This is a genomic window from Polluticoccus soli, assembly GCF_029269745.1.
Taxonomy (GTDB): Bacteria; Bacteroidota; Bacteroidia; order Chitinophagales; family Chitinophagaceae; genus Polluticoccus; species Polluticoccus soli.
Genome location: NZ_JARJHT010000001.1, coordinates 515,042 through 572,712 on the forward strand (window position 1 = coordinate 515,042; position 57,671 = coordinate 572,712).

Here is a 57,671-nt window from a genome sequence, read left to right on the forward strand (position 1 = left end):
GGCGCACCGCCTATAAAAACATAGGATGGGATATATTGCCTTAGAGTGTATTCACAACCTGCTTCAGCCTAGTGAGCTTTTCCAGCAAACTCTCAAAAAGATCAAGACGCAGCATATTAGCGCCATCTGATTTAGCTACTGATGGATCGGGATGTGTCTCTATAAACAAGCCATCGGCCCCGACTGCTATACCAGCGCGAGCGATCGTCTCGATCATAGCAGGATTACCACCGGTAACACCGCTTGTTTGGTTAGGTTGCTGCAATGAGTGTGTGCAGTCTAGGACAACCGGCACTCCCATTGTTTTCATCGTTGGTATGCCGCGATAATCTACTATCAGGTCGTGGTAACCGAAGCTGGCACCCCGGTCAGTAAGAACGATATTGTTATTGCCACTTTGCTGTAGCTTATCAACAGCGAACTGCATTGCTTCCGGGCTGAGGAATTGTCCTTTCTTTACATTCACAACTTTACCTGTAGCCGCGGCGGCAACCAGTATATCGGTCTGCCTGCAAAGGAAGGCCGGTATCTGCAGCACGTCTACATATTCGGCCGCCATAGCAGCTTCCGAAGCATCGTGGATATCTGTTACTATAGGGACATTGAATGTCGATTTGACTTTAGCCAATAACTTCAATGCATTCTCATCGCCTATACCCGTAAAGCTATCCAGTCGCGTACGGTTCGCCTTGCGATAAGATGCTTTAAAGACATAAGGTATCTTCAACCTGTCGCATATCCCAATAACTCTCTCAGCTGTCTTCATCACCACTTCTTCATTCTCCACCACACATGGGCCGGCCATAAGGAAGAAGTTATCAGCATTGTACTTTTCTCCAAAAAGATTTGATAAGAAGCTATTGTTCATCTGTTGTTCTATTAACACTCACTAAGGCTTTGCGGAATATTGGTAGCCAGGCCACCTTCTGCGGTTTCTTTGTATTTATGGTTCATATCGAGGGCGGTCTCCCACATGGTATTGACCACCGCATCGAGTGATACGCGTGCATTGTCAGGATTGCTTTGCAGGGCGAGCTGCGACGCAGTAATGGCCTTGATAGCCCCCATCGTGTTTCGCTCAATGCATGGTACCTGCACTAAACCTGCAACCGGATCGCAGGTAAGACCAAGATGGTGCTCCATAGCTATCTCTGCAGCCATCAGGCACTGACGTACGCTACCACCAAGACATTCGGTCAATGCGGCGGCAGCCATAGATGACGAGACGCCGATCTCTGCCTGGCATCCACCCATAGCAGCGGAGAGTGTCGCTCCTTTCTTGAAGATGCTACCGATCTCAGATGCTGTCAGCAGGAATTGGATGATCTTGTCTTCGTGATGACCATCGCAGAAAGCAACGTAATAATGCAACACAGCAGGCACTACGCCAGCTGCACCATTAGTTGGTGCTGTCACCACCCTGCTGAACGAAGCATTCTCTTCGTTTACGGCCAATGCGAAACAGCTTACCCAATCGAGCGTATATTGAAAATGCTGACCACCGCTACGTATAGCAGCCAGCCATTCTTCGTAATTATTGTATGGTTTATCCTTCAGCAATTTCTTGTTCAAAGCTGCAGCACGACGAGTAACATTCAATCCACCCGGAAGCTGTCCTGTGATATGTGTACCACGGTAAATGCAGTCTCGCATTACCTCCCATATCTTCATAACTCCCGCCCTTGTTTCTGCTTCATCTCTCCAGGAGTGTTCATTTTCCATAACTACTTCAGAGATGCTCAAACCTGTTTTGCGGCACCAGTGAAGCAATTCATCAGAGCGTTCGATCGGGAATGGCAAGTCTACCTGGTCGCTGATGGACGTATCCTCTCCTTCTTTGATCACGAAGCCCCCACCTATTGAATAAAAGGTTTCAGCGATCTCATTACCATTGTTGAAAGAGCAAAGAAAGGTTACAGCATTCGGGTGCAGCGGCAGACTTTCATCCATCAGGAACACCACATCAACAGCGGGATCAAAAGCTATCTCTTTCTCCTTGCCGAGCAGCATTTTCTTCAGGTTTGCTATCTGATTCATTCGCGGGGTGATCTGGTTCACGTCGAACGTCACCGGGTCTTCATCGCAAAGACCAAGGATCACAGCAACGTCTGTGCCGTGCCCCTTACCTGTCTTAGCCAGAGAACCGTATAGCAACACCCTAACCGACCTCACGTTGTCGATGCCGTGCGTACGTATAGTTTCCACAAAACGCCTGGCAGCACGCCATGGACCAAGGGTGTGCGAACTGCTCGGTCCTACCCCTATCTTAAATATGTCAAATACCGAAATGCTTTCTTTTTTCAACTTAGTCTTTCTCTATGATAAATCACCTTAAAGGTACTACGAACGGGCTATACTACGTATCTATTTTACTGTTAAAGAGTACGGCATAGCCATCAGTGCCTTGCCTTGCATGCTACGAAGCGCCTTTACCTGCTTATAGTATTGATAATCTGAACCCATTTCTTCTTCCATTGCGGCCTTTAGTACCTCTGCCGAAACCGATGAACCCTTGAACCTGCGCATCACGGCTTCAAACCTGTCAACCGGTTCCGGATAAGTAGTCACCTGGTAATCGTCGATCTTAGCCAGCTTAGCCGCGCTCGCGATAGCCCTATCCAGGCCGCCGATGGCATCCACCAGGCCTATTCGCAACGCATCACTACCTGTCCATACACGTCCCTGGGCTATGCTATCCACGTCGGCTATGGTCATCTTGCGGCCCTGCGCTACCCTGCTTTTGAAGACGGTGTATACATTATCTATCGAACGCTGCATACGAGCGGCTTCGTCAGCTGTCAGCGGACGGGTAGCAGTTGGAAAATCTGCATAAGGTGCGTTCTTCACTTCATCAAATGTTACACCCAGCTTATTCTTCAGCATGTTTTCTACGTTGAACATCATACCAAATACACCGATGCTACCGGTAATAGTATTCGACATAGCAAAAATGCTGTCGGCTTTGCAAGAGATGTAATACCCACCTGATGCTGCGAGGTCGCCCATCGATACTACCAGTGGTTTCTTTTGTTTCAACAGTTCCAGTTCGCGTAGTATCACTTCAGAAGCCAATGCGCTTCCGCCAGGGGAGTTCACACGCAGCACCACGGCTTTGACCTTGTCGTTCTTGGCGATCTTACGTATCTGCTCTCTCATATTTTTAGAAGCCACTTGACGCATATCTGTTTCGCCACCGTCTACAATGTTACCTTCTGCAAACAGCACTGCTATACGCTCGTCTTTGATCTTTCTTTTGCCACGCACGTGGTCAGCATAGTTATCAATATCCACATAATTGATCTCTTCTTTTTCTTCAGTACCAGCTTTGGTCCTGATCAACTTCTCTACCTGGTCCCAATATCTCAGACCGTCTACCAGTTTTAAACGTTCCGCGTCTTGCGGAAACTGGATCGCACCTGAGACTGCCCACTGGTTGATCATAGCCGTGTCGGTTTTCGTATGCTCGGCTGCTGCACGCAGGAACTCGCTCCAGAAGTCAGCCTGGAATTCGCTAACCTGATGTCTGTTCTCCGGACTCATCTCGTAAGCCCTGAATGGCTCGGTAGCACTTTTGAACTTACCAGCGTAGAATATTTCAGGTTGGATCTCCAGTTTATCCAGCGTGCCTTTGAAAAACGGGATGGTAGTGGTCATACCTTTCAGCTCGATATCGCCCACGGGGTTTACGTAAACGCTATCTGCCGCAGAGGCAATGTAATAAGCGCCCTGGGAGATGTTCTCGCCATAAGCGTATACAAACTTCTTGCTGGTTTTAAAGTCGACAATTGCGGCACGCAGCTGCTGCATGGTAGCCCAACCGTTGCCTGACGGTGTCAACTTGATATAGATGCCTTTGATCCTATCGTCGGTTTTGGCGTGTTTAATGGCGTTGATCGCGTCGTACAGGCCCGCCTGGTACGAGTTTTCATCACTAAATGCCGCAAACGAGTTCTTTTCGCCCTGCTCGTGGTAGGCTTTATTTACGTCTATGAGCAGCACGCTGTTTGATGCAACGGTGACCCTGGATTCGTCTGAGTCAGATTTAGATATTGCCCCAACGATCAGACCGATCACCAGTGCTACCATGATCACTCCTGTTACGATCATCGCCAGCATAGAGGCGAAAAACATCTTGAAAAATTGTTTCATCGTGTTGTTTTAGCTATTTATATAATACGGAGCAAATATACGGGTAAAGGCTATTGATACTCCGGGGTTTCGGCAAACACAGTGTTTGTTTCGGTAAACACCCTGTTTATTTCGGCAAACGACAGTTTGGTAACAAAACCAGACCCGAAACATCCATTTCTCCGGATCGAGATGTTACCGGCTGAAAACCGCGCCAGCAAAGGATCAAAGCCCCAATCTGTTAGCTTTTCCAGCGCGTTTTGAGGCTTTAAAAACTGTAACATTCCGGACGGTTTGTTACTCGCCCAAAGCTGCGCCCGTATTGCGTTCCGGTTCCAATTTGTTAGTTTTTGTTGCACGTTTTGAGGGTTATTTTCACCGCCAGCCCCGGTGACATGGTGGCCAGCTGGACTTGGAAATGGATTTTCGGCTTCACGGTGCATCATTTTACCATAACAAATATACGACATTTTGCCCAGTCACAAACTGCTTGCCAAACACTTAAACTAGCGGCAAATCATTATCTTTGAACAAGTATTTGCACATGCAAACTTCTACTGCCACACATAGCCAACCAGTTGACAAAGAGGTCACATACCGCTCCGCCGTTTTGTCGGATGTGCGGAAACTTTCGGTCCTGTACACACAGTGTTATATCCATGCTTATGCCATTGATGGCGTGTCAGATGAGTATGCCAATTTCATAACCAGGCAATTTTCCACAGAACGACTTTCACAAGCTGTTAGTGAGCATCCCGGCAATATCATTGTCGCCGAGTATGATGGTAACCTGGTAGGAGTTGTAGAAGTAGCGTTTGATCAAAAATGTCCCCTGGGAGAACTGGTGGCGCCAGAATTGAACAAACTGTATGTATTACAATGGTTTGGCAGCCAGGGCATCGGCCACCGTTTACTACAAGAAAGCGAGCGTCTAGTTCGATCAAAAGGCGAAAAACAAATGTGGCTATGGGCCTGGGATCAAAATCCGCGCGCTATTGCGTTCTACGAGCGCCAGGGTTACCGGGTTGTAGGACCAGCACCTTGCCCTATGGAGCAGAATGACTACGTAAACATCGTGATGGTAAAACAACTCAGCTAGTTGAAATACAGCCAGGGTGTCATAAAACCGGCGACGGTAAGTCCCATAAGCAAGGTAAGTGCGATGCCGGCAAACATGAGGAAGCGGACCGGGAGCGTTTTCAGTGACCGGTGTACACCAAAAAACTGCGTATAAGCATACACGAAATAGGCGAAGAACAATACGAGGATAACAGTCACTTTCTGCGTATGCAGATCCGTTGCCGCTATCAGCAATTTGTACGCTATCAGCAACACTATAAATTGAGAAACCAGGTAAGTATTCAATACAGTGTGCTCCCAATAGTTATAGCCTGCGCGCCGATTGAATGACCAGCTCCACAGAGAGATCAATGGTATCAGCGAACTGTACATAACAGCAGGATGCTTAAAGTAGAAAGTAGCAACGTTTGGGAACAGAACTTTGGGGTGCGGCGTTTCGGTGATAAATATGTGTGACACAAACGAACAGAACGTGCTGAGAATGATCAGGTATGAAAGCGGCTGGAAATAGCTGATGCGCTTACCATCCAGGAATTCGCGAATGACCTTTCCTGGCTGTTTCATCAGCCGCGCCAGGGTGTAGAAAAAGCCTTTGTCAACATGAAAAACCGTATGAGGTATCTCGTCGGCAATCGTGCTAAATGTCACACGATGCGTGCGGGCTTTCTGTCCACAGCTCGAACAGAAATTACCAACGTATTGATGACCACAGTTGAGGCAAGTTGTTTCCATAGTTTATCAGCCAGTTACAATATAGAAGTTTTTCTTTAACATTTCTTTTCCCATACATTTATCATTCGCGGCGGTCAATTAATAGACACACAAACCATCTACAATGAAAAAACTCTTTACGCTTTTCTGCAGCACATTTAGTTTGTTCACTTCCGCGCAACCTTTCAAAAAGGCCGACATCGTCATCAGGCACGTGAATGTGGTGCCGATGAATAAAGAAACCGTACTGACCGACCAGGTAGTCTGTATTGACAATGGAAAGATCAGCTACATAGGCAAAGACAAAGGCAAGGATATAAACACACAGGGACAGGTAGTAGACGCGTCCGGGCAATACCTGATGCCCGGACTTGCAGAAATGCATTGCCACCTGCCTAAGGAGGACGAAGTATCGCGTTTTTTTGACCTGAACCTTGCAGCAGGTGTTACTGTCTTGCGTTCGATGCGTGGTAAGGACTGGCACCTGAAGTACAAAGGCGATCGTCCATACCAACCCAAACTTTACCTGGGCGCACCTGTGCTGCCATGGGATACAATCATCACAAGCGACTATGCAAATAGCCTGGTAAGCGGCTACAAAAAAAGCGGCTTCGATCATCTGAAACTGCTCGCCATCAACGACAGCAATTCGTTTAAGGAAATAATGAAGGCGGCGAAAAAATACGAGATGCCCGTATGCGGACATATGCTGTGGAATGTGAACTATGAAACTGTATTGAACAGCGGCTATAACTCACTAGAGCATCTTGCCTGGCAGCTGGAAGCGTATGATAGTAGCAAGTACCATTACAACAGATATATCGCTCTTGCTGAAAAGAATAATGCTTACCACTGTCCGACCTTCGATTATTACCAGGTGGTATCCAGGCAGATCCCTGAAGAACAACTATTGCAGCGGGCAGGCATGCAATACATACCAGATTCGGTAAAGCAGAAATGGATAGATGGTTTTGCAGCTGATGTAAAAAAGCGCGGCACTGACGCCATCGAAAAAACGAGGAAGGAACAGGCTATAGCAATAGAGAAAAAACGTAAAATGGTGAAAGAAATGTCGGACCGCGGCATGGGCTTGTTGATTGGTGCTGATCCGGAATTATTTGCAGTACCGGGGTTTGGGGTAGTGGAAGAAATGAAGGCGTTTAAAGACGCGGGGCTTAGCAATTACAAAGTATTGGAAGCTGCTACCGTTGCTGCTGCAAAATACCTGCATGCTGAAAAAGAATGGGGAACGGTTGAAAAAGGCAAATGTGCTAACTGCATTCTGCTGGCAAAAAATCCGCTGGAGAATATTACTGCGGTGTCGGAAGTGAAGGGTGTGTTTCTAGATAAGAATTATTATTCGGATCAGGAGTTGAAAGCGAGACTGAATTAATTCCAGTGAAGGTTTTTTACACGTTGAGTGGTGTCAGGCAAAAAAACACCTGACACCACATATATATCTAAGTAAGCAGCAATATTGGTCGCGAAACGACTCAGCCGTTTCGCGCATGCAGGTTGACAGCGAATTACAAATCACAACTCCCATCCTATTTAGCATTGAAACATTTTTCCAAAGCGTAATTGGAGTTACCTTTATGGCACTATGAAACGCGCTGTATATATAGCATTGCTGAGTTTGCTGCCTTTTGCCGGTGTTGCGCAGAGACCGCTCACTCCCGAAGCTGAAAAAGTCAAAGCAGCCTACGACTGGCTGATGAAACAACCCGATTTCCCGGAAAACCATATGGCCTTTATCAAGGCATTTCCCGATAACAAGGATCACTACATAGACGTATTCACACCTCACCAGTTCGACCAGCTGTATTTTCAGTACGATGCGTACCTTGCGAAGTATCGCGAGCTGGGACGCATGTATCCGAAACAGGTGATGCCCAAATGCGTGTCCATTTGCAAAAAACTAAGTTTGAGCGATGGCCCCGCAGGTATCATGCAGGAAACAATGATGGAAGTGGCGGGACTAAATCCGGAAGCATTTGCCCTGGAGTTGAAAAAGCTGAAAAAAAATGAGCAAGCTTCGGTGATCGCTTTTCTTGCCGGCAGTCCGTACAACTCCCAATACCAGGAGTTGATAAAATCGCTGGAACAGCTGAACGAAACCAAGATAGCGCAAGCGATGACCAATGCAAGCGCACGGTAGATCGAAAACACACGACTGAGAATTGAATAAAGCATACCTACTTTTAGGCAGCAACGAAGGCAACCGCCACGAATGGCTGCGACAATGCATTAAACTGATAAGCGAAAGGATCGGGACAATCACCGAACAATCGCAGGTGTACGAGACAGCTGCCTGGGGACTGGAAGAACAACCCGACTTCCTGAACATGGCCATAGGCGTGGAAACCATACTGGAACCGCGCGAGCTGCTGGCTACTATTCAAACGATAGAAGAAGAACTGGGAAGGCAACGAACGCTGAAATGGGGCCAGCGAACGCTGGATATCGACATCCTCCTTATTGACGACCGGATCATTGACCAACCAGACCTGAAGGTGCCACATCCCTTCTTGCCAGAGCGCGGTTTTGCCCTTATTCCGCTTGCAGAAATAGCCGGCGATATGGTGCATCCCATATTTAACAAAACAATAGCAGAGCTACTGGAACAGTGTCGGGACGATCTGGAAGTACGCCCAAAGGGCCATTTGGCGGGTATTTAGGCTTTCGGCAAACGTTTCTGTGACAAAACTGTAGCATCCCATCGGCTGTATTTCACTATTTACGCGATATTTTACAAAAAGCTTGCATGTATGTTTTAGTTTTTTTAACTTACCTATCGTAAATTCGCAGTCCTTTTACAAAGGCCTCAGTTATAATCACATATATATTTCGCCGATGAATTGAGCGCTACTTAAGGTAAATTTTTTAGTGTTATGGATGCAGGTACTTCTACCTCAAAATCGAAAGTGAATTTAAAGAAAGCACTACAGGAGCATTTTGGCTTCGAAGCATTTAAGGGAGAACAGGAAAAAATTATCAAAAGCATACTGTCTGGTACAGATACGTTTGTGATCATGCCTACGGGTGGCGGTAAGTCTATGTGCTACCAATTGCCGGCTTTGCTGAGCGAAGGTGTAGCGCTGATCGTATCACCACTGATAGCGCTCATGAAGAACCAGGTGGACCTGATACGCGGCTATAGCAGCAAGGACCATGTGGCACACTTCCTCAACTCGACACTGAGCAAGGCACAGCAAAAGAAGGTAAAGTCCGACCTTTTGAGCGGACATACCAAAATGCTGTATGTGGCGCCTGAGACGTTGACCAAACAGGAGAACATCGACTTTTTTGCCGATATCAATATTTCGTTCATTGCTGTGGACGAAGCACATTGTATCTCTGAATGGGGACATGATTTCCGCCCGGAGTACAGGAAGCTGCGTGATATGATCGACCAGATCAATCCTGATCTGCCCATCATCGCTCTAACGGCAACGGCTACCCCTAAGGTGCAGGACGATATCGTAAAGAATCTTGCACTGCGTACACCGGAAGTGTTTGTTTCATCGTTCAACCGCCCGAACCTTTATTACGAGATCGTACCTAAAGGCAAGAAAGAGCAGGTGCTGAAGCACATGGTAAAATTCATACAGGGCGGTATGAAAGGCAAAAGCGGTATCATCTATACCCTGAACCGCAAAACCACAGAAGAATTAGCCAGCCTATTGCAGGCTAACGGTATATCAGCAGTAGCCTACCACGCCGGCCTTGATGCCGCGGTGCGCGCACAACGCCAGGATCAGTTCCTGATGGAAGAAGTGGACGTGATCGTGGCTACTATCGCCTTTGGTATGGGTATTGACAAACCAGACGTACGGTTTGTGATGCACTACAACATACCTAAGTCGCTGGAGAACTACTACCAGGAAACCGGCCGCGGTGGCCGCGACGGACTGGAAGGCAAATGCCTGCTGTACTACTCGCATAAAGACGTACAGAAGCTGGAACACCTGATGCGCGACAAACCACTGAGCGAACGCGAAATGGGTGCGCAACTGATAGCAGAAACTGTTGCTTATGTTGAAAGCGGTGTATGCCGTCGCAAACTGTTGCTGCACTACTTTGGTGAAGAACTGAAGCAGGAGAACTGCGGTAACTGCGACAACTGTCTCAACCCGAAAGAAAAACTTGAAGTACGCGACAGCTCGAAGATCGTACTGGATACAGTGAACGAACTGGACGAGCGTTTCAATATCGAATATGTAGTAAATATCATTCTCGGTAAGTCGAACCCACAGATCAAAACCTTCCGTCACGATAAACTGAAATCGTTCGGTAGCGGTTTGATCATGGAAATGCAAGCTGATTTCTGGAATTCACTCATCCGCCAGATGATGCTGGAAGGACTGGTGCGTAAAGACATTGAAGAGTATGGCCTGCTGAAGATAACAGAGAAAGGACACAAGTTCCTGAAGAAGCCATTCTCGATAATGGTGGCTATGAACCACAACTACGAAGAAGCGATAGAAGAAGATGATGATGCAACAGGTGCTAATAGCGGCCCAGCAGCTGCAGACCCTGTGCTGTTTGAAATGCTGAAAGACCTGCGCAGACAAGTAGCAAAGGAAAAAGGCCTGCCTCCATTCGTGATCTTCCTCGAGAATTCACTGGAGGATATGTCTATCAACTATCCTACCACGCTAGAAGAACTAGAGAAGATACAGGGTGTGAGCAAGGGCAAGGCAATGCGCTACGGTCGCAAGTTCGTAGAGCTGATAGCTAAGTATGTTGCTGAGAACGACATCACCAAACCAGACGATTTTGTAATGAAGAGCGTGGTGAATAAGAGCGGTATGAAGGTGTTCATTATACAGAACATCGACAAGAAGATCCCTCTTGAAACCATTGCCCGCAATAAAGACCTGAGCCTGCAAGATCTGCTGGTAGAAATGGAAACCATCGTTGCCAGCGGTACTAAGCTGAACCTGGACTATTGCTTAGAGCAGGAGCTGGATGAATACGAGCAGGAAGACATCTTCGACTACTTCCGCGGCAGCCACGACGACAACCTGGAGCATGCGTATGAAGAATTCAGAGACCGCGATGTGAGCATTGAACAATTGCAAATGATGCGCATCAAGTTCCTGAGCGAATACGCGAATTAAGTTTCAACAACCATTTTCTTTAAAAGAGAAAGCCTCCGATATCGGAGGCTTTCTCTTTTAAAGAAAATGCCCCGCCAAAAGCGGGGCATTCAAATTATTGTGCAGCCTGTGGCGGCGTTGGTTCGCTTGGCCTGTTTTGCTGGCCGCCTCCTCCACCCTGTCCCTGCGGACGCGGCGGCCTTGGTGGCCTTGGCTGGTTTTGTTTTGGTTGTTGCCCTTCCTGCTGCTGCCCTTGTTGTTGTGGGCGCTGCTGCTGTGGACGTTGTTGTTGCGGGCGTTGCTGCTGACCTTGTTGCGGACGCTGTTGTTGCCCAGCTTGCTGTTGTCCTTGTTTAGGTTGTTGTTGACCGCCACCCTGTTGCTGACCCTGCTTAGGTTGCTGCTGTTGGCCGCCTTGCTGACCTTGCCTTTGTTGTGGCTGGTTTTGTTTTTGGCCTTGTTGTTGCGGACGCTGTTGACCCTGACCTTGTTGTGGACGTTGTTGCTGACCCTGACCTTGCTGTTGGGGACGTTGCTGACCACCTTGCTTTTGCTGCTGCGGACGCTGTTGCTGACCACCCTGCGGCTGACCTTGCCTTTGCTGGCCCCCCTGGGCATTCTGCTGAGGTTTGTTTGCGCCACCGCCTTTGCGCTTTTTGTTACCACGCTCCAGCGCTCTCAGCGTGATCTGCCCCACGTCATTCACAAAGCCTACATCTACCTTCACACCAGTTTTGCTGCTGCTCAATTCCAGTTCAACTGGCTGCAGCTCATCAGGTTTCTGGCCCTGCTTGTTCATCGCTAGTATCTCTTTCACCCTGGTGATCATCATCGGGTACTGCTTATTGCTGTCCGAAAAAGTGTACCACATCAGGTTTTTGAAGATATCGCGCTTTTGCAGGTAGGCTCTGCCTTTGGCTGTTTCCAATACATCCGCATTGTCAGGGAATACCCTCAACGCATCCATATAGGTATCCAGCTCGTAATTCAGACAGCACTTTAACCTGCCGCACTGGCCGCTCAGTTTTACCTGGTTGATCGACAGGTTCTGGTAGCGGGCAGCGGTAGTATTTACAGATTTGAAATCGGTAAGCCATGTCGCGCAACACAATTCACGACCACAAGAGCCGATGCCGCCTACTTTGGCACTTTCCTGGCGGGCACCGATCTGGCGCATTTCCACCTTTACTTTAAAGTCGCCGGCGTAGTGCTTGATCAGTTCACGGAAATCCACACGCTGGTCGGCAGTGTAGAAAAAGGTTGCTTTTTTACCATCAGCCTGCAGCTCTACCTCGGCCAGTTTCATTTCCAGCTTCAGGTTGCGCGCTATAGCCCTCGAGCGTATCAGGACCTCGGGTTCACGCTCTTTGGATTTATTATATAGGTCGATATCAGTATCGTTGGCCGGGCGCAAAATGCGTTTCAACGCATTTGGATCGTCAATGCCATACTTTTTCATCTGTAGTTTCACCAGCTCGCCGGTAAGGCTTACTTGTCCTACATCATATCCACCAACGCCTTCTACGGCTATCCAGTCGCCTTTTTCGTAAATAAGGCTGGTATTATTACGGTAAAATTCCTTTCTGCTTCCTTTATTGAACGTTACTTCTATTACCGGGTAAGGTTTTGCACTATCGTGCAGGGGCAAAGCGCTAAGCCAGTCAAAAACATTCATTCGGTTACATCCACCAGTGCTACATCCTCCGTTTCCTTTGCAACCTCCGGGTTTGCCGCTCGCGCCAGTCCCACAATTGCCACATCCCATTTAAATATATATTTATGTTGACAGCAGGCAATCCTGTACATCATTGCTAATTATGTAAAGAACCAATTGGTTGATAAGCTTTTTCCTGTCTCCTCAAAAAATCTTACAGCTTACCTGCCGAGTGTGAAAAATATCAATAATCAGCGAAAATAGTAAAAAATAGCGTAGGTAGGCTGTTATGGTGTGTTGCCATAAAGAATAAGCAGTTTCATATATACAAATAGACATATGACAGGTGTTGATGCCTGTCTGTCAACGCACTAGCTATTGTTGTGGTATGATTTTTTTAACAATGCTTTATCCGCCTCTAAAACGGGTAAATCTCCCGATTTAAGGCCTAAACCTTGTATCAAACGCAAAAATCCACACTGCTTATGCCCCAGTTTGCCCGTATCCTGCTGGCTGATGATGATATGGAAGACCGTCTCATCATTGAAGACGCTTTTCGCGAAATAGGCCTTGAAAAAGAAATAGCCTTTGTTGAAGACGGTGAACTTGTGATACAATACCTGGACAAACTAGCGGGGGAAACGGAGCTACCCTCGCTTATAGTGCTGGATCTCAATATGCCCCGGCTGAGTGGTACAGAAACCTTACGCATGCTGAAGAACCATAATCACTACCGGCATATACCGGTTAAGATATTTTCTACCTCAATGAATGATATTGAAAAGGCACACTGCCTCCAGTTAGGCGCCGAATCATACGTGATCAAACCGATAAAGTTTGAGCAGTGCATTGAAATTGCGCGTGCTTTTTATGACTTCAGTTGCGTTAAGGTTACCGTTTAGTATTACAATATCGGGAGTTGCCTTTTTTGTATGGCATACACCATGCGAACCGACAGCGCATGTAGCTGCGTTTTACTGTGAGCGTTCCGCTCAATGAAATAGATCGTGTCTGTTATTTCTTTCACCATCTGCCCAAAGACTTCCAAGGGTATCGGCATGGCCGCCAGCTTTTGTACGAACTGCGCTTCCTCATCGGGCAAGGCCGGCGGGTGTTGTGGCAGGTAGCGTACACGGATAGTTTGTTCCAGCAGCTGTATGATGTAATGCAAGAAGTTCTTCTGCTGCTCTCGTCCTGATTTACTCCATTCTTCTGAGAACTTAGCTATTTCTAAACCGTTGTTGCGGAAAATCGCATTAAACCACGTGCGTACGTCGGGAAACAAGTCGTTCTCCGCATGACGCACTAATCGCAGCGCTTCGGTAAAGCTACCATTAGCCATGTGGCCAACTTGTGCTGCTTTCTTAGCATCTGCTAGTCCGCGCTGCACAAGCGCGTCAGCAATTTCTGAAGCAGAGATAGGCGCGAGGCGTACCATCTGCGTACGTGATAAGATCGTAGGCAGAATATCCTCCGTATTTTCTGCAATGAAGATCATGATGGTATCAGCCGGAGGCTCTTCAATGAGCTTCAGCAGGATGTTACCTTCTTTACCTAAATACTCTGGTCTCCATATGATCTGCACTTTCTTTCCACCTTCGTACGATTTCAGGTTGAGTTGCTCTATCATCTCACGACATTCTTCAGCCGTGATGTTACCTTGCTTGTTTTCTGCGTTGATGAACTGTAGCCAATCGTAGGTAGTGGCATAAGGAGTTTGAGCTATGAACTCGCGAAAGTCCTGAATGTAATGGCGACTCATAGCCTTGGTATTAGGCTTAGGCGGAATTGACGGAAAGCTCACACGCAGATCGGCGTGTTCCAGCTTGGATACTTTGCTGCAGTTCGGGCATTGGCCACATGAATCATTATCCTGTTTGTTCTCGCAAAAAATGTATTGTGCCAATGCAAGCCCCAGTGGCAAGCCCCCAGTCCCTTCCTGTCCCACCAACAACAAAGCGTGCGGAAAATGTTCGCCCTGCCACATTTTTAGTAAACCTGTCTTTGCCGGCTGCTGCCCTACAACATTGCTCAACTGCATTCGCCAAAAATAACCATGATTCGGTTGATTTTGAAAATCACGGCAATTTCTTTCAAGTGATAACCAATTAGATAACACAGGCAGTAAGATTTTTTTGGAAGTGTGTATGTTATTTCAATACCTTTATGATATCAAAATAATATCAAAGTATGGAAAAGGTTGTTAAACCCATGAATGGCTACCTCGCGTTGTTCATCTCGATCGCCACCCTGGCGCTTGGGGGATACGGGTTCTCTCAGGTCGAGACCAATGTGTTCATGCTTTGGCTGGCTATCCCATCATTGGTGGCCACCATCTTCATTTGGAAAGGCATCATGATCATACAGCCCAACCACTCGCGTGTATTGAACCTCTTTGGTAAATACGTGGGCAGTGTAAAAGAGAATGGCATGTTCTTCGTGAATCCATTTTATACTACAGAAAAACTAACACTGCGTGCGCAAAACCTGGCAACGCCAACGCTGAAGGTGAATGATAAGATGGGGAATCCTATAGAGATAGGGGCAGTACTTGTATGGCAGATACAGGATACCTATCGCGCTGCATACGATGTATCGGACTACATGATCTATGTAAAAACACAAAGTGAAGCTGCGGTGCGTAAACTGGCAACCAGCTTTGCCTACGACAACATTGAAGACGAACATGCTACAATAACGCTACGCGACGGCGGCGATAAAGTATCCGAAATACTGGACCAGGAACTTACTGCACGTTTGTCAACTGCAGGCATCAAGATACTGGAGTCGCGCATCAGTCACCTGGCGTATGCACAGGAGATAGCAGGTGCTATGTTACAACGCCAACAGGCAACTGCCATTGTTGCCGCACGCTTTAAGATAGTAGAGGGTGCCGTAGGCATGGTGGAAATGGCGCTTGCAGAACTCAGCAAAAAACAAATTGTGGAACTGGATGAAGAAAAGAAAGCGGCGATGGTAAGTAACCTGATGGTGGTGCTTTGCGGCGAGAAAGGTATGCAGCCGGTATTAAATGCGGGATCATTATATCAATAGTCTGAATCGCTGATTTTAATGACTAATTAATTTGATTTTGCTGATTAGAAATTGTAACCAAGGTGAGCTCGAAGAAAAGTTTTGTTTTACGTATTGACGAAGAGACGTACAAGGCCCTGGAGAAATGGGCCGGAGACGAGTTTCGTAGCGTGAACGGGCAAATAGAATGGCTTATTGATAAAATGCTAAAGGAATCAGGGCGAAAGAAAAAAGACGAAAAGAAAAACAATGACAAACAGAAGCCGCAGTGATGCGGCTTTTTTGATTTCATAAGACACACAGTTAAAAAAAATCATGCGATCAAAAAAAGAAATAACCATGACAAAAAAAAACTTGCGTAATTTTTTTTGCTGATTAGTTTTGAGGTACCAATAACCTCTAAATCTTCACTATAATGGCAAAGCAAAGGCCAAACCTCAAACCTATAAGTAAAAACATCAATGACCGCTCTTACGAAAACATTCATAATGATTTCTCTTTTCTACAGAGCCTGTATTTAATCCGCAGAGAAATTATTGTTTTTTTGTCCTTAAGTATCTTATGGGGTATTTTCATTCATTATTGCTATCCTATTCCGGATATGTTCTCCGATACCGGCGGGTATATTCGATGGGCCATCGAAAAAAAATACGGAGGCACGAGACCATTAGGCTATTCATACTTTTTAGATTACATCCATAGATTTTCAAAAACTGCTACCGGTGTATTTATAGTTCAGCTAACATTTTTCGCATCTGCTTTGCTATTCTTTTTCACTAGTGTTATCCATTTATTTAAGCTCACCGGCAAGTATATTCGTGCGGTCTTTCTAATAGCAATTATTTTCTTTTTAACCGGATACTATACCACGAACCTTATTTCAAGCGATAGCCTGTTTCTATCGTTATCGTTACTGTTAATTACTTCCTGCTTATGGTTTGTTAAGCGTCCTGGCATCATTGCCTACATACTCATAATATCAGTTATGATGTTTTGTATTACGATAAGATACATCGGCATGATATACCCGGCAATAATGGTAATAGCATTTTTCGTAGGGATCAGGAAAAAATGGCTTGCAGCCGCCGCCACTTTACTACCCTGCCTGATGATAATAGGCTATGTAAATAAAGTAACTGACAACACGGATAGAGACCAGGCAGTACCTGTATTCTCAGCGTTTGGTGGATGGCAACTGGCAAATAATGCATTGCATATAATACCTCATATCGACCTCTCCGAGCCTCTTGTTTATTCTGACGATCCCGATGTACGAATGGTCGATAGCATTGTACGATATTCTTACCCCGCCTTCAAATCAAAATACCCCTCAGCTAATGAGGTTTCTTACCAGGCTATCTGGATAGACTCGTTACCTCTCAGGCAAGCGATGTATAAAAAAAGACAGTTAACCCGCTGGGATTATTATCATGCCTGGAATCACATGGGATTGGTATATTCTGAATACGGTAAAAGCTTGATTACAAAACACCCTTACGAGTATTTTCGTTATTACCTATATAACAATTTTCAAAAACTGATCAAACCCGAGACGGAGGTTTTCGAAAATTATCTTTATGGTAGCTCAACAGGGAAGTACGAGAGAGAGTGGTTCGAACTAAATAAGCACATTGGAAAACAAGAGAACATGAAACCAGCTCATGATCTATTGCGGGCGGTTTTAAAAAAGCAAGCCTGGGTGTATCCGGTACTCTGGGTACTTTTTTGCCTTTCCATAGCGTCATTCCTGATATTGCTGCGCAAGAAAACAGGAATCATCAATTCTGAGATCGCGTCCATGAGTGCTGTTTTAATTACATTCATTGCGATATACGCAGCGGCGATTGTTTATGGAGCACCTGTTATGCTCCGGTTTATGATGCCTATCAGATTGTGCATAATAGCCTTTGTTATAATATGCATACAGCTGATCGCTGCTTATTACAAACAGCGGAAACAACAGGTAAACATAACCCCATCTAAAAAAATGCGAACCTATACTTCCGAGTACGTTAAGGAAAAATGACAGAAAGTTGTTTCAACTTTTACTGCTATATTCAGTCTTAAAATAACCGTGAAGTATGAAGGAGGCATTGTTTATTGTGTCCCTTTTGATCTGTAATTCCCTGACCGCTCAACCGTACAAATACCTTATTATGGAAGGCGGCGGTATCAGGGGAGCAACCTATGCAGGCGCCATCAAAGTACTGGAAGAAAAAAAGATTACCGATGGACTGGAAGGTGTAGGCGGAACATCAGCAGGTGCGCTTGTTGGTGGGCTATTGGCTGTTGGCTACAATGCGGATGAGCTTAGGGACATATTGAATGGGTTGCTGCTACAGGAATTCAACGATGGCCGAGTTGGGTTCATTGGTGGTGCTGTAAGAATGGGAAAAAATTATGGCTGGTTCCGCGGCGTAGCAATGGAAGCATGGCTTGGCAGATTAATAGCCGCCAAAACCGGTAATGCGAACCTAACGCTATCACAGCTCCATACACTCGCAGCTACAAGCCCTAAATTCAAGGACCTCTACGCTTTAGCTACCAACCTATCGCTACAGCGGCAGGAAGTATTATACTATGGCACCTACCCTTCTATGCCGGTCAAAACAGCCATACGAGCCAGTATATCCATTCCCCTGTATTATGGTGCGATGTTCCTTGACAGTAACGGCAATGCATATAGAAAACAAAGCAAAGACAAATCAAGACAGGTACTGGTAGACGGCGGAGTTGTCGCTAATTATCCGCTCACTCTTTTTGACAGCAACGGTGTCAATATGAAAACCCTCGGGCTTAAACTGGAGCGACCGGAACAGATTGAATATACAAAGGATGGACTTGCACCATACCATATTACCAATTTCAGCTACTATATATCTGCGTTGTACAATGTAACTATAGAAACACTGAACAAAGCAACGTCGCCAGAATCTGAGCGAGCACGCACTATTTATATCAGCACCGGGCACATTGGCGGTCGCGTCAAAAAAGTATCAAAAGTCCAAAAAGACTTGATGTATAACAACGGGAAAACTGCCGCTGAAAAATTCTTCAGCAACAAGTAACTCAGACTTTATTCTTCAACTGTGACACCCGCTCTTCAAACGAAACTTTCTGAGGCAAAGGATTCTCAAACGGCTTGAAGAAGTCTATGAGCTTCTGGTCATGCACATCGCTTTTCTGTGTAGCAAAGTTGAAGTGTACAAAAGTGCTCCATAATAACGACTTTAATTGCGTCTTGTCTTTGTTCCACATGGTCATTTCTACGATCAGATCGCGCTCACGAAGCTCCAATATGGTCGACTGAATGACCACCGTTTCCATCAGCATAGCAGGACGTAGGTAAACGATCTGGTTCTGTCCTACCACCCAGCTCTTGCCATGTTCTTTGGCATATTGGTAAATATTGAACTGGTAGTTCTGCCAGATATGATCTTCCCGAGCATTGATAAAATAATCGAGATAACGTGAGTTATTTAGGTGATTGAACGGATCGCAATCCGGGAAGCGAATGAGCGCCTTGCTTTCAAGTACTTTGTTTCCAGACATGGGAGTGGTTATTGAGTAGTTTAATTAGTTAGCGAGAATTCAGCATCCATCATTTCATGCCCATTCACGATCACAGATACCTTATGCAGCCCCGGATAATATGCGCGTGTAGTTATAGGCTTAAAGCTTTGTTTGCGTGTTACAGAGTAAGTCTCACCTGCCATGTATTCGCGTTCGCTTATTTTGAACACCTTCTTTGACATGCTGCCATTGGCCCGGTTGTAGTACATGCCATACTCGAGGCGTACCATCTTCTGCTGTTTGCTGCCATTGCTGATATCGAAAGAGAATACCAGTTCTTTGCCCATCTTCACTTTGGGTGTATGTATCGTAAACCGCTCCAGCTTAAGGGCTTTATCCTTCTTAAAGCCAAATAACTCCATCAACTCAGTGTGACCCTGCTTTAGCAACGTACGGCTGGCATGTTTGATGATCCAATTGGTGTTTGGATCATCTCCTTTCCAGGTCTTAATGACGGATAATGTGAACTCAGGGTTGTCTTTTGACATGTCGTTAAGGTTATTGGCAACGCTTTTCTTTACCCAGATATCTTTATCTGCCTTCAGCTGCTCCAGTATAGTCAGTATCGCGGATGGGTCTTTCTTGAACGCGGGTAGCGCCATTGCCCATGGCAGCCGTGGCCTACAGCCTTCGGTGGCCAGGCGGCGAACACGCGGGTGTTTATGCTTAGCCCAGGCCATCATCTTCGTCATCATCTTATCGCCGTACTTCACGATAAAGGGGCGTACAGCAAACTCGCAGCTCATAAACTTTGTCACTTCCTCCATGGCTGCTACCGATTCTTTGTAATAATCTATGCCATATACCTCGATGTATTCTGGCAGGCACATGTAGCCAAAGCTTACTGACTTTACCTTTTGTTGTAAGTGTTCTACCAATGCTACAATGGTACTTGCTGCATCAGGAAAATGTTTTGGCAGAACAGTATGCAATACGGTGGCGATATGCCTGACACGTTGTTTCAGCTCCTTATTCTTCCATTCTTTGTCGAATACCTTATGGGCAAATGATCTCTTATCAAAAGCAGGCATTACGTGTGCTAATGCATCACTGAATTCATCGATGAAGCCAGCTTTGAAAAATACATCTTTGAACAACTTGCTCGCTTCAGACATCAGTGCGTATTTAGCTGCAAATTACCGAATGTATCAAAACAAAAAGGCCCCGCTGTTGCGAGGCCTTTTCAGTATGCTTAAGTTAAGACTAAGCGTTGTTTTCTTCTGTACCTTCAGCAACAGGAGCTTCAGTTACAGGAGCTTCTGTAGCAGGTGTTGCTTCGGCAGCAGGAGCAGCAGCTTTCTTAGTTGCAGCAGCACCACTACGACGGCTACGACGGGTTTTCTTAGCACCAGCGTCTTTGCCTTCTTTGTTGTAGATCTCGTTGAAGTCAACCAGCTCGATCATTGCCATATCAGCAGCATCACCAAAACGGCGAGGCAGTTTGATGATACGAGTGTAACCACCAGGACGGTTAGCTACTTTATCACCGATTGTACCAAACAGTTCTTTGATAGCCTCTTTGTCTTGCAGATAGCTGAATACAACACGACGGTTGTGCATGCTATCGTCTTTAGAACGAGTGATCAAAGGCTCAGCATAAACACGCAGTGATTTAGCTTTAGTAAGAGTGGTAACGATGCGCTTGTGCTCGATAAGCTGGCAAGCAAGGTTTGACATCAGGGCCTTACGATGTGATTGTGTACGGCCGAGGTTTTTGATTTTGTCTCCGTGACGCATGACTTTAAAATTTGTTCCGGTTACCCGGGGTTTCCTTCGTACCGTGTCAAGGAATACGAAGTACTGGTTAGAAAAAAAATGTCAATCCCGGCATAGCCAGGATTGACATGGAATTAATTAATCGTTGCTACGGTGGAATTTGCTGATATCCATACCAAAGTGCAGACCGCGTTCGCCCAGCACTTGCTCAATTTCAGACAGAGATTTCTGACCGAAGTTGCGGAATTTCATCAGTTCTTCCTGAGTGTATTGTACCAGCTCGCTCAGAGAGTTGATCTTAGCAGCTTTCAGGCAGTTGAATGCACGTACAGAAAGTTCCAGATCTTCCAGAGGAGTGTTCAATACTTTGCGCAGTTGCAGTGTTTCTTCGTCTACTACTGCTTCTTTTTCTTCACGTTTAGTATCCAGAGAGATGTTCTCATCAGTGATGATCATCAGGTGTTGGATAAGGATGCGTGAAGCTTCTTTTACAGCTTCTTCAGGATGGATAGTACCATCTGTAGAAACTTCCATGATCAGCTTTTCGAAATCCGTACGTTGTTCAACGCGGGTATTTTCGATGCTGTATTTTACATTCTTGATCGGAGTGTAAATAGAGTCGATGGCGATGATGCCAACAGGAGCTTCTTTAGGACGGTTCTCTTCAGCAGGAACGTAACCGCGGCCTTTGCCGATGTGTAGTTCGATGTTGAAAGTAGTACCTGGCTCCATGTTGCAGATAACCAATTCAGGATTCATTACCTGGAAATTAGGCAATGCTTCGCCGATCATAGCTGCAGTGAAAGTTTCCTGGCCTTTGATGTTCAGTTCGATCCTTTCGCCAGATACGTCGCCTTCTACGGCTTTTTTCAGGCGAACCTGTTTCAGGTTCAGGATGATCTCAGTAACATCTTCCAGTACACCTTTGATAGTTGCAAATTCATGGTCTGCACCTGCTATTTTGATAGCAGTGATCGCATAACCTTCCAGCGAAGAAAGCAGTACACGACGCAGTGCATTACCAATGGTAACACCGTAACCGGGTTCCAGAGGGCGGAATTCAAACTGAGCTTCGAAATCAGTAGCTTTCTGAAGAACAATCTTATCCGGTTTTTGGAAATTCAATATGGCCATATTGAGATTTGAGATTTACTGTTTTTAAAGTTTTAGGCTAAATCCTTATTAAAGGGAAGCTAATATAAGCATTTTTAGCCAATTGGTAAAACAAGCTAAGCTTCCTGATGGCAGGAAGCTTAGTGTCATTATTACTTAGAGTACAACTCGACGATCAGCTGTTCCTTGATATTCTCAGGAACGCTTTCACGTTCTGGGTGAGCTATATAAGTACCTTTCATTTCTTTTTCGTTCCAGTCAACCCAAGTGATCTTCTGGCCTTTGCCGCGGATCTGGCCTGTAACGTCTGTGTTAGCCTTGCTCTTAGGTTTCAGTTCAATAACATCACCTGGCTTCATTGTGTATGAAGGGATGTTCACTACTTCACCGTTTACCATGATGTGCTTGTGCGACACCATTTGACGAGCAGCAGGACGTGTAGGAGCGATACCCATACGATAGATGGTATTGTCCAGACGAGCTTCCAGCAGTTTGATCAGGTTCTCACCGGTAGCACCTTTCAGGCGTGCAGCCTCAACGTAGGTGTTACGGAATTGTTTCTCCAGAAGGCCGTAAGTGTATTTAGCCTTTTGTTTTTCTTTCAGCTGGATAGCGTATTCGCTCGCAGTTTTGCGTTTGCGGCTAGGTCCATGCTGACCTGGAGGGTTGCTGTTTTTGCCGAGGTTTTTGCCTGATCCCAGGATAGGCTCACCGAAAATACGGCAGATTCTGTTCTTTGGTCCTGTATAACGTGCCATGACGATTTTTGTTTTCCTGCCCCGTCTCCTTTAAAAATCGTAAAATCCGATCCGGAGCAGCGATTATAAATAAAAAATGATTGCGATTTTGATGTTGCGATTATACGCGACGTTTCTTCGGAGGACGGCAACCGTTGTGTGGCAGCGGCGTTACGTCTTTGATAGAAACTACTTCGATACCCATGTTTGCCAGGGCGCGGATAGCGCTTTCACGACCTGAACCGGGACCTTTCACGAATACGTCAACTTTCTTTACACCAGCGTCCATTGCTACTTTACCGCAGTCTTGTGAAGCCATTTGAGCTGCATAAGGCGTGTTTTTCTTAGAACCGCGGAAGCCCATTTTACCAGCAGAAGACCAAGAGATAACCTGGCCGGTCTTGTTGGTGATGCTGATGATGATGTTGTTGAATGCTGCGTTGATATGCACGTCGCCGTGTGGATCAACTTTTACGACGCGCTTTTTAGCGGCTGTCTTAGCAGATGCTTGTTGCTTTGCCATTTTGTTTTAAAAATAAGGTAGTCAAAAAATGAACCGATATACATCGGGCGTACCACTCCTCCCCGGTGCACCTCACCAGATCCGGCAGCGGTACAGTTATTATTTCTTAGGTGCTTTCTTTTTACCTGCAACTGTCTTACGCTTACCTTTACGGGTACGGCTGTTAGTACGGGTACGCTGACCACGCAAAGGAAGACCTTTACGGTGACGCAGACCACGATAACAAGCGATATCCATGAGGCGCTTAATGTTCATTTGCACTTCAGAACGCAACTGGCCTTCTACTTTAAACTCGCTGGAGATAATGTTACGGATAGCAGCCTGCTCATCATCGTTCCACTCGGCAGCTTTCTTATCGAAATCGATGCCTGATTTCTCGAGGATGTATTGAGCTGTGCTACGGCCGATACCGTAGATGTACGTGAGCGCTATCTCACCGCGTTTGTTTTTTGGAAGGTCAATACCAGATATACGAGCCATATATGATAAAATTCAAAAATTTTTAATAATTAGCCCTGGCGTTGTTTGAAACGGGGGTTCTTTTTGTTAATGATGTACAGTTTTCCTTTACGGCGTACAATCTTGCAGTCGGCACTACGCTTCTTAATGGCAGCTCTAACCTTCATGACTTGTTGGTTATTTAAATTGTTTATTTATAACGATATATTATACGGCCACGGCTCAAATCATACGGACTCATCTCAACACCTACTTTATCACCAGGCAGAATGCGTATGTAGTGCATGCGCATTTTTCCTGAAATTGTTGCCAGTATTTCGTGCCCGTTTTCAAGGCGTACACGAAACATAGCGTTTGATAAAGCTTCTACTATCGTCCCGTCCTGTTTGATTAAAGACTGCTTAGCCATATTTAAAAGGACTGCAAAGGTAAAGTATTATTTTTATTTTCCAAAACAAATACACTGCCTATAAAAAGGGAGCAGAAAGATTCCCAAAATGACCTGAACGCAGGAGCTTCAAAAGCTTAGAAATGGCTGTAATAATTATACTCAGGCGCCAGTCACATTTGCAAATAATCGCATAAGTTTGGTCAAATTACCCAATATGGACAAACTGATGGCGAAGGCCGAAATTACGATAAATGCACCAGTTTCAAGGGTTTGGGAAGCGCTGACGGACCCAAAACAGGTCAAACAATACTTTTTCGGGACCGATGTAGCCTCTACATGGGAAGTTGGCAGTCCATTGACCTTTTCTGGTGAATGGGAGGGCAAATCTTACGAGGACAAGGGCACTATATTAAATAAGGACCCGAACAAACTGCTGCAATTCAGTTACTGGAGCTCGATGAGCGGAAAACCCGACCTGCCGGAAAACTATGCGAACATCACCTACAGGCTGTCTGAAAACGAAGGTGTCACGACATTGGTCGTGACACAAGATAATATTACTAATAAGGAAGGCCAGGAACACAGCCAGCAAAACTGGGGTATCGTGCTCGGCAATCTCAAAAAACTATTGGAAACAGGCAATTAGCCCACCACCTCAGCCACCTTTATTGTTTTTGCCCAGGCCAGCAGCGAAGGATACTGCTCGTCTATAAGATCGTGCGGGAGCTGGTGGGGTGCATGTTTAGTAGTCAGAAATACGGTGTGCATGGCCATGCGCTTGCCGAATTCCATATCGCTAAGGCTGTTACCAACCATTACACTACGTTTAAAGTCGATCTGTGGAAAATCTTCTTTGGCCTGGCTTGCCATACCTGTATTGGGCTTACGGTTGTGATCGGTATCGGCTACGGCCGTGCAGGCATACACCTTATCGATACGCCCACCATTGGCTTCTATTTCGCCGGTCATATGATTGCTAATATCTTTCAGCGCCTCAAAGCTCATGATTCCTCTGCCTACTCCGCGTTGATTGGTAACCACAACTATGTTTCCGAATATTTCATTCAGCGTTTTCAGCGCCTCAAGCGCTCCGTCGCAAAATCGAAATTCTTCCCAGGAGGTAATATAGGAGCCAACAATCTCGTCATTTATCACCCCGTCGCGGTCAAGAAAAAGCGTCCAGCTTTTATCGACCTGTGCTTGTATGTCAAATACTCCCATGCGTAAATATTTTAAAACAATTTTTGTTCCACCAACTGACAAATGATGTGCCCGAGGGTGATATGCGTTTCCTGGATACGAGGCGTGTCTTTACTGGGTACATCCAGGAGAAAATCGCTCACGGCCTTCATTTTGCCACCACCCTCTCCCGTAAACCCAACAGTAATCATACCAAGTTCTTTCGCCTGTGTCATGGCATTGACAATATTAACAGAGTTGCCTGACGTGCTAAGTCCCACCAATACATCGCCCTTACGACCAATACCTTTTATCATGCGGCTGTACACCACATCGTAGCCATAATCGTTTGCCACAGCGGTTAGGAAAGAGGTATTACAGTGTAATGCTTCTGATGGTAAAGGATCCCTGTCGGAGTAAAAACGGCCACTGAATTCGGCAGCCAGGTGTTGCGCATCGGCAGCGCTGCCGCCATTTCCACAAAAAAGCACCTTGTTTCCTCCTTTGAACGCAGAAACTATAGTATTTGTTATCTGCTCTACATTTTTTAACAATTCCGGGCTATTCAGCACTTGCTGTTTCGTATCTATCGATGCCTGAAGTATGTCCTTAATAGTCTGTTGCATGCTTAACCAAAAATACAACAGCGTGCTCAGGAAAGAACACGCTGTTTTAAAAACGTTAGTATAATGTGGATTACTATATGACCATCATCGCATCGCCGTAACTAAAGAACCTGTACTTCTCTTTAATGGCGGTCTGGTAGGCCTCCATAGTCAGGTCGTAACCTGCAAAGGCGCAAACCATGATCAGCAGGCTTGTTTTAGGCAAATGGAAGTTTGTAACCAGTGAATTGGCGATATTGAAATCGTAGGGCGGATGGATGAACAGATTTGTCCAGCCTTCAGCCGGCTTCAGCAAGCCCTGTGCGGTTACTGAGCTTTCCAACGCACGCATGGTAGTGGTACCGATAGAGCATATTTTACGACGTTCCGTCTTTGCCTTATTTACAATCTGAGTGGCAAATTCATCTACACGGAAATATTCTGCATCCATTTTGTGTTTCGACAGGTCTTCCACCTCAATAGGACGGAAGGTACCTAAACCTGTATGCAGTGTGGCTTCGGCAAATTTTACACCTTTGATCTCAAGGCGCTTGATCAATTCGCGACTGAAGTGCAAGCCAGCAGTAGGAGCTGCAACCGCACCTTCGTATTTAGCATAAACGGTCTGGTATCGCTCTTTATCTTCCTCTTCAGGCTTGCGTTTGATGTATTTTGGCAGTGGGGTTTCGCCCAGCAATTCCAGCACATTCTTGAATGCCTGCTCATCACCATCGAACAGGAAACGGATGGTACGTCCGCGTGATGTAGTATTATCAATTACTTCTGCCACCAACTCATCGTTGTCGCCAAAGTAGAGTTTGTTACCTACGCGTATCTTCCTTGCTGGATCAACGATCACGTCCCAAAGACGGTTGGGCTTGTTCAGTTCACGAAGCAGAAAAACTTCAATCTTGGCACCCGTCTTCTCTTTACGGCCATATAGACGTGCGGGGAAAACCTTTGTATTGTTTACCACCATTACATCCTTATCGTCATAATAGTCGAGGATATCGCGGAAAATCTTGTGTTCTATCTTGCCAGAGTCGCGGTGTACAACCATCAACCGGCTTTCTTCCCTTGTTTTAGCCGGGTGTTGCGCTATGAGATTTAGAGGCAGGTCGAATTTAAATTGCGACAACTTCATATATGCAAGAATAGTTTAAAAGTGGGCAAAGTTAGTAATTAATTCCACAAATAGGAAAATGGCTGTTTGGAAGCTATTTCTTGTGATTTTTTGCTGGGCATTTACACAAACAAGGTTTATCCCCGCTCTTTAAGCTGCCTAAACTGCCTGATAAGCTCCAGCGGGGTGCCTACTGATGTCAGCACTGGCGCAAAAAGAATCACACCAATGGTAAACTAATCTATACCCGACAAAGCACAGCCCAACAATCTCTCTGGCAAGGCGTAATCAATCAGAAGTGCCGACAATCACCAAAAACTTCAGAAATTAGTTATTGCCCATAAATATCAGGTTGATACGCTTACCAACACTGAAGCTCCATAGTGTATCTTCAGGCGAAAAAGCTACAACAGCCGACACAATGAGCACGTTGAACGGTGTGAGATAAATGCCACCACCGTAGGAGTTATGCCATTTATCCGATTGTTCATTTTTCATCCACACCCTGCCAACTTCTTCAAATCCCACCAGTCCAAATTGCCCCTTAATTACATACGCGTTGAAATCCAGCAGCTTCCAGCGCAATTCGAGCGAGCCATATGCCATTGAAGAGCCCGTGAATCTGTTTTTCCGGAAACCGCGGAGGTAGTTATGCGCCCCAAGCGAAAATGCCTGAAAATATTCAAAACTGTCACTCAGTACATGCCCTCCTCCAGCTCTGACAACTGCTACCAGGTTGGATGGATGGCTAAGCGTCGCGTACAATGTAAGGTCTGAGCGAACGCTTGAGAATGGATCAGCAGCGTTGCCAAGCGGTTGCAGCATTGTTAGCGTGGTATTCCATTCCAGACCTTTTCGGGGCCACAGCTCCTGGAATAGGTTGTCTACGCTAAAAACCAATTTACCACCGGCGTATGACTTTTGTTCAAAAACGCTGGCAGAATCAAGCCCTACCACCGATGGCGTTTCCAAAACCCTACCCTCATTTCGCTTCTCATTATTTTGATAGTTAAAATAGGTAGGACCAGCCGCCAAACTCATTACTCCCCGGTTAAGAAACCTCTTCTTCAGCAGCAGATCCGCAGAGAGGTAATTATACCTGGCCCGGTAAAAATCTATTGGCTTTGACTCATCGCGAACAGACTCATTACCAAACCCGAAGAAGTAGTTCAACACGGGTCTGACATATTCTGCATTAGCCTGTAGATCCCAGTTGCGATAAAAATTGACGAAATCGCCCTTATACCGGACCTGAAATGCCTGGTTGCCTACGGCAAACAGTGTTCCCAACCGATGCATAACTGAATCTCTAAATCCACGTTTCACGCGATTTAATCCGATACCTAATAAAAAGCCATCATCTTCATTTATACCCGCGCGAATGACTGGAAAATCAAATTTATTATGCAGTATTTCTCTGAAAGTGTATTCATTTACCAACGGGTCGGATGAGAACAATTTTGTTGTTCGGCTTTTTGCGACCACTTCATTATCCTCATACGACAAATCATAAAGGAAATTCCTGGACTCACCGTCCATATTAAATGTATCGTTCCCTTTACCGCCCAAAACATAGAACTTGATGGTTGATTTCGTATCCTGATTCATTTCAAAATAATCATTGCCATTAAAGCCATACAACCTGATCTCGCGGGTTACTGCGGGATTAAACCACCTTTCGTACTGTAGAGAAGTGCTGCCGTCATCATCTCTCCCGTACACCCTTACCCACAAACCCGAATTTTCGCCGGAGACACTGAAAATATCATCTTTATTAGAACCGAGGACATTCACTTTTCTAGAAAGGAAGCGATAATACTCCAGGCCCTTTTCCTGTATCTGATTCCTGCGACTTATCAACTTGTTTCGAAAATCCTCTCCTCTAAATGCTTGTATCTCATCTGGCAACTTTGACACTGCACTGCTAATGACATCATCGGTGATATTGTTTGCCACTTCTGCCGAAGCGTCCTTCCAATCCTGCTCATCCATCTCACTCAAAAAAAACATGTCTACATCGCGTGCGGTAAACGCAAGCCTGCTAACTTTAGTTATGTCATAGTCGAAATTTTGCATGTAGGCCAGGATTGGCTGTTTGCGGGCTTGTTTGATAAGAAATCCATCTGATGCGAACAATGCCTGATCGCGATCTTTGGGAATCGGATAAAATAGCTTTCCGTCGGAAGTGTCAGTTTCGCCCCATTTCCATTGCGCGTAATGCCTGTCGAAATCAGAGAGCAGAAAATCAACCAAACGTGCTTTGATCATCGTTTTTGCGTCTTTACGGTAATTGTGATGATCTACGATCTTGTTTACGGCATCAAAAGTGGCATCCGACTCCTGCACGCCGTCGCGGGTAGGCTCCCGTTCTTCAAGTTGGCAAACCGTATTGGCAAACAGAACGCGATACTCGCCCAAAGCAGGATCATTTGGCACAAACATAACTTCTGGCTTAGCATGTGGAACATCGACCGCTGCAAGCAAGTCCGGCACTACCAGTGAGGCGTAGGGATTGGACGACGAGATCATGTCCTGCGCAACCGAATTGGCCACGGTTCCTTTCAACCCCTCGGGCATTACCTCTTCTAGGTTTTTATTAACCTGACGAAGTGTCCATTTCTTACCATTATGATCCTCCAACTGAAGCGATTTACTCTGATGGCCGCCGCCAAGTGCTTCAATTTTCAACCCTCCTTTTTCTTTGTTGATATGAAATACTTTCATCTTCACCGGGGTCGCCCAGTCCTTCCGATAGTTGTCTCCAAGAAACCACCTGTCGAAGCCTGAAACATCCATATAACTAGTATTGGCCGCGGCTACAAAACTATCAGCCTCTACATATGGCATTTTTGCAGTGTCAGGGGCATATGGAGGCATCGTCGAATAATTAAAGATGTCTCCCGAATAGGCCAACCCGGCATGTTGATTCTCGATCGTGTAGTATTTTATCCGAACTTGCTTGTTCTTCAATACTTCAAGCACAGCAAAACCAGTCTCCTGCTCGGCAAACTGAACACGTCTCATGTGGCGCACACGGGTGGTTTTACCAGCAGCACTGCTAACGATATAATTGATACCTTCAGAATTCAACAGCTGCAGGTTCCGCTCCTGGCCTGCAGCAAAAAGCATGTAAGGATGAGTTTTCAGATATTTGGGAATATCTTTTAACATCTGTCGGTAGGCTTCGTTATTCATATCCTGCTTGGTAGTTATGGCATTGCGAGCCAGTGGATAGAGTGAGCCTAGTATTGGCAACGGCAGGTAAAATTTTCTTAGTGCAGTGATATCTGTAAGCGGGAACAGATGCTGCTTAAAGCCAAACGAACCACTATGCAGTCCTTTATTATAAAACGGATGGTGGCTGACAAACAGAATAAATTTATCGTAGTTGTCTTCAACAATGTCTTCAACTTCAACCTTCAGTTCTTCAATCGTTCGATGCTTACAATCAGACTCAATGTCGGTTTTTTCATGTTCGTGAAGCCACCACTGACTATTGAATACCACCATTTGCGCATCATTCCCCAGGCTAAGTTCTTCGGGCCCTGCGCATCCCCCGCCGGGAAGAAATTTCACATTCTTTTCTCCCAGACCTTCGATAAAACGTTGTTGTTCCAGCACATACTTGAGGCCGTTCTTCTTACCATCATCCCATTCATGGAAGCCGGGCACAAATATGGCTGTGGCCTCCGTACCTTCTACAAGTTCCGCTTGCGCTCGTAACGCGTCAAAATTGCCGTCATCGTCAATATTATTTCCCAGATAAACGACCGTTGTATTTTTGTCGAGGGGTATTGTTTCTTCAACAGCCCTAAGAAAACCAGGTCTTTGGCGTAGCGAGGCCCCGGCATTGCCAATAAGAATAACCCTGGACGAAATTTCTTCCTGCGCTTTTAGGCCCTCTGAATACAAAAGCAATAAAAGCAGGCAAGTATAAAACTGACGCATTTATGTGTATATGGTTGTACCCCCTACGCATACAAATCTGTTGCCGCCGACGGTCTTTGCCAATTTCCCTCATTTTTTTTAGCCAGCTCAAGTCAATCTATATATCTATATGGGAAAAAATATCTACAATTAACACCATGTAAAATCGTGGCTAAGAAATAAATTGCCAGCAATTTAATTTTACTATCTTTAGCAAGGATATCTATCCGGAGGTGTATTTGGCATTACCTGCACGACTGAAGCTATTCATCTTCACATGAAACATGCCATATTATTTTTAATACTTAACTAATTATGAATCTTTTTGTTGGCAACCTTAGCCCAGAAACATCCGAAGATCAACTTCGTCAACTTTTCTCTGAATTCGGACCGATCAAATCGACCAAGATTCCCCTGGATAGTGCAACTGGTTTACCGCGTGGCTTTGGCTTCGTAGAGATGGAAGATAAGTTCCATGGTTACGATGCTATTGACAACCTCGACTGCACCTACTTCATGGGGGCAATCATTTCTGTAAAAGAGTCTAAACCAAAGAATCAAGGCGGTGGCGGCGCACATCGAGGCGGTGGCGGCGGATTTAACAGGAACCGCAACTTCAATCGCCAGGAAGGTGGTAGCGGCGGCGGATTTAACAGGAACCGTAGCTACAACAATAACAGAAACGATCGTAGTAGCAATGATCGTAGCAGCTATAACTCACGTGGAGGCAACTATAATAGCGGAAACAGTTATAACAACGGCAATAGTTATAACAGTGGCAGCAGCTACAATAGCGGTGGTTATAACAATAACAATGACAAGGACTATAACAAGCTGTAAATTCCGATAGTTTTAAATAAAAAAACGGGAGCAAATAGCTCTCGTTTTTTATTTACTGGCAGGCTTACTGACGCGCAAGACGGTGCTGTTATTCACCTTAAAATCATAGACAGTTCTCTGCCCTTCATAATCTTCAGGGTGGTACCGAAAAAAAGTAACAAAATAGTCCCACTTATCCTTTTCACCCACCAAAACTATGCGGCTCCGTTGATGTTCCGTAAGGAAATAAAAATTATTAGGAATAGCATAATGGCCGTCCGGGCCACCTATTCGAATTGAAGAAGCAGAATCGTGTTCCAGGATATATTCAAATGCTTGCTTCGTACTTGCCCCCCAATAATCCATTTCGTAATTATGCCGAATATATTCAGGGCTCCTACTCATCAATTCATTGAAGTACAATTGCTGAAAAGGATGATTTTTGATCATAAAAAAGGCAAGCAAGCCAAGTTGCAAAACTGAAACACCAACAACAGCAATCTTCAACCGGGTTGCTAGCAGCTTCTGTATTGCCAAAATGACAAACATCAAAAAACCAGCGAAAATAAAATATAAGTGACGCCAGTCATCATATATAACCGCATGCAGGATAACAACCATACAAACCGGCAAGAAGAATACCAGGAAATAAACTATAAAACTGCTTCTGGGAAGATCAGTCAGATATATTACCGGCTTCTTTAAGAAATCGATCACGAACCAAACTATTCCTACAACACCGAGTAAAAGCCACAGGATAGGCGTAGTTAAGGAAAACCACAGTGGAAAATATTGTATCGGCAGATCTGTAGCGTTTACGTAGGCGCCCTGCAAAAGTACCGTACCATCCCAGCGAAAATGCGCCATCCGTTGATAGCTTTCAATAAAATTATTTACGGGTCCTGTCCATAGCAAAGGCCAGAAAAATATTGTAGCCAAAATGCAGGACAACGCAAAAGAGACGATCCGTAGGATCACCGGTCGCAAAAGTTGCTTGTCTATCCTTATACACACTATTGCATTAAGCAACAGCACCAACCCTACAGCAGCAGGCATGATTACTCCCAATATTCGAATACATGTTGTATATCCGCATAAAAGCCCCGCAATGATATACCACTTGATCCTTTTAGTTTCAAATGCTCGGTAAATTGCCAGAAGAGTGATGAAAAAAAATGAAAGAAAAACCACGTCCTTGCTGTTGAAGTAGGAATGTGCATAAAACCGGGGAAATAACAGAATGATCAGAAATGAAATGCTTGCGAGCAGGACATTTTTATAGGTTCTAAACACAAGAATGTAGGCAGATAGACACCCAATAAGAAACAATATGTGGCAAGCCAGGTGCCGCATCAGGTAAACATCACGATACTTCTGTATGCCCAGTGTTTTTTCGATTCCTATTAACACTACCTCGAAGGCAGGACCGTAGTCTTTGTTAAAATAATTGTCTAATGAAGCACGGTCTCCGTGTATAATATAGTTATAGTTAACGTTACCAATTTCCCGTTGGGCCGTCTCATCCCAAGACATTCCATAGTCCTGATAGCTGATTAAACCCACTATAAAGGCAATAGCAAATAACAAGACGCCGGGAACATAAGGCGAACGAAGAAAACTCATATAGGGAAAATTTGGGGTGAAACTATGATATAGTTGCTACAAGAAATAGCATTACATACATTTGAGCCCTAAACACACGATCATGCAAGTTTGGAACGACTACTTATCTCAAAACAAACAACGCTTTCTCGATGAACTGCTTGATTTGTTACGTATTCCATCGGTTAGCGCCGACAGCAAATACAAAGAAGATGTTGCGCGCTGTGCTGAAGCAGTGAAACAAAGTCTGCTTAATGCAGGTTGCGATAATGCAGAAGTTTGTCCAACCGCCGGCCACCCCATTGTGTATGGAGAGAAAATGATCGATCCGTCTTTACCTACTGTGTTAGTTTACGGTCACTATGATGTTCAACCAGCCGATCCGCTGGATCTATGGCACAGTGGTCCCTTTGAGCCTGTAATCAAGGACGAAAAGATCTATGCCCGTGGCGCTTGCGATGACAAAGGCCAGATGTTTATGCACGTAAAGGCTCTGGAAGTAATGACAAAAACCAATACCCTTGCCTGCAATATTAAATTCATGATCGAAGGAGAGGAAGAAGTGGGTTCTGTAAACCTTGGCAAGTTTCTTGAGGGCAATAAAGAAAAACTGAAAGCAGACATCGTACTTGTATCAGATACTTCGATGATCAGCATGGAGCATCCTTCATTAGAAACCGGGCTCCGCGGCCTTGCTTATATGGAAGTTGAGGTAACTGGCCCTAACCGCGATCTTCATAGCGGTGTTTATGGCGGTGCTGTAGCTAATCCAATAAACATCCTTTGCAAAATGATCGCATCATTGCACGATGAGAACAATCATATTACCATTCCGGGCTTTTATGACAAGGTACAGGAACTAAGCGAAGCTGACCGCAAAGCGCTTAACAACGCTCCCTTCGATCCCGAAGAATACAAAAATGACCTTGGTGTAAAAGCTGTATGGGGAGAAAAGGGATACACCACGCTGGAACGTACAGGCGTGCGCCCTACTCTGGATGTGAACGGCATTTGGGGCGGCTATACAGGAGAAGGTGCCAAAACAGTATTGCCGTCTAAAGCCTATGCTAAAATATCTATGAGGCTGGTGCCAGACCAGACTTCACACGAGATCGCCAAAATGTTCCAGCAACATTTTGAGAGTATTGCCCCCGATTACGTACATGTGAAAGTCACCGAGCATCATGGAGGCGAACCCGTAGTTACCCCGACCGACTCAGCTGCATACAAAGCCGCTGCGGAGGCCATTAAAACCTCGTTTGGCAAAGAGCCCATCCCTACGCGCGGCGGTGGAAGTATTCCTATTATTGCCCTTTTTGAGAAGATCCTTGGTTTAAAGACGGTGCTTTTCGGATTCGGATTGGATAATGATAACATCCATTCGCCAAACGAGAAGTATGACGTATTCAACTATTTTAAAGGTATCGAGACACTTCCCTATTTCCATAAGTACTTTGCCGAAATGAGCAAGAACTAGGATTTGAGCTATGAAAAATGATATTTCTGTATTACATTTATAACCCAAACGGAAGACCTGATGAAAAAATATATAGCGGCTTTTACGTCCGGCATTTTTACGCTTGCAATATTTAGTGCCACACTGTTTAGTGCTTGTACCAAGGAGAAATGTATCAGCGAAGCGCTGAAAGCAAAACATCAGGCTGATAAGTGTCCGACAACGTGTCCAGGTGTTATTGGTTGTGATGGTAAAAAATATTGTACAAGCTGCGAGGCCTATAAAGCCGGCAATACGTATCTGCGTCAGAACACAAATAAATAATACTTCATTTTAAAATAAAAAAGGCGGTCTAATGACCGCCTTTTTTATTTTAAAATATACAGGATTAATACAACAAACACAATATTTTTTTTCCCGTTTGGATAACTGACATTTGTAAGCATGAAGGCTCCGAAGATAATTGTAGCGATAGACGGTTATTCCTCATGCGGCAAGAGTACGCTGGCAAGGCAACTCGCTGCAAAGCTTGGGTACAACTACATAGATAGCGGCGCCATGTATCGCGCGATAACGCTCTATTTTTTGCGAAATGGTGTTAATATCCGCGACAAAGAACAAGTAGCGGAGGCTCTCTCGAACATTCATCTGACATTTGTTTTCAATGAACATACAGGTAAGTCCGAAATATGCCTGAATGAAGAAAATGCGGAACACCAGATACGCGATATGCTGGTAGCGGAAAAGGTGAGTGAAATTGCAGCTATACGGGAGGTGCGCAGTTTTGCGGTGGCACAGCAAAAACAAATGGGCAAGAAAAAGGGCATCGTGATGGATGGCCGTGATATAGGCACAGTAGTATTTCCGGATGCAGAACTTAAAGTATTTATGACGGCGGAGCCCGATATACGTGTTATGCGCCGCTACGATGAGCTGGTAGCAACCAATCCTAGCATTACCATAGATGAGGTAAAACATAACCTTGAACTTCGTGACTATATCGACAGCAACCGTGAAGAGTCTCCGTTACGACAGGCTGAAGATGCCATAGTACTTGACAACAGTGTACTTACCCGTGAAGAACAGTTGCATAAAGTAATAGATTGGGTAAAAGAACGAGCTAGCGTCATAGCTTGACAAAATACTTTTTCACTTATTTTTGAACCTGCACTGCAGGTTTTTTTTATTTCAACACTGCCTCATGACCAACTACGAAATTGCTGACCATTTTTCGCTGCTGTCAAAATTGATGGACATACATGGCGAGAATTCTTTCAAGTCGAAATCATATAGCATAGCCGCATTTAACATCGAGAAGCTGCCTGTAGAGATCGAAGACATGGATGACTCACAGCTATTTAGCCAGAAAGGAATTGGTGAAAGTACGGGTAAAAAGATTCGTGAGATACAACAGAGCGGAAAACTAGACGCGCTGGAGAAAATCATGTCAACAACGCCACTGGGAGTATTGGAAATGCTGCACATCAAAGGTCTGGGACCCAAAAAAATATCAGTGATATGGAAAGAGATGGGTATCGAAACCTTAGGGGAACTTGAATATGCATGTAATGAGAACCGCCTGGCTGCCATCAAGGGCTTTGGTGCAAAAACACAGGACGGGGTACTTCAAAGTATCTCATATTATCGTAAGAACCAGGGCTTTCACTTGTGGGCAGATGTTGAGGAAACTGCAATACACCTGGTGATACAGCTCCAAAAAACATTTACTGGCAACCTGTTTGCCCTGACCGGCGACATGCGAAGGCAAAATGAGGTAGTAGAATTTGTCGAGATCGTAAGTGACATCACAAAGGAAACTGCCATCAGGCAGTTTGAAGCGATTGCAGACACGGTTGTGGAAGAAGATCCCAATAACCTGCTCATAATACGCATACCAGAGCAACCGGTTATTAAGTTTCACTTGTGCAACACGGCTGCCTTCTATCACACTTTGTTTGCTACAACGGGTAGCAGTGAATTCATGAAGGCTTTTCTTGAAAAATACACTCTCCCTGCAACACCCGAAAACGAGGAGGTCATTTTCACGCAAAACAACCTTTCCTATATTCAACCAGCGATGCGGGAAACTGCGGGCATCCTGGACAAGGCTGCGGCGCACACGATGTATGATATCATCATGCCTCCAGATATAAAGGGCATCATACATAGCCACTCTACTTGGAGCGATGGCGCAGATACCATTGAAACAATGGCCAAAGCCGCGAGGGATAAAGGCCTTGAATACCTGGTGATCAGCGACCACTCAGTGTCTGCATATTATGCCAATGGCCTTTCGCCAGAACGCATTGCAGCGCAACACCAGGAAATAGACGCACTAAATGCAAAACTGGCACCATTTAAGATATTTAAGAGCATTGAGGCCGACATTCTTGGAGATGGCAGCCTCGACTATAACGCCAATATTTTGAACACCTTCGATCTTGTTATCGCTTCGGTACACAGCAATTTGAAAATGATGTTGGAAAAAGCAATGAGCCGGGTGATAGCCGCAGTTCAAAATCCGTTTACGACAATCCTGGGACACCCAACGGGCCGTTTATTATTATCGCGGGAAGGCTATCCTATTGATCATAAGATGGTGATAGATGCATGTGCGGCACACGACGTGGTGATCGAAATAAACGCGCACCCTAGAAGGTTAGATATTGACTGGCGCTGGATAGAGTATGCTATGGAAAAAGGAGTATTGTTATCCATCGACCCTGATGCCCACTCTGTAGCAGGCTATCACGATGTTTATTATGGTGTGATGGCCGCTCAAAAAGGCGGTCTTACTGCCCGTCATAACCTTAGCAGCTTTTCTTTAAAAGAGTTTGAAGAATTCCTGGCCAAATACACAGCTAAAAAGCAAACTAAAGCGGTAGCTTAAATTAGAATTTGCGTGGCTGTTTTTTACTTTTATAGCTGATGCGCTATATTCAGCAACATATCAAGACCATCGTTCGCACTTACGACGGTGCAATGCCGTTGACTTATTTCTTGAAAAACTTTTTCAAGGCAAATCCAAAATTGGGAAGTCGTGACCGAAAGATATTGAGCGATATGGCTTACAGCTGGTATCGTTGCAGTAAAGGTTTTGACTATGCACTTTCTTTTGAAGAAAAGCTAAACAGTGCGTTGTTTTTATGTGATACTCAATCGTCGCAAGTATTATCCTTCCTTCCTGAGGCATGGCAACAGGCAAAGACATCCGACGTCTCCGGTCGAATTCAATTCCTGGCTGCACAAAACATTGCATTCAATATAGAAAAGCTGGCCCCATTTAAAGCGGAACTATCTGACGGTATCACAAGACTAGGCTGGTTGCAATCTATACTACAACAACCGCGGTTATTCATCAGGGTTCGCGACAAAGCGCTGGTTCCTGCACTATTGCAGGAACACAGCGTACCTTATGTATGGATGAATGAGTCTTGCATGAGCATTGCCAATGGCAGCCCTGTTGACAAGATACTTGTAGAAGACAGCTATGTGGTTCAAGATGCCTCGTCTCAAAAGACCGGAGACTATTTTCATCCCCATAGCGGTGAGCGTTGGTGGGATTGTTGCTCCGGAGCTGGTGGTAAATCGCTACTGTTGAAAGACATTAATGGCGATATCGACCTAACGGTATCTGATAAACGCGAAACCATTATCCACAACCTATTAGAACGTTTTCGTCAATACGGTCATAAGCGACCCAACGCACAAGTGCTCGACTTAACCAATATTGAAAGGATACGAGAAAGCCTGGGAACAAAGCCATTTGACAACATCATATCCGATGTACCATGCACAGGTTCTGGCACATGGGCTCGCACCCCCGAGCAACTCTATTTTTTTAAACAAGCATCTATCGATGACATCTCAAAACTGCAATTGACGATAGCAACAAACGCAGCCAAACAACTGAAAAGTGGCGGAAACTTTCTTTATATCACCTGCTCTATATTCAAAAAGGAAAATGAGAACGTTGTTGAGCAGCTGGCACAACAAGCGGGGATGCAGCTAAAGGAACAACACCTTATCAACGGCATCGATGATAAAGCTGACAGCATGTTTATTGCAATACTGAAAAAGGACTAAGATCAATTTTTTTCCAGTCGAACGGTATGTTTGCGGTCGGCATCTGTAACGGTCAGAAAATAGACCCCTACAGGCAACTGTGGTGTCTCAATTGTGAGGTAATGCGTACTTGTATGCAGCACCCTTTTCTCTAAAAGTATTTTTCTCCCATCCATCGCGGTCAATAGCAGTTCTACCTCCCCACTGTCATGGTACAGCTTCACCGTAAGGTCTTTGGTAAATGGGTTAGGCCAAACGGCTAGCCAATTGTCTGAGCTAAGTGCCGGGCCTTTGATGCCGAGGAGCTCTTGCGCTTTTTTGAAATCGGGCACGCCATAACCCAAGTGGTTATCCGGCGTAGTATAGGCATGAGCGCTTTCAACAATCGCTCTTTTTATCTGGTACGCATTACGGCTTGGAGATGATTGCCAGAGGCAGGCGGCCCACCCCGCTAGCTGTGGGGTAGCAAAGGAAGTACCATTAATAAAGTTTGCGTTGACACCTGTTGAAAGCACCGCCGCAGGGTTACCAACCATACAAACATCAGGCTTACGGCGACCCGAAGCATTAGGCCCAAAGCCACTATTGGTGGCAGGTACTTTAAACTCGTTTACAGAACCCACGGTTATGGCACTGTCAGCATCTCCTGGCGTAAGTATATAGTTCCAACCGCCGCCACCCTCGTTGCCGGCCGAGGCAACGAAGATCATTCCTTTGCTTACAGCCAAATTTGCTGCCTTAGCAGCTACACTTGATTTGCCGTCGATATCAGCGTATACAAAAGGATAGTAAAATGGATTTGTATACAAGTTATAGCCGAGTGATTCGGTAACAATATCTGCGCCTATGCTATCTGCACGCTCCGTAGCTGCCAGCATGTTATCGAGCTCGATCTCCTGCTCTTCCAATGCATATTCGGTAATATATAAGGCATATTGCGCATCCGGTGCAGCACCTACAAATGTATCCGGCACATACGCTGCAATTGTAGACAAAGAAGAGGTACCGTGCGACGAATACCCATAGACACTATCGGAGTCGTATACAAAATTGCGTTTGTCAACCAGGCGACCAGAGTTACGCATGTAGTCAAAAGCCCGGTTAGTATTCACCCAACTAAAACCTTCGTCCAAAACTGCAATGAGCTTTCCTTCACCCCTGAAACCATAATTATGAAGATGGTCGCCGTTTACCGTATGAGTCTGATTGTATGTCGTTCCATAAAACGCCGGACTTGCCGAAGTTTTCGCCAGGCCGGAGAGTTCTGTTTCAGAATCAAATTTACCTTTACCAGTTTGACGATTATGTAAACCGGTGGGATAAGTAGCGATGTGTTTTAGAGCAGCGATATAGGGCTTGCCATTCAACAACAATATGTCGGTGGAATCATTGGTCAGTACCACACAATGGTTCAGCCATCGTGATGTAAGGTGCAAAATGCCACCGGTTATGGTGAGTACACTATCTATATAATCGGTAGATACCGGTCGATCGGTAGAATCAACTGACAATCCCTGCGCGGTGCGCCTGTCTATTGACCGTTGTGAAAGAAAGGCCTGTGGATTGGAAACCGGAGGTGAACCCTGCTTATCTGTAAAACTTACGCGAAAGGCATACTGAGGCTGCGCGAATAATATTTCGCTCTGTACACAAACCAACAAACACAAGAGACTCCCCCACCAACGCATACAGAAACTAGTTATGATCAACCGCGCGCATCACTACGCTGGTACCCTTACGGCACCTGTTTGGCTGATCAGGGTCGTTATTGAAATAAGCTTCAGGGTTGTAGGTCCACCTAATATATTCTTTATACACCAAGCCTATGCCGTCAGCAAATACTTCTTTGCCATAAGTGCGGCTGGCATGCGCTTCTGGTATACGCTCAGGATCATTCTCTACCCTGTCTACCTGGTTAACGATCAAGGTGTTTGGATAAATAACTTCACCAGTATTAAATGATTCACCAACGTTAGAATAGTAGAAATCCCAACCATCATAAAATTTCAGGTCGGCATCGTTGGTAGGCACATAGGAGTTTCCCTTCCATGTAGCTCTTTCCCTGACAGGGAATATCATTTTCACCTGGCGCAACCCACTCTGTGCCCATTCCAGGTTCACATCGGTTGGGGTAACATACAGTACATCGTGCAGCGTCCAGGATTGGCCTGTTAGCTCACGTATGCGGGTATCGATGCGATAAGACAGCCTGCCTTGCGCGTCTGTGAATGTATCGGCTACTGTGTACATCATCTGGTACTTCTTTACCAGCTTTACGCAAGCTGTATCATACCAGATAGTTGAGTCAACGTTGTACGTGATATATTTACCTTTTTCTAACGGAATGTACCTTGCATTCTCGTCTGTCAGTTGTGTCACAGGATCCGCCTTTTTGCACGAAAAAATGGACATAGTAGCGAGCACCGCCAGGCATATAAAAGGTAAAATCTTTTTATTCATAAGACTTCAGGTACAGTTATTTCCGTAAATATAACTAAAGAAATGAAACGCAGGTAGTTTTATTACCCCTGAAATCCAATAAAAAGAAGGAAAATATCCGCTGAAAAACTACAGACCCGAACGTATGATACCGCCACCGATCACATCGTCCCCTTCATAAAATACTGCCGACTGGCCCGGAGCGATACTACTTACTACGTGGTCAAAATGCACGTGTAGTATATCGCCTTCAGGATACAATTTGCTTTCCGTACCCGGATCTTTGTAGCGGATCTTGGTAGTCGCTTCCATTCCTGTCGGTATTTCGGCATACTTGATCAGGTTCAGCCCGCTCACCATCATGCCGCTTTGTTGCAGTTCGTCAGCTTCACCCAGCACCACCGTATTGGTCTCAGGGATGATCTTAGTAACGAAAACTGGCTTGCCGAGGGCAATATCCAGCCCCTTTCGCTGGCCAATGGTATAAAAAGGATAACCGCGATGCTTTCCGACCACGCTTCCGTCTGCCAGAACATAGTTGCCCCCTTCTACCTCCGCTTCCAATGTCGGGATACGGTGTTTCAGGAAATTGCGGTAGTCGTTATCTGGAACAAAACAGATCTCGTAGCTCTCTGCTTTCTTCGAAAGTTCTTTATAACCCATATCAAAGGCCATCTGGCGCACTTCCGTTTTCAGGTAGTCGCCCAACGGGTACAGGCTGCGACTCAGGCAATCCTGCCCAAGTCCCCAAAGCACATAGCTCTGGTCTTTGGTCAGGTCTTTGGCCTTAGAAAGTACAAAACGGCTATTTTCTTCACGGACCTTTACATAGTGACCGGTCGCAATAAAATCGCAGTTAAGAGCATCCGCCCGTTTCAATAGGGCTGCCCACTTAATGTGGGTATTACAAAGTACACATGGATTGGGTGTGCGCCCTGCCATGTACTCATCAACGAAGTTATTCACCACAAAATCGCCGAATTCTTCGCGTATATCCAGTACATAATGAGGGAAGCCATGTTCAACGGCTGCCTGGCGGGCATCGTTGAACGAATCAAGGTTGCAGCAACCAGTTTCCTTTTTGCCGCCACCCGCCGATGCATAGTCCCATGTTTTCATGGTAATACCTACAACCTCGTATCCCTGGTGGTGCAGCATAAGGGCCGTAACGGTACTGTCAATACCGCCGCTCATCGCCACCAAAACTTTACCGTTCCTGCTCATTGTACTTAAAAAAGAACCGCAAAGGTACGAAATATGGGTGAGGCCCCGGTCTCCCTATTATAGATTTTTAACAACTCTTGTGAGTTAACTTTTATTGGGAAAAATGGGTCAAAACATTAGCCTTCTTATTAAACATTCAGTTATTTTTGGCCGCCAATGCAGTATAGCCTAACTTTTCCTACCGGTACCGTCCAATACATGCTTCATAGCCATTTTGAGGCACTGGATGGCATTTGCGACCGTAAACAGGCAATTATCATTACCGATAGTAATATTGCGGGTCAGTATAAAAGCCTTTTTCAATCGTTCCAAGCGGTGATCACCATACCTGCAGGTGAAAAGAACAAGTCATTGACCACAGCCAGTTCTGTCATTACCCAGCTTTTGGCCCAGAAAACCACAAAAAAGACCTGGATAATCGGTGTAGGAGGAGGTGTGGTAACGGATATTGCAGGATTTGTTGCATCTGTTTATATGCGCGGGGTACCCTTCGGTTTTGTACCCACCTCCCTTTTAGGGATGGTAGATGCTGCTATCGGTGGAAAAAACGGGGTTAACCTAGGACTTCAGAAAAACCTGGTAGGCAACATCAAGCAGCCCAGGTTCATTTTATACGATACAAGCTTTCTGAAAACACTCCCTGAGAAGGAATGGAGTAATGGGTTTGCGGAAATAATTAAGTACGCCATGGTTTTTGACGAGCGTCTTTTTACAGAACTGTCAAAAAGGGACATTGGTTACTACAGGGACAACCCGAATGCACTGTCGACCCTGATCGAAAGCTGTGTAAATATGAAGAACAAAATAGTACTGGCCGATGAACAGGAAGGCGGTGCCAGGAAACTATTGAACTTCGGGCATACTGCCGGCCATGCCTTTGAAACTCTTTACCAACTGCCACACGGCTATGCGGTAGGACTAGGAATGATCCTTGCCTGCATCATCTCTGAAAAATATGGCCTGCATAGTTCGGCCAAGAATAAACTTGCGATCGCCCTGCTGAAGTATCAATTGCCAATAACGCTTGATTTTGACAAGAGCAGGATCATGGAAATATTGCGCCTTGACAAGAAGGGCAATGCAGACTCCATCGACTTCATAATGTTGCAGCACATTGGAGAAGCGGTTGTAAGAAATATTCCTTTCGATGTGATAGAGAACTCACTATCCTATTTTACCTATGCAAGCAGCCATTAGCCCGGGAAACCTCTTTGGAGATATCCAGGTTCCTGCTTCAAAAAGCATGATGCAACGGGTGTGCGCTGCCGCATTGCTGCATAATGGTAAAACAACCATTATTAACCCGGGTATGTCAGATGATGACAATGCAGCGCTTAACATTATACAAGCGCTGGGAGCTGATGTAGAGCAATTGGACAACCGCATTGAGATAACTAGTCATGGTATATTTCCGAAGACAGATTCTATCTTTTGCGGGGAGAGCGGGCTTGCTGCCAGGCTATTCATACCCATTGCCGCCTTGTCGAATAAAGCGATTCGTATAGATGGCTCGGGCAGCTTAATAACACGCCCACTCGACTTGTTTACCGAAGTGCTGCCAAGAATGAATGTTACCGTTCAGCACAATTCTGGCAAACTACCATTTGTGGTTCAGGGTCCTCTTCAGGCTAAGGATATTGAACTGGATGGCTCTTTGTCCTCTCAGTTTCTCAGCGGCATTTTATTTGCAGCGGGATACGATTTGCAAGAACCAATAAACATCACTGTCAACGAGCTCAAAAGCATTCCTTATATCGATCTTACACTGGCTGTACTCAAGCGGTTTGGCTACGTGATCGGGCATAATGGCTACAAAGTTTTCACCATCCAGCCAAGGGTCAACGTTCCAAACGAGATTACCATTGACATAGAAGGAGATTGGAGCAGTGCTGCTGTATTGATGGTAGGAGCGGCATTAACAGGTGCTGCTAAGTTCTCGGGATTGAGCATCAACAGCCAACAGGCAGATACTGCTATTCTGCAAGCACTAAACCTTGCCGGAGCTCAAGTAACTGTAGATAATACGATCGAAGTCAAACAAGGCCCGTTGAAAGGATTTGAATTTGACGCGACTCACTGCCCTGATCTTTTCCCGGCACTAGCCATACTCGCATCCTGCTGCCCCGGCGAAAGCCGCATACATGGCGTACATCGATTGATCCATAAAGAAAGCAACAGGATAGAAAGTATCTCTGATATGCTGGAGGCCTTTGAAGTATTTCATGCGGTTGAGGATGATGCTTTATATATCGAGGGCAAGCGCACTTTTGAGCCAGCTAAAATATTTTCACACAACGACCATCGCATAGCTATGGCTGCTGCTATCGGCGCCCTGAGAGCCTATGACACAGTTTACATTACAAATGCAGATTCGGTAAATAAATCTTATCCGAATTTTTTCACAGATTTGCAGAAGCTAGGCGCTCATGTGCGCATGGCATTTGACACTTATGAATAGTTTCGGTCGCATTTTCAGGGTCAGCATTTTGGGCGAATCACATGGCCCCGCTGCAGGAATTGTCATCGACGGCTGCCCGCCGGGCATCGATATTGTTGACAGCGATTTTGAAGCCGACCTTCTACGTCGCCGGGCAGGTGCAGCTGGCACGACTCCACGTACAGAAGACGATCAACCAAAGATCATAAGTGGTGTGTTTCAAAATAAGACAACCGGTGCTCCCATCACAATCCTTTTCGAGAATAATAACACCCGTTCTACCGACTACGAAGCCTTAAAAAACACACCCCGCCCTGGCCATGCCGACTTCGTACTGCACGAGAAATTCAAAGGCTATAATGATTACCGAGGCGGAGGCCATTCTTCTGGCAGGCTTACTGTGGCTTTGGTTGCAGCAGGTGTTATTGCAAAAAAAATACTCGATAATATCTCGATACATGCAGAACTCGTAGAAGCTGGAGGCAATAAAAATATTGAAGAAGCAATACAGGCAGCTGTTGAAGCGCAGGACAGCATAGGCGGCATTGTAGCATGCACAGCATCTGGCCTGCCTGTTGGTTTGGGCGAACCATTCTTCGATTCGGTAGAATCCTGCATCAGTCATCTTATCTTCTCTATTCCCGCCATCAAAGGTGTGGAATTTGGCAGTGGCTTTGAAGCGGCCAGCATGAAAGGAAGCGAGCACAATGATGCCATAGTTGATGCAAAGGGTACAACAAAAACAAATCATGCAGGTGGCATAAATGGCGGCATAACTAACGGTAATGAACTTTATTTCCGGGTAGCCGTCAAACCCACAAGCAGCACGCCGCAACAGCAACAAACATGGAATAAGCAAACACAATCAGTGGAAGCATTCACCGTTAAAGGTCGCCATGACCTATGCATTGCTTTACGTGTGCCGGTTGTAGTCGAAGCTGTCACCGCTATTGCGCTGGCAGATCTTATGTGTATGAACCACAGTGCTGACCGATATTGACAAAGGCTACAGCTGCTGAAGCCGAATAATCTGTATGTCCTTATTGCGAGACATAGCACCTGGATTGATGCCTTTTTTACCTTCCGGAACCGGCTTGCCGAGCTTCTTAAAATAATCGACCCAAAACGACATAATGGTATCTGTGCCCGGCTCTTTAAAGGTCATCTTATTTAGCTGGAAGAATGGCTTGTTCTTGTTAGCTTTTTTAAAACACTCGTACACTAGTTCAGAGCAATAATATTTATCATTACCCATTTCGAAGGCATCGTCATATCCTTTGCCAATATACTTCTTTGCTATCTCTGCACTCTCGTCTGCCAACGAAGACTGCTCATCTTTCAATCGGCCAATCACTACCCTGGGCTTGCCACTTGCGTCTTTTGTACGTGCAAGAAAATCATTTACAAGTGTAGCTTTCACAGCACCATAAGCTTCCACCACCATCATCTCATTGCCCATCTGAACTACGATACCGCAGTGTGAAAAATCCATTCCGTCTATTCCCTCAGTCACTTTTTCAATAGCATCACACTCGGCTCCACAATCAAGGTCCTGGAACAAAACGTCGCCTGGCTGTATGTTGTAATAAACATCATTGCTTTTAACAACAGCATTTGTCACCATATTGGTAAACGTATCGGGACGATCCTTGTGATCCAGACTGTCAGTTGTAACAAATCCTTGCGCAGTTAAGATGATCTCTCTTGCGTTCGATTTTACTACAAGCGATTTATTGACACGATTATTGGCCCATCCCTTAGTAGTGAGTGATGCTTGTACACAGCCCTGCCCGCCGGGCCGTACCGGCGATTTGTCGTAATTACTAACAAGCAGTATTGAGCCGGAACTTTTCACATCAGAAATAACCAAAGGCTCGTTGCCTGTGTTGTGAAAATACCAAGTTATGTTGTAGATAGGACCTTCCGGTACTTCACCCAATTCAACAATAGTATTTCCGAAATCTATTTTAGGCTGGGCCAAGCAATTAAACGAGCAGCATAGCAGCACGATGGTAAGGAGTCGCATTCTAAATGGAATAATTATTCTCCGCGATTGTCTACAAGGATATTCATCAGCTGCTGTATCTCTTCAGCCTTTTCTTCTTCTCTCTTGTACTTGTAACACAGATTTAGCTCTTCGAGCATTTTGTAAATAATACGCTTCGACAACAACGGCGTGAAATAATTATCCCTGTCACGTGCATTGATCTTACGCAAGTAGGCATCCACATCTTTCTGCGTGTATACCATACCATTCATCGGGTCGATGTAAAACTGTGTTTGCTGCACTACTTCGTCTGGCGGACTAAGAAAATGATGAAGTGTATCTATGTATGCAAACACAAACTGTCTTGGAATATCTACGGCAAATATGGGAATGTCCAGCAACTCGCAAAGCGACAAGTAAAGAATGCCCAAAGAATAAGCATTACCCTGCTTGCTTTCCAGCACCTGGTTGATGAAGAAATACTTTGGTTCGCGCTCAGTGAGCTCGTGTCCCTGCATTTTATAATAGTTGTATAAAATGCTGTTGAACACGTTTACCTGCTCCAAAGGAGTCAAGTAGCTATTGAGCTCCAGCCATATATTTCTCCTTATCTGGTCAAATTGGCTAAGGATAGACGGAATATGCAGATCGGGGAACTGGTATTTGGCAATCAGGATGGCACCTCGCAACAATTCCGGATTCTTACTATGGCTCCATTCAAAAAATTCTTGCTGCAGGTCCTGGAAATGAACCCTGTGTATCAGGAATTCAATGCGTTCCTGCACCGATTCATCGATGGTAACCTCCCAAAGCTGCTCCAGGTTCGGAATGATCTCGCGGCCATAATGCAGTAATTTTTCGGCTACCGTTCCAAACACATCTTCATCCGGATCGTCGATCAGGGTCAGCAACGCGGTGATCTCTTTGCTATTTTGCTGCATACTCAATTCACTTCCACTCTTAAGTTACAAAATTTTCCGCATTACTTCTTCTTTCCGCGCGCTGTTTTTTTCGGCGGGTTCGCTTTTGCTTCTTCTATGATCGCTTTTACTTCTTCTATCGTGAGATCTGCAGGCTTTTCGATCTTGTCTTTAGGGATCTTAAAGTTCCTCAGGCCTTGTTTGATATACGGGCCGTAAGGGCCTTTGAGTATTTTGATCTTTTCTTTCTCAAATATCTTGATGGTGTTCTCTTCAGCCGCTTTGCGTTTTTCTTCTATCAGCGGCGCTACTTCTTCCAGTTCTACGGTGTACGGGTCCATCTCCTTTTTGAGAGAATAGAACTTACCCACGTGCTGTGCATACGGGCCAAAGCGACCAATATTTACTACCACATCTTCCCCTTCAAACTTGCCAAGTGTACGAGGCAGTTTGAATAGCTCCATCGCTTCTTCAAAGCTAATGGTCTCGATGCTTTGAGTAGGACGAAGTTTTGCAAAACGTGGTTTTTCTTCATCTTCGGTAGTTCCGATCTGCACCATTGGGCCGAAACGTCCCAGGCGGGCAAACACTGGTTTACCGCTTGTAGGGTCTTTACCCAGTTCGCGTTCTCCTTTCACGCGACCGGCAGTTTCCATAGTATGTTCTACTGCGTGGTGGAACGGATCATAAAAATTGCTGATCATTTTGTTCCACTCCTGCTTACCATGGGCTATTTCGTCAAACTCCTCTTCGATCTTGGCAGTAAAGCTGTAGTCCATGATCTTGTCAAAATATTCACTCAGGAAGTCGGTAACTACCATTCCAAGATCGGTCGGAAACAGCTTGTTGCGCTCCGCACCTGTGTTCTCGCTTTCAGTACGCTCAGTTACTTCGTCTTTCTTCAGACTCAGTACTTCAAAATTGCGCTTTACACCTTCTTTATCACGCTTCTCTACATAACCCCTTGCCTGTATGGTGCTAATAGTTGGCGCATAAGTAGAAGGACGGCCAATACCGAGTTCTTCCAGTTTTTTTACCAGCGATGCCTCCGTATACCTTGGCAGCGGACGTGTAAAACGTTCTGTTGCACGCAGCTCCTGCAGATCCAGCACCTGGCCGGGTGTCAGTGGTGGCAGCATACCTTCATTTTCTTCTTCCCCATCTTCTTCGTCACGGCTTTCGCTATACACCTTCAGAAACCCGTCAAAACGCAGCACTTCACCTGTTGCTGTCAGCGGATCAGGATGAGCCGATATCTCGATCTTGGCGATCGTACGTTCCAATGCAGCATCTGCCATCTGGCAAGCCATGGTACGCTTCCAGATCAGGTCGTAGAGTCTTTGCGTATCGGCATCGCCTACCGAAGTAGTATTCATATCGGTCGGGCGGATGGCTTCGTGCGCTTCCTGGGCCGACTCATTTTTGTTCTGGTATTTACGCGGCTGATAGTATTTATCGCCGTAGTTGCCAAGGATGGCATTTTTTATACCCTCCTGCGCGGTTTCGGACAGGTTTACCGAGTCGGTACGCATGTAGGTGATATGACCATTTTCGTACAGCTTCTGAGCGAGCAACATGGTCTTCGATACTGAGTAGCCCAACTTACGGCTCGCCTCCTGCTGGAGCGTAGATGTCGTGAATGGAGCTGCGGGTGATTTTTTGCCCGGCTTCACCTGCACATCCTTTACGGTATATGTTGCCTTGATGCATCGCTGCAGGTAAGTCTTCGCATCAGTAGCCTTTTTCAGCTTATCCGGCCCTTCAGCTTTAAAGGTTACATTCTTATTACCAAGATCCTTTGCCTGGAACCAACCTTCCACTTTAAAGCTGCTTTCAGCATTAAAACGGGTGATAGCACGCTCGCGCTCTACTATCAGGCGTACGGCTACCGACTGTACCCTACCTGCCGAAAGATTATTGCGCATACTCATTTTGCGCCAGAGGATGGGAGATATTTCAAAACCCACAATGCGATCGAGTACACGACGTGCTTGCTGGGCATTTACCAGATTCATGTTTACAGTACGAGGGCTTTTCACAGCTTTTTGAATAGCCGGTTTCGTGATCTCATGGAAAACGATGCGCTTTGTAGTGTAAGGATCCAGGCCAAGTACTTCGCAAAGGTGCCAGCTGATGGCTTCCCCTTCGCGGTCCTCATCCGTTGCCAGCCAAACATCTTCTGCTTTCTTGGCGAGCGACTTGAGCTCTTTTACTACCTTCTGTTTATCTTCCGATACTGTATATTTCGGCTTAAACCCATTCTTAATGTCAATGCCCATATCCTCCTTTTCCAGGTCGCGGATATGACCATAACAGGATTTCACCTCAAAGTCGCTGCCCAATATCTTCTCAATGGTTTTGGCTTTCGCGGGCGACTCAACTATCAATAGGTTTTTTGCCATTCTGATGACTATTCTAACTATATAAATACTAAAAAATTCCACCCTTTGGCGTCAAAGGGGGGTGTGCAATAATAAGTATTGTTTTGTAAAAACGAAAAATCATCATCTGACATATTATTAAATACGACGCACTGTAAAACCTGTCTACCAATGACAATTATCAGGATATACCATACTATATATATAGGCCTGAAATTTCGTTGCATCAGCAATCCCTGTTATTTTTGCGCACAATTATGCTTCCTGAATTCGACAATACGGAGATCGCCTTTCGCTACCGCAACGATGCTGAGCTGAGACGCGCCCGCTTTCTTTTTTCCTCTATGGGTTCTCCATTCCTGACCAAAATTGGTATGGCGCTCACCCAATTCGCTATTGACTGGCGCTTACCTGTAAAAGGGATAATTAAGAGTACCATCTTCAACCAGTTCTGCGGTGGAGAAACGATGCAGGAGGCAGCCGATACTGCAAATGTGCTGGGTAAATATGGAGTAGGTGTGATCCTTGACTATGGCGTGGAAGGAAAGGAAAGTGAAGAAGAGTTTGACAAGGCAGTACCCGAGTTTATTAAGGCGATCAAATACGCCGCTTCTCAAAAAACCATCCCATTTATCAGCTTGAAGGTCACTGGCTTTGCAAGATTCGCATTGTTAGAAAAGATACATGCAGAGGGAGAATTAAGCACTGCCGAACGCGAAGAATGGAAAAGAGTTCAAAAACGCGTTGATGACATCTGCACGGAAGCATCACTGTACAACATAATGGTATTAGTAGATGCTGAAGAAACCTGGATCCAGGAACCGGTGAATATCCTTACTGATGCTATGATGGAGAAGTTCAACCGCAAGCGCGTGGTGATCTTCAACACATTCCAAATGTACTGCCATGGCACGCTCAGCTACCTTAGAGACGCGCTGGCAAAGGCTGAGAAAAAAGGCTACCTGCTGGGTGCCAAACTCGTACGCGGCGCTTATATGGAAAAAGAAAGGGCTCGTGCACTGGAAATGGACTATCCCTCTCCTATTCAGCCTGATAAAGCTAGTACCGACCGTGACTATAACGCGGCCGTACTGTTTTGCCTCGAAAACCTGAGCAAGCTAGCGGTATTTATCGGCACGCATAACGAACGCAGCTGCATGGAAGCAGTGAAATACATGAACGCTCATCATTTACAAGCCGGCGACAAGCGTGTATGGTTCTCGCAACTGTTCGGTATGAGCGATAATATTTCATTCAACCTGGCAAATGCCGGTTATAATGTTGCTAAGTATCTGCCTTATGGCCCTGTAAAAGACGTGCTTCCCTACCTCATGCGTCGTGCGCAGGAGAATACTTCAGTGAAAGGACAAACCGGCCGTGAGCTTTCGCTCATCAATAAAGAAATGACAAGGCGCAGGTTAGCTTAAATTCAAGATAAATCGCACTGTATATAAATAAAGAGGGCCGCTGATCAGCGGCCCTCTTTATTATTTTTCTATTATGTAAAGGTCTTCATTATCACGTTTCATCCGGTATTGTTCCCGGGCGTATTGCTCAAGCACCTGGGGATCTGATACCATGCCCGTCTTTTCCTTCTCCATCTTCGCTATCTCTTTGTCCAGATAGGCGATGTTGTCTTTCATATCCTGCAGGTTCTTTTTCTTCTCCTGCATTGATACCCAATCGTGTTGATCAAAATATGCCATCCATGCGCCAAAGGCGAGAAGCGTCAAAAGAAACTTATTGGTCAGTATCTGCAGCACCTTTTTCATAACGTGGTATTGTTATTTACCAAATTTAAGCGCTTTTCCGGGATAATATGCATTGGCACCCAGTTCTTCTTCAATGCGCAACAACTGATTGTACTTAGCCATACGATCGCTACGTGAAGCTGAACCAGTCTTGATCTGGCCACAGTTAAGGGCAACTGCCAGGTCAGCAATGGTAGCATCTTCAGTTTCACCGCTGCGGTGGCTCATAACCGTGTTATAACGAGCATGTTGGGCCATAGTAACCGCTTCAATGGTTTCTGTAAGTGTACCTATCTGGTTCACTTTCACCAGCAGGCTGTTTGCCACGCCGTCGGTAATACCTTTTTGCAGCCTGTTCACGTTGGTTACGAACAGGTCGTCACCTACCAGCTGAACTTTTCCACCCAATGCATCGGTCAGCATTTTCCATCCTTTCCAGTCATCTTCTGCAATACCATCCTCAATGCTGACTATCGGGTATTTTTTGCACCACTTCACCCAGTACTCAACCAGTTGTTCACAGGTCATTTTTTCACCGCTAGATTTATGGAATACATAGCGCTTTGTTTTTTCGTTGTATAACTCGGTATTGGCTGCATCCATTGCGATACCTACCTGTTCACCTGGTTTGTATCCTGCTTTTTCAATAGCGCGAAGCACTGTTTCAATTGCTTCCTCATTGCTCTGAATATCAGGAGCAAAGCCACCTTCATCACCTACGTTGGTAGAATAACCTTTTTCTTTCAGCACAGTTTTCAGAGAGTGGAATATTTCCACACCCCACCTTAAACCTTCGCTGAAGGTAGAGGCACCTATTGGCATAACCATAAACTCCTGGAAGTCAATCTTGTTATCAGCGTGTGCACCACCATTCAGGATGTTCATCATCGGCACAGGAAGCGTTTTGGCATTAGCCCCACCAACATAACGGTACAGTGACAGTCCTGTTGCCTGGGCCGCAGCCTTAGAAACCGCAAGGCTAACAGCCAGCAACGCATTCGCGCCCAGCTTTGCTTTGTTGGCAGTACCATCCATATCCAGCATAGCCTGGTCTATACCACGTTGATCGGTAATATCCCAGCCATACAATTCTTCAGCGATCTTATCATTAATATTACCTACTGCCTTCATTACCCCTTTGCCGAGATACAGTTTTTTGTTGCCGTCACGCAGCTCCACAGCTTCGTGCTTGCCGGTAGATGCACCAGAAGGCACAGCAGCGCGCCCCATAAAACCATCGCTGGTGTGAACGTCAACTTCTACGGTAGGGTTGCCACGACTGTCAAGAATTTGCCGCGCAACAATGCTGGTAATGAAACTCATATTGTTGTATTATTTGATTTTGGCGGCAAAGATAGAAGATTGTGGTATAACTATATACCCCAAACCGCACTATTCATCAGAAAGACCGCCCTGGCGCTCAGCATCGCGCTCCATTGCCTCCTGGGTAATGATACCCGGCAAAATGCGTTTAGGTGCACCTGCTGCTTTGATATCTCTTTTCAGGTTCTCCAGCTCCTGTGCTTTCTGAAATCGTTCAATGAGGAAATAGCTGACAATCAGCAATAGTACAATGCTTGTTACGCCAAATAGATTCCGTTGGCGTCGAAACTTATGAGATTTGTGTATGTATTTATCGACCTTGCCTGGAAGGCGCTTGTACTTTTCAAGGGAAGCTTCTTTTTCCATCAGCTCTTTTTTGGCAGCCGAGGCCTGTTCTTCAAATTTCTTTCGCAGATCACGTTCTTTTTCAAGCTCTTGCCTCGCGTCGATGTCTGATTGAGATGACTGATTGTTCATAGCAGATGTATTGAACGTGCTTTTACCCCTTTTATAAGACGAAAATACGCATTATTCCCTAACGTCCGCTCTGCAAAACCGCAAATTGTTTGCACCGCCACATCCGGGGAGTTTTATGTCAAGGCTTCCTCACTGTGTTATACAGGCTTATAAGGGTGCTTTGTTAAAAAAATGTTGTGAAACCAGGGTTAGAGTCATAGCATCAATTTAGCTATTTGCCGGATTTTGATGCAGATATGTTACTTGCCCAATTTTTCGAAATGTTGGCGGGCAGGATGGCTGGCATGGCATTTTTAACGTTGTAGGCAGAACAAAAAATGGAATTTATGAAAAAGCTATGTATTCTAGGCGCGTCAATGATTGTTTTAGCATTCTCTAATAGCGCAAACGCACAAGTTAGATGGGGATTGGGTGCTGGTGTAAACTTGAATCAAAATATCGACCAATATCAAGGTGAAACAGTTGCCAATCAGGCGAAGGTTGGTTATCATGGCGGTGGCTTTGCAGACATCTGCCTTGCAAACAACCTGACATTGCAACCAGGATTGATGTACATTATGAAAGGTGGCCTTCAACAACGTAGTGCAGAGGCTCAATTGCCTGACGGTTTTCATGAACTGAAAGTTAAAGACAAACTGGCTCTGCATTATATAGAACTACCTTTGACTCTGACTTATCGTTTTGGTGTGGGACGTGGTAACGTTGTATTAGGTGCGGGTGGTTATGCTGCCGCTCTGACCGGTGCAAACTCTGAATCTAAAGTGAAATACACTATTAACGACCAGGAAATTGAAGCTTTGAGCTTTGATGAAGACCAGAACCTGTCGATCGGTAACGATGAGGATGATAACCTGAAACGTATGGACTACGGTCTGGTGGGTAATCTGGGTTATGAATTTGCTAACGGTTGGTTCCTACGTGGTGGTGTTGATGCCGGTCTGCGTGACATTATGGGCCATAACTTCACTCCAAACATTGCAGCTACTCAATCAGCTCCTGCAGTGCAGAACACAAGCTCAAGGAACGTAAGCTACCTGTTCACTTTGGGTTATTGGTTCAGCCATTAATAAAACAGTACGATTCAATAATATAGAAACGCCCGGATTTACCGGGCGTTTCTTTTTTGCACCATATCCATAGTTTTCAAGCCTCACGGGCCCTATTAGATGAAAAATGCCTATCTTAATACAAATCCCGGTTTATGGTCTATACAGTACGCGGCAATCGCAATAAAGGGTTCACATTCACCGACGAGAATGGGAACATTTATGGCCGGGTCGAGTATAACAATTGGTTTTCCCGAAAAGCAGTGATCACATTAAATACGCACGACCATTACGAGATCGTCCCCTCTGGTTTCTGGCAAACGTCGTTTGATATCATAAAGGCCGAATATAAGGCCGGCGAAATCCGGATGAACTGGCGGGGGAATATGAATATTGCTCTACATGGCAAAAACTACCTGCTAAAGAGAACAGGATTCTGGCAACGATCAATTGTTTTGAAGATAGGAGACACCGAACTAGCCACCATAAAACAGAGTTACGAGTGGGCAAATATGGGTTACGCCTACGAAAGCAGGCTAAAGGATCATGACATGTCCCCCGAATTACTCGCGGTAATGCTGATAACGATATATTGTACCAATCAGCAATATGCGAGCTCCGGAGTGGCCTGAAAACCAACATTTAGTGTCCTAAACATTATAAGTTGTAAAAACAAACCCGTAATTTGGGGCTATAACACCGACTGAGATGAAGAAATGGATCATTACGGCCACCCTGGCGTTCGGTCTTTACTGCTCTGCAGATGCCCAGCGCATAAACAGAAAGGACTATTCCAAAACAGATGAATATGCTGCATCTGTAGGGCCAATGCATGGAAACTATCTGAAAACAATAGTTGACACACTCACCAAACACAGAACTCTGCCACAGGAGGACCAGGTGCGTGCAATATACATGTGGATAGCGCATAATGTCGATTACTCGACTGTTGGCAAACGCCATCCGAGGAATTTCAATCCGTCAGCTTCGGAGGCGCTCAACAATCGCGAAACGACGGACGAAGGTTATGCCAACCTGTTCAAAGCTATGCTCGATATGGCTCATATCAGGAGCACAGTTATCAGCGGTATGGCAAAATCTGACCCAAGGGACATTGGGAAAGTAAGTGATAAATGGAACAAGCACACATGGAATTCGGTAGAAGTAAATGGGAAATGGTACCTCGTAGATATTGCATGGTCAGTAGGCCGGACCGATCGCAAATTCCGCTCATTTACCAAAGCATTTACAGATGCCTGGTATATGACCGACAAGGAATTGTTTGCCATGACCCACTATCCAAAGGACAAAAAATGGCAGTTACTTGATACACCGGTAAATAAATCAGTCTTCACACAGGCACCGATCATTCGTCCTGCTGCAATAGTGAATGAGATGTATCCCGTAAGCGCGAAACGCGGTAGCGTGCGTGGCAAGGCAGATACTACCAAGAAAATGATCTTTGAAGTTGGCGAACCTGACCTCATCAAATCAATGGCTGTTTCGGCTCGTGCCAGCGATCGCGTACCCGTTAAATATACGATCGAGGACAACCTGCTGTATGTAGATGTTCCCTTCGCCACAGACGGCGATTATTCGTTCAATATTTATGTAAACGATGACATCGCTTATATGTATCAGGCAGACGTCAGCAAAGCCAAAAAACGTCCGGCGCCCAAGCCGCAGGCTAAACCCAAGCCAAAGCCACAACCGAGACAAGTAGCTGAGAATAAAAAGGCAAAAACAGAAAAGGAAAAGAAACAAAAGGACAAGTCAAAAAAGGAAAAGATCACCGACGACAAGCCGAACCAGGCATCTAACTTATAAATGAAAAAGGCACCGTACGGTGCCTTTTTCATTTATAAGTTACTCCAAATTTTATTCTTCCTTGTCCTTTTCATTCAGCTTTTGCAGCACACTATCCATCAGCATAAAATCTCTTTCATGAGTCTTTTTGATCTCGGCAAGCTTTTCTTCGTATACAGCAAATAACTCAGGATTACTTACGCTCAAAGCATATGTAAGCGCAGCAAGCATTTGCCTGTTTTCCATTACTGTTTTGGCTACAACTACAAAACTACTATCCATACAGTTTCTTTTAAAATATTATCAAAGGTAAGCCTTTATTCTTTGTATGCCGGAATACCTTTCATTTCATCAAACACCACACTGTCACCAATGACCAGCCGGTTCATGTGTCCACTCCGTCCTTCCATATCAAACGGAGACAGTTGTGAGACGTAGGAAATAGTCACTTCCTTTCCTTTGGATAATTGCATCAGTCCCTCCAGAGTGAAGTCATAATACTGCAGGCCACGGTTGATGTAGAACGTGCTCTTATATTGTTCCAGGTGAAAGACTGCATCATACGCTCCGCCCTCGCTAACTTCAGCTACTTTCCCTGTAATGGTTTTGGTTGACCCCAGCACGGATTTTCCCTTGTAAATACCTGTCAATGCAGTCCAAAGAATAAGTAGGGTACCACAAATGCCAATGCCCACAAAAGTTCCTGATAAAACTTTGCGTATAGCCATGCTATTGTTTTCCATAAATTTACATCTTTCAAAAGCCAAAAACTTCAAACTATTATAGACGGATGGAAACAACAACATTAGGTATTGGTTCGCGCGTAGAGCATCCTCATTTTGGCCGTGGTGTTATCGTTGAAAGCACGAGTGAGACTTATACCA

The 57,671-nt window shown here is 45.3% G+C and carries 58 protein-coding genes (2 of these 58 running past the window's edge); 26 read left to right on the forward strand and 32 right to left on the reverse strand.

Going from position 1 to position 57,671, the window contains the following annotated elements; translation table 11 throughout:
• Positions 1–44 carry the final stretch of an alpha/beta hydrolase gene (locus P2W83_RS02475; protein WP_276132104.1) on the forward strand. 1,000 nt of this gene lie to the left of the window's left edge, so 44 of the gene's 1,044 nt are visible here — the last part of the coding sequence; its start codon lies beyond the left edge, outside the window; its stop codon occupies positions 42–44.
• Here P2W83_RS02475 and kdsA read toward each other — a convergent pair.
• Genes kdsA through P2W83_RS02495 form a run of 4 tightly spaced genes read right to left on the reverse strand, consistent with a single transcriptional unit; the run spans position 41 to position 4,412 of the window.
• Positions 41–868 carry a 3-deoxy-8-phosphooctulonate synthase gene (kdsA, locus tag P2W83_RS02480; protein ID WP_276132105.1) on the reverse strand — a complete coding sequence of 276 codons (828 nt, stop codon included), beginning with the start codon at positions 866–868 and terminating at the stop codon, positions 41–43. The genes P2W83_RS02475 and kdsA overlap by 4 nt on opposite strands.
• Positions 869–879: 11 nt before the next feature.
• The gene (locus P2W83_RS02485; protein ID WP_276132106.1) at positions 880–2,304 is read right to left on the reverse strand and encodes an L-serine ammonia-lyase; all 1,425 of its coding nucleotides are present in this window, start codon (positions 2,302–2,304) and stop codon (positions 880–882) included.
• Between the two features lie 60 nt (positions 2,305–2,364).
• A complete protein-coding gene (gene sppA / locus P2W83_RS02490; RefSeq protein ID WP_276132107.1) occupies positions 2,365–4,149 on the reverse strand; it encodes a signal peptide peptidase SppA in 1,785 nt (594 codons plus the stop codon).
• 50 nt (positions 4,150–4,199) lie between these two features.
• Positions 4,200–4,412 (reverse strand): hypothetical protein, encoded by a 213-nt coding sequence (locus P2W83_RS02495; RefSeq protein ID WP_276132108.1) that lies wholly within the window; start codon positions 4,410–4,412, stop codon positions 4,200–4,202.
• Positions 4,413–4,654: 242 nt separating this feature from the next.
• Between P2W83_RS02495 and P2W83_RS02500 the strand changes: the two genes are divergently transcribed.
• Complete coding sequence (locus tag P2W83_RS02500) at positions 4,655–5,227, forward strand: GNAT family N-acetyltransferase (protein WP_276132109.1); 573 nt, start codon at positions 4,655–4,657, stop codon at positions 5,225–5,227.
• Here P2W83_RS02500 and P2W83_RS02505 read toward each other — a convergent pair.
• Positions 5,224–5,940 (reverse strand): DUF3667 domain-containing protein, encoded by a 717-nt coding sequence (locus P2W83_RS02505; protein WP_276132110.1) that lies wholly within the window; start codon positions 5,938–5,940, stop codon positions 5,224–5,226. The two genes, P2W83_RS02500 and P2W83_RS02505, sit on opposite strands and share 4 nt — an antisense overlap.
• A 103-nt stretch (positions 5,941–6,043) precedes the next feature.
• Between P2W83_RS02505 and P2W83_RS02510 the strand changes: the two genes are divergently transcribed.
• From P2W83_RS02510 to recQ, 4 genes are all read left to right on the forward strand, one after another.
• Complete coding sequence (locus P2W83_RS02510; RefSeq protein WP_276132111.1) at positions 6,044–7,312, forward strand: amidohydrolase family protein; 1,269 nt, start codon at positions 6,044–6,046, stop codon at positions 7,310–7,312.
• A gap of 210 nt (positions 7,313–7,522) precedes the next feature.
• Complete coding sequence (locus P2W83_RS02515; RefSeq protein ID WP_276132112.1) at positions 7,523–8,077, forward strand: hypothetical protein; 555 nt, start codon at positions 7,523–7,525, stop codon at positions 8,075–8,077.
• A gap of 22 nt (positions 8,078–8,099) precedes the next feature.
• Positions 8,100–8,597 (forward strand): 2-amino-4-hydroxy-6-hydroxymethyldihydropteridine diphosphokinase, encoded by a 498-nt coding sequence (folK, locus tag P2W83_RS02520; protein WP_276132113.1) that lies wholly within the window; start codon positions 8,100–8,102, stop codon positions 8,595–8,597.
• A 213-nt stretch (positions 8,598–8,810) separates the two neighbouring features.
• Positions 8,811–11,042 (forward strand): DNA helicase RecQ, encoded by a 2,232-nt coding sequence (gene recQ / locus P2W83_RS02525; RefSeq protein WP_276132114.1) that lies wholly within the window; start codon positions 8,811–8,813, stop codon positions 11,040–11,042.
• A gap of 94 nt (positions 11,043–11,136) precedes the next feature.
• Here the strand turns inward: recQ and P2W83_RS02530 are convergent, their stop codons facing one another.
• Entirely contained in the window at positions 11,137–12,786 is a 1,650-nt protein-coding gene (locus P2W83_RS02530) for a PSP1 domain-containing protein (protein ID WP_276132115.1), read from the reverse strand.
• 374 nt (positions 12,787–13,160) lie between these two features.
• Between P2W83_RS02530 and P2W83_RS02535 the strand changes: the two genes are divergently transcribed.
• Positions 13,161–13,577, forward strand: coding sequence for a response regulator (locus tag P2W83_RS02535; protein ID WP_276132116.1), 417 nt, complete (start codon positions 13,161–13,163; stop codon positions 13,575–13,577).
• A 2-nt stretch (positions 13,578–13,579) separates the two neighbouring features.
• On the opposite strand, the gene P2W83_RS02540 is transcribed toward P2W83_RS02535, so the two are convergent.
• Positions 13,580–14,716, reverse strand: coding sequence for a DNA polymerase III subunit (locus tag P2W83_RS02540; protein ID WP_276132117.1), 1,137 nt, complete (start codon positions 14,714–14,716; stop codon positions 13,580–13,582).
• A gap of 149 nt (positions 14,717–14,865) precedes the next feature.
• On the opposite strand from P2W83_RS02540, the gene P2W83_RS02545 reads away from it, so the two are divergent.
• The 4 genes from P2W83_RS02545 to P2W83_RS02560 all read left to right on the forward strand — a co-directional run bounded on the left by P2W83_RS02545 (position 14,866) and on the right by P2W83_RS02560 (position 18,776).
• Positions 14,866–15,729 (forward strand): SPFH domain-containing protein, encoded by an 864-nt coding sequence (locus P2W83_RS02545; protein ID WP_276132118.1) that lies wholly within the window; start codon positions 14,866–14,868, stop codon positions 15,727–15,729.
• A 62-nt stretch (positions 15,730–15,791) separates the two neighbouring features.
• On the forward strand, positions 15,792–15,980 hold the full coding sequence (locus P2W83_RS02550) for a type II toxin-antitoxin system antitoxin (RefSeq protein WP_276132119.1): 189 nt from the start codon (positions 15,792–15,794) through the stop codon (positions 15,978–15,980).
• 764 nt (positions 15,981–16,744) lie between these two features.
• The gene (locus P2W83_RS02555; protein ID WP_276132120.1) at positions 16,745–17,734 is read left to right on the forward strand and encodes a hypothetical protein; all 990 of its coding nucleotides are present in this window, start codon (positions 16,745–16,747) and stop codon (positions 17,732–17,734) included.
• Positions 17,735–17,789: 55 nt separating this feature from the next.
• Positions 17,790–18,776 (forward strand): patatin-like phospholipase family protein, encoded by a 987-nt coding sequence (locus tag P2W83_RS02560; protein WP_276132121.1) that lies wholly within the window; start codon positions 17,790–17,792, stop codon positions 18,774–18,776.
• Between the two features lies 1 nt (position 18,777).
• Here P2W83_RS02560 and P2W83_RS02565 read toward each other — a convergent pair whose 3' ends face one another.
• From P2W83_RS02565 to infA, 9 genes are all read right to left on the reverse strand, one after another.
• Positions 18,778–19,260, reverse strand: a complete 483-nt coding sequence (locus tag P2W83_RS02565) for an acyl-CoA thioesterase (protein WP_276132122.1) — start codon at positions 19,258–19,260, stop codon at positions 18,778–18,780.
• Between the two features lie 20 nt (positions 19,261–19,280).
• Positions 19,281–20,396, reverse strand: coding sequence for a DNA alkylation repair protein (locus P2W83_RS02570; RefSeq protein ID WP_276132123.1), 1,116 nt, complete (start codon positions 20,394–20,396; stop codon positions 19,281–19,283).
• Between the two features lie 88 nt (positions 20,397–20,484).
• On the reverse strand, positions 20,485–21,018 hold the full coding sequence (rplQ, locus tag P2W83_RS02575) for a 50S ribosomal protein L17 (RefSeq protein WP_276132124.1): 534 nt from the start codon (positions 21,016–21,018) through the stop codon (positions 20,485–20,487).
• A gap of 117 nt (positions 21,019–21,135) precedes the next feature.
• Positions 21,136–22,131: a DNA-directed RNA polymerase subunit alpha gene (locus P2W83_RS02580; RefSeq protein WP_276132125.1), complete on the reverse strand. Its 996-nt coding sequence runs from the start codon at positions 22,129–22,131 to the stop codon at positions 21,136–21,138.
• Positions 22,132–22,262: 131 nt separating this feature from the next.
• Positions 22,263–22,868: a 30S ribosomal protein S4 gene (gene rpsD / locus P2W83_RS02585; protein ID WP_276132126.1), complete on the reverse strand. Its 606-nt coding sequence runs from the start codon at positions 22,866–22,868 to the stop codon at positions 22,263–22,265.
• 100 nt (positions 22,869–22,968) lie between these two features.
• Complete coding sequence (gene rpsK / locus P2W83_RS02590; RefSeq protein ID WP_276132127.1) at positions 22,969–23,370, reverse strand: 30S ribosomal protein S11; 402 nt, start codon at positions 23,368–23,370, stop codon at positions 22,969–22,971.
• Between the two features lie 99 nt (positions 23,371–23,469).
• Positions 23,470–23,850 carry a 30S ribosomal protein S13 gene (rpsM, locus tag P2W83_RS02595; RefSeq protein WP_276132128.1) on the reverse strand — a complete coding sequence of 127 codons (381 nt, stop codon included), beginning with the start codon at positions 23,848–23,850 and terminating at the stop codon, positions 23,470–23,472.
• A 29-nt stretch (positions 23,851–23,879) separates the two neighbouring features.
• On the reverse strand, positions 23,880–23,996 hold the full coding sequence (gene ykgO, locus P2W83_RS02600; protein WP_276132129.1) for a type B 50S ribosomal protein L36: 117 nt from the start codon (positions 23,994–23,996) through the stop codon (positions 23,880–23,882).
• A gap of 23 nt (positions 23,997–24,019) precedes the next feature.
• Complete coding sequence (infA, locus tag P2W83_RS02605) at positions 24,020–24,238, reverse strand: translation initiation factor IF-1 (RefSeq protein ID WP_086100257.1); 219 nt, start codon at positions 24,236–24,238, stop codon at positions 24,020–24,022.
• A 196-nt stretch (positions 24,239–24,434) separates the two neighbouring features.
• Between infA and P2W83_RS02610 the strand changes: the two genes are divergently transcribed.
• Positions 24,435–24,866, forward strand: a complete 432-nt coding sequence (locus P2W83_RS02610; protein WP_276132130.1) for an SRPBCC family protein — start codon at positions 24,435–24,437, stop codon at positions 24,864–24,866.
• Here the strand turns inward: P2W83_RS02610 and P2W83_RS02615 are convergent.
• From P2W83_RS02615 to P2W83_RS02630, 4 genes are all read right to left on the reverse strand, one after another.
• Positions 24,863–25,441, reverse strand: coding sequence for a D-glycero-alpha-D-manno-heptose-1,7-bisphosphate 7-phosphatase (locus P2W83_RS02615; protein WP_276132131.1), 579 nt, complete (start codon positions 25,439–25,441; stop codon positions 24,863–24,865). The two genes, P2W83_RS02610 and P2W83_RS02615, sit on opposite strands and share 4 nt — an antisense overlap.
• Before the next feature lie 11 nt (positions 25,442–25,452).
• A complete protein-coding gene (locus P2W83_RS02620) occupies positions 25,453–26,025 on the reverse strand; it encodes a D-sedoheptulose-7-phosphate isomerase (RefSeq protein WP_276132132.1) in 573 nt (190 codons plus the stop codon).
• 73 nt (positions 26,026–26,098) lie between these two features.
• Positions 26,099–27,148 carry a tRNA preQ1(34) S-adenosylmethionine ribosyltransferase-isomerase QueA gene (gene queA / locus P2W83_RS02625; RefSeq protein ID WP_276132133.1) on the reverse strand — a complete coding sequence of 350 codons (1,050 nt, stop codon included), beginning with the start codon at positions 27,146–27,148 and terminating at the stop codon, positions 26,099–26,101.
• Between the two features lie 306 nt (positions 27,149–27,454).
• Positions 27,455–31,075 (reverse strand): BamA/TamA family outer membrane protein, encoded by a 3,621-nt coding sequence (locus P2W83_RS02630; protein ID WP_276132134.1) that lies wholly within the window; start codon positions 31,073–31,075, stop codon positions 27,455–27,457.
• A gap of 294 nt (positions 31,076–31,369) precedes the next feature.
• On the opposite strand from P2W83_RS02630, the gene P2W83_RS02635 reads away from it, so the two are divergent.
• The gene (locus P2W83_RS02635) at positions 31,370–31,894 is read left to right on the forward strand and encodes an RNA recognition motif domain-containing protein (RefSeq protein ID WP_276132135.1); all 525 of its coding nucleotides are present in this window, start codon (positions 31,370–31,372) and stop codon (positions 31,892–31,894) included.
• 48 nt (positions 31,895–31,942) lie between these two features.
• Here the strand turns inward: P2W83_RS02635 and P2W83_RS02640 are convergent, their stop codons facing one another.
• Positions 31,943–33,496 (reverse strand): ArnT family glycosyltransferase, encoded by a 1,554-nt coding sequence (locus P2W83_RS02640; RefSeq protein ID WP_276132136.1) that lies wholly within the window; start codon positions 33,494–33,496, stop codon positions 31,943–31,945.
• A gap of 82 nt (positions 33,497–33,578) precedes the next feature.
• Between P2W83_RS02640 and P2W83_RS02645 the strand changes: the two genes are divergently transcribed.
• From P2W83_RS02645 to P2W83_RS02665, 5 genes are all read left to right on the forward strand, one after another.
• Positions 33,579–34,952 carry a dipeptidase gene (locus tag P2W83_RS02645; RefSeq protein WP_276132137.1) on the forward strand — a complete coding sequence of 458 codons (1,374 nt, stop codon included), beginning with the start codon at positions 33,579–33,581 and terminating at the stop codon, positions 34,950–34,952.
• Positions 34,953–35,012: 60 nt separating this feature from the next.
• Positions 35,013–35,255 carry a hypothetical protein gene (locus tag P2W83_RS02650; protein WP_276132138.1) on the forward strand — a complete coding sequence of 81 codons (243 nt, stop codon included), beginning with the start codon at positions 35,013–35,015 and terminating at the stop codon, positions 35,253–35,255.
• Between the two features lie 120 nt (positions 35,256–35,375).
• Positions 35,376–36,068, forward strand: a complete 693-nt coding sequence (gene cmk / locus P2W83_RS02655; protein WP_276132139.1) for a (d)CMP kinase — start codon at positions 35,376–35,378, stop codon at positions 36,066–36,068.
• Between the two features lie 64 nt (positions 36,069–36,132).
• A complete protein-coding gene (locus P2W83_RS02660; protein WP_276132140.1) occupies positions 36,133–37,821 on the forward strand; it encodes a DNA polymerase/3'-5' exonuclease PolX in 1,689 nt (562 codons plus the stop codon).
• 38 nt (positions 37,822–37,859) lie between these two features.
• Positions 37,860–39,017 carry an RsmB/NOP family class I SAM-dependent RNA methyltransferase gene (locus P2W83_RS02665; RefSeq protein WP_276132141.1) on the forward strand — a complete coding sequence of 386 codons (1,158 nt, stop codon included), beginning with the start codon at positions 37,860–37,862 and terminating at the stop codon, positions 39,015–39,017.
• A gap of 2 nt (positions 39,018–39,019) precedes the next feature.
• Here the strand turns inward: P2W83_RS02665 and P2W83_RS02670 are convergent, their stop codons facing one another.
• The 3 genes from P2W83_RS02670 to mnmA form a co-directional block, all read right to left on the reverse strand.
• Positions 39,020–40,684 carry a S8 family peptidase gene (locus P2W83_RS02670; RefSeq protein ID WP_276132142.1) on the reverse strand — a complete coding sequence of 555 codons (1,665 nt, stop codon included), beginning with the start codon at positions 40,682–40,684 and terminating at the stop codon, positions 39,020–39,022.
• A 7-nt stretch (positions 40,685–40,691) separates the two neighbouring features.
• The gene (locus tag P2W83_RS02675; protein WP_276132143.1) at positions 40,692–41,456 is read right to left on the reverse strand and encodes a hypothetical protein; all 765 of its coding nucleotides are present in this window, start codon (positions 41,454–41,456) and stop codon (positions 40,692–40,694) included.
• 108 nt (positions 41,457–41,564) lie between these two features.
• A complete protein-coding gene (mnmA, locus tag P2W83_RS02680) occupies positions 41,565–42,659 on the reverse strand; it encodes a tRNA 2-thiouridine(34) synthase MnmA (protein WP_276132144.1) in 1,095 nt (364 codons plus the stop codon).
• Between the two features lie 156 nt (positions 42,660–42,815).
• Here mnmA and aroB point away from each other — a divergent pair, with 156 nt between their 5' ends.
• Genes aroB through P2W83_RS02695 form a run of 3 tightly spaced genes read left to right on the forward strand, consistent with a single transcriptional unit; the run spans position 42,816 to position 46,096 of the window.
• Complete coding sequence (gene aroB, locus P2W83_RS02685; RefSeq protein ID WP_276132145.1) at positions 42,816–43,856, forward strand: 3-dehydroquinate synthase; 1,041 nt, start codon at positions 42,816–42,818, stop codon at positions 43,854–43,856.
• Entirely contained in the window at positions 43,840–45,117 is a 1,278-nt protein-coding gene (aroA, locus tag P2W83_RS02690; protein WP_276132146.1) for a 3-phosphoshikimate 1-carboxyvinyltransferase, read from the forward strand. The genes aroB and aroA overlap by 17 nt, the downstream gene beginning before the upstream one ends.
• A complete protein-coding gene (locus P2W83_RS02695; protein WP_276132147.1) occupies positions 45,110–46,096 on the forward strand; it encodes a chorismate synthase in 987 nt (328 codons plus the stop codon). Before aroA ends, P2W83_RS02695 begins: the two co-directional genes overlap by 8 nt.
• Before the next feature lie 6 nt (positions 46,097–46,102).
• On the opposite strand, the gene P2W83_RS02700 is transcribed toward P2W83_RS02695, so the two are convergent.
• Genes P2W83_RS02700 through topA form a run of 3 tightly spaced genes read right to left on the reverse strand, consistent with a single transcriptional unit; the run spans position 46,103 to position 50,405 of the window.
• A complete protein-coding gene (locus tag P2W83_RS02700) occupies positions 46,103–47,122 on the reverse strand; it encodes a YiiX/YebB-like N1pC/P60 family cysteine hydrolase (protein ID WP_276132148.1) in 1,020 nt (339 codons plus the stop codon).
• Between the two features lie 14 nt (positions 47,123–47,136).
• Positions 47,137–48,024: a transglutaminase family protein gene (locus P2W83_RS02705; RefSeq protein WP_276132149.1), complete on the reverse strand. Its 888-nt coding sequence runs from the start codon at positions 48,022–48,024 to the stop codon at positions 47,137–47,139.
• A gap of 41 nt (positions 48,025–48,065) precedes the next feature.
• A complete protein-coding gene (gene topA / locus P2W83_RS02710; protein WP_276132150.1) occupies positions 48,066–50,405 on the reverse strand; it encodes a type I DNA topoisomerase in 2,340 nt (779 codons plus the stop codon).
• Positions 50,406–50,641: 236 nt separating this feature from the next.
• Here topA and P2W83_RS02715 point away from each other — a divergent pair, with 236 nt between their 5' ends.
• On the forward strand, positions 50,642–51,811 hold the full coding sequence (locus P2W83_RS02715) for a proline dehydrogenase family protein (RefSeq protein WP_276132151.1): 1,170 nt from the start codon (positions 50,642–50,644) through the stop codon (positions 51,809–51,811).
• 60 nt (positions 51,812–51,871) lie between these two features.
• Here P2W83_RS02715 and P2W83_RS02720 read toward each other — a convergent pair whose 3' ends face one another.
• The 3 genes from P2W83_RS02720 to P2W83_RS02730 all read right to left on the reverse strand — a co-directional run bounded on the left by P2W83_RS02720 (position 51,872) and on the right by P2W83_RS02730 (position 53,935).
• Positions 51,872–52,156 (reverse strand): FtsB family cell division protein, encoded by a 285-nt coding sequence (locus tag P2W83_RS02720; RefSeq protein ID WP_276132152.1) that lies wholly within the window; start codon positions 52,154–52,156, stop codon positions 51,872–51,874.
• Positions 52,157–52,168: 12 nt separating this feature from the next.
• Positions 52,169–53,458, reverse strand: a complete 1,290-nt coding sequence (gene eno / locus P2W83_RS02725; protein ID WP_276132153.1) for a phosphopyruvate hydratase — start codon at positions 53,456–53,458, stop codon at positions 52,169–52,171.
• A gap of 69 nt (positions 53,459–53,527) precedes the next feature.
• Positions 53,528–53,935 (reverse strand): hypothetical protein, encoded by a 408-nt coding sequence (locus tag P2W83_RS02730; protein ID WP_276132154.1) that lies wholly within the window; start codon positions 53,933–53,935, stop codon positions 53,528–53,530.
• A 326-nt stretch (positions 53,936–54,261) separates the two neighbouring features.
• On the opposite strand from P2W83_RS02730, the gene P2W83_RS02735 reads away from it, so the two are divergent.
• The 3 genes from P2W83_RS02735 (at position 54,262) to P2W83_RS02745 (ending at position 56,808) form a co-directional block, all read left to right on the forward strand.
• Positions 54,262–55,002 (forward strand): porin family protein, encoded by a 741-nt coding sequence (locus P2W83_RS02735; protein ID WP_276132155.1) that lies wholly within the window; start codon positions 54,262–54,264, stop codon positions 55,000–55,002.
• A gap of 134 nt (positions 55,003–55,136) precedes the next feature.
• The gene (locus P2W83_RS02740) at positions 55,137–55,613 is read left to right on the forward strand and encodes a hypothetical protein (protein ID WP_276132156.1); all 477 of its coding nucleotides are present in this window, start codon (positions 55,137–55,139) and stop codon (positions 55,611–55,613) included.
• A gap of 76 nt (positions 55,614–55,689) precedes the next feature.
• Complete coding sequence (locus P2W83_RS02745; RefSeq protein ID WP_276132157.1) at positions 55,690–56,808, forward strand: transglutaminase domain-containing protein; 1,119 nt, start codon at positions 55,690–55,692, stop codon at positions 56,806–56,808.
• 51 nt (positions 56,809–56,859) lie between these two features.
• Here P2W83_RS02745 and P2W83_RS02750 read toward each other — a convergent pair whose 3' ends face one another.
• A complete protein-coding gene (locus P2W83_RS02750; RefSeq protein ID WP_276132158.1) occupies positions 56,860–57,069 on the reverse strand; it encodes a hypothetical protein in 210 nt (69 codons plus the stop codon).
• A 35-nt stretch (positions 57,070–57,104) separates the two neighbouring features.
• On the reverse strand, positions 57,105–57,530 hold the full coding sequence (locus P2W83_RS02755) for a hypothetical protein (RefSeq protein WP_276132159.1): 426 nt from the start codon (positions 57,528–57,530) through the stop codon (positions 57,105–57,107).
• Positions 57,531–57,577: 47 nt separating this feature from the next.
• On the opposite strand from P2W83_RS02755, the gene P2W83_RS02760 reads away from it, so the two are divergent.
• A protein-coding gene (locus tag P2W83_RS02760) for a hypothetical protein (protein WP_276132160.1) crosses the window boundary here: on the forward strand, positions 57,578–57,671 show its 5' end (the start). 458 nt of this gene lie beyond the right edge of the window; the window shows 94 of its 552 coding nt (coding positions 1–94); its start codon is at positions 57,578–57,580; its stop codon lies beyond the right edge, outside the window.

Coding starts and splice junctions, on each gene's coding strand:
- kdsA (WP_276132105.1), bottom strand. CDS start 868: ATGAACAATAGCTTCTTATCAAATCTTTTTGGAGAAAAGTACAATGCT.
- sppA (WP_276132107.1), bottom strand. CDS start 4,149: ATGAAACAATTTTTCAAGATGTTTTTCGCCTCTATGCTGGCGATGATC.
- P2W83_RS02495 (WP_276132108.1), bottom strand. CDS start 4,412: ATGTTACAGTTTTTAAAGCCTCAAAACGCGCTGGAAAAGCTAACAGAT.
- P2W83_RS02505 (WP_276132110.1), bottom strand. CDS start 5,940: ATGGAAACAACTTGCCTCAACTGTGGTCATCAATACGTTGGTAATTTC.
- P2W83_RS02510 (WP_276132111.1), top strand. CDS start 6,044: ATGAAAAAACTCTTTACGCTTTTCTGCAGCACATTTAGTTTGTTCACT.
- P2W83_RS02515 (WP_276132112.1), top strand. CDS start 7,523: ATGAAACGCGCTGTATATATAGCATTGCTGAGTTTGCTGCCTTTTGCC.
- recQ (WP_276132114.1), top strand. CDS start 8,811: ATGGATGCAGGTACTTCTACCTCAAAATCGAAAGTGAATTTAAAGAAA.
- P2W83_RS02530 (WP_276132115.1), bottom strand. CDS start 12,786: ATGGGATGTGGCAATTGTGGGACTGGCGCGAGCGGCAAACCCGGAGGT.
- P2W83_RS02535 (WP_276132116.1), top strand. CDS start 13,161: ATGCCCCAGTTTGCCCGTATCCTGCTGGCTGATGATGATATGGAAGAC.
- P2W83_RS02540 (WP_276132117.1), bottom strand. CDS start 14,716: ATGCAGTTGAGCAATGTTGTAGGGCAGCAGCCGGCAAAGACAGGTTTA.
- P2W83_RS02545 (WP_276132118.1), top strand. CDS start 14,866: ATGGAAAAGGTTGTTAAACCCATGAATGGCTACCTCGCGTTGTTCATC.
- P2W83_RS02555 (WP_276132120.1), top strand. CDS start 16,745: ATGGTAATAGCATTTTTCGTAGGGATCAGGAAAAAATGGCTTGCAGCC.
- P2W83_RS02560 (WP_276132121.1), top strand. CDS start 17,790: ATGAAGGAGGCATTGTTTATTGTGTCCCTTTTGATCTGTAATTCCCTG.
- P2W83_RS02565 (WP_276132122.1), bottom strand. CDS start 19,260: ATGTCTGGAAACAAAGTACTTGAAAGCAAGGCGCTCATTCGCTTCCCG.
- P2W83_RS02570 (WP_276132123.1), bottom strand. CDS start 20,396: ATGTCTGAAGCGAGCAAGTTGTTCAAAGATGTATTTTTCAAAGCTGGC.
- rplQ (WP_276132124.1), bottom strand. CDS start 21,018: ATGCGTCACGGAGACAAAATCAAAAACCTCGGCCGTACACAATCACAT.
- P2W83_RS02580 (WP_276132125.1), bottom strand. CDS start 22,131: ATGGCCATATTGAATTTCCAAAAACCGGATAAGATTGTTCTTCAGAAA.
- rpsD (WP_276132126.1), bottom strand. CDS start 22,868: ATGGCACGTTATACAGGACCAAAGAACAGAATCTGCCGTATTTTCGGT.
- rpsK (WP_276132127.1), bottom strand. CDS start 23,370: ATGGCAAAGCAACAAGCATCTGCTAAGACAGCCGCTAAAAAGCGCGTC.
- rpsM (WP_276132128.1), bottom strand. CDS start 23,850: ATGGCTCGTATATCTGGTATTGACCTTCCAAAAAACAAACGCGGTGAG.
- ykgO (WP_276132129.1), bottom strand. CDS start 23,996: ATGAAGGTTAGAGCTGCCATTAAGAAGCGTAGTGCCGACTGCAAGATT.
- infA (WP_086100257.1), bottom strand. CDS start 24,238: ATGGCTAAGCAGTCTTTAATCAAACAGGACGGGACGATAGTAGAAGCT.
- P2W83_RS02610 (WP_276132130.1), top strand. CDS start 24,435: ATGGACAAACTGATGGCGAAGGCCGAAATTACGATAAATGCACCAGTT.
- P2W83_RS02615 (WP_276132131.1), bottom strand. CDS start 25,441: ATGGGAGTATTTGACATACAAGCACAGGTCGATAAAAGCTGGACGCTT.
- P2W83_RS02620 (WP_276132132.1), bottom strand. CDS start 26,025: ATGCAACAGACTATTAAGGACATACTTCAGGCATCGATAGATACGAAA.
- queA (WP_276132133.1), bottom strand. CDS start 27,148: ATGAAGTTGTCGCAATTTAAATTCGACCTGCCTCTAAATCTCATAGCG.
- P2W83_RS02630 (WP_276132134.1), bottom strand. CDS start 31,075: ATGCGTCAGTTTTATACTTGCCTGCTTTTATTGCTTTTGTATTCAGAG.
- P2W83_RS02635 (WP_276132135.1), top strand. CDS start 31,370: ATGAATCTTTTTGTTGGCAACCTTAGCCCAGAAACATCCGAAGATCAA.
- P2W83_RS02640 (WP_276132136.1), bottom strand. CDS start 33,496: ATGAGTTTTCTTCGTTCGCCTTATGTTCCCGGCGTCTTGTTATTTGCT.
- P2W83_RS02645 (WP_276132137.1), top strand. CDS start 33,579: ATGCAAGTTTGGAACGACTACTTATCTCAAAACAAACAACGCTTTCTC.
- P2W83_RS02650 (WP_276132138.1), top strand. CDS start 35,013: ATGAAAAAATATATAGCGGCTTTTACGTCCGGCATTTTTACGCTTGCA.
- cmk (WP_276132139.1), top strand. CDS start 35,376: ATGAAGGCTCCGAAGATAATTGTAGCGATAGACGGTTATTCCTCATGC.
- P2W83_RS02660 (WP_276132140.1), top strand. CDS start 36,133: ATGACCAACTACGAAATTGCTGACCATTTTTCGCTGCTGTCAAAATTG.
- P2W83_RS02665 (WP_276132141.1), top strand. CDS start 37,860: ATGCGCTATATTCAGCAACATATCAAGACCATCGTTCGCACTTACGAC.
- P2W83_RS02670 (WP_276132142.1), bottom strand. CDS start 40,684: ATGCGTTGGTGGGGGAGTCTCTTGTGTTTGTTGGTTTGTGTACAGAGC.
- P2W83_RS02675 (WP_276132143.1), bottom strand. CDS start 41,456: ATGAATAAAAAGATTTTACCTTTTATATGCCTGGCGGTGCTCGCTACT.
- mnmA (WP_276132144.1), bottom strand. CDS start 42,659: ATGAGCAGGAACGGTAAAGTTTTGGTGGCGATGAGCGGCGGTATTGAC.
- aroB (WP_276132145.1), top strand. CDS start 42,816: ATGCAGTATAGCCTAACTTTTCCTACCGGTACCGTCCAATACATGCTT.
- aroA (WP_276132146.1), top strand. CDS start 43,840: ATGCAAGCAGCCATTAGCCCGGGAAACCTCTTTGGAGATATCCAGGTT.
- P2W83_RS02695 (WP_276132147.1), top strand. CDS start 45,110: ATGAATAGTTTCGGTCGCATTTTCAGGGTCAGCATTTTGGGCGAATCA.
- P2W83_RS02700 (WP_276132148.1), bottom strand. CDS start 47,122: ATGCGACTCCTTACCATCGTGCTGCTATGCTGCTCGTTTAATTGCTTG.
- P2W83_RS02705 (WP_276132149.1), bottom strand. CDS start 48,024: ATGCAGCAAAATAGCAAAGAGATCACCGCGTTGCTGACCCTGATCGAC.
- topA (WP_276132150.1), bottom strand. CDS start 50,405: ATGGCAAAAAACCTATTGATAGTTGAGTCGCCCGCGAAAGCCAAAACC.
- P2W83_RS02715 (WP_276132151.1), top strand. CDS start 50,642: ATGCTTCCTGAATTCGACAATACGGAGATCGCCTTTCGCTACCGCAAC.
- P2W83_RS02720 (WP_276132152.1), bottom strand. CDS start 52,156: ATGAAAAAGGTGCTGCAGATACTGACCAATAAGTTTCTTTTGACGCTT.
- eno (WP_276132153.1), bottom strand. CDS start 53,458: ATGAGTTTCATTACCAGCATTGTTGCGCGGCAAATTCTTGACAGTCGT.
- P2W83_RS02730 (WP_276132154.1), bottom strand. CDS start 53,935: ATGAACAATCAGTCATCTCAATCAGACATCGACGCGAGGCAAGAGCTT.
- P2W83_RS02735 (WP_276132155.1), top strand. CDS start 54,262: ATGAAAAAGCTATGTATTCTAGGCGCGTCAATGATTGTTTTAGCATTC.
- P2W83_RS02740 (WP_276132156.1), top strand. CDS start 55,137: ATGGTCTATACAGTACGCGGCAATCGCAATAAAGGGTTCACATTCACC.
- P2W83_RS02745 (WP_276132157.1), top strand. CDS start 55,690: ATGAAGAAATGGATCATTACGGCCACCCTGGCGTTCGGTCTTTACTGC.
- P2W83_RS02750 (WP_276132158.1), bottom strand. CDS start 57,069: ATGGATAGTAGTTTTGTAGTTGTAGCCAAAACAGTAATGGAAAACAGG.
- P2W83_RS02755 (WP_276132159.1), bottom strand. CDS start 57,530: ATGGAAAACAATAGCATGGCTATACGCAAAGTTTTATCAGGAACTTTT.